Origin of the sequence: Epilithonimonas hispanica, assembly GCF_003385395.1 — a bacterium.
Lineage (GTDB): Bacteria > Bacteroidota > Bacteroidia > Flavobacteriales > Weeksellaceae > Epilithonimonas > Epilithonimonas hispanica.
Genome location: NZ_QNUG01000013.1, coordinates 56,986 through 103,547, shown reverse-complemented (window position 1 = coordinate 103,547; position 46,562 = coordinate 56,986). Strand labels below are relative to the sequence as shown.

General features: G+C 34.7%; 40 protein-coding genes and 1 pseudogene (1 of these 41 running past the window's edge). 27 read left to right on the top strand and 14 right to left on the bottom strand.

Features of this window, described 5'->3' with window-relative positions:
* Positions 1-178 precede the first annotated feature (178 nt).
* From DRF58_RS08110 to kbl, 5 genes are all read left to right on the top strand, one after another.
* A complete protein-coding gene (locus tag DRF58_RS08110) occupies positions 179-874 on the top strand; it encodes an ABC transporter ATP-binding protein (protein ID WP_116034490.1) in 696 nt (231 codons plus the stop codon).
* Positions 875-959: 85 nt separating this feature from the next.
* Positions 960-3,407: a replication restart helicase PriA gene (gene priA, locus DRF58_RS08105; protein WP_116034498.1), complete on the top strand. Its 2,448-nt coding sequence runs from the start codon at positions 960-962 to the stop codon at positions 3,405-3,407.
* Positions 3,408-3,557: 150 nt separating this feature from the next.
* Positions 3,558-5,015 carry a D-alanyl-D-alanine carboxypeptidase/D-alanyl-D-alanine endopeptidase gene (gene dacB, locus DRF58_RS08100; protein ID WP_116034489.1) on the top strand — a complete coding sequence of 486 codons (1,458 nt, stop codon included), beginning with the start codon at positions 3,558-3,560 and terminating at the stop codon, positions 5,013-5,015.
* A gap of 81 nt (positions 5,016-5,096) precedes the next feature.
* Entirely contained in the window at positions 5,097-7,031 is a 1,935-nt protein-coding gene (locus tag DRF58_RS08095) for a M1 family aminopeptidase (RefSeq protein ID WP_116034487.1), read from the top strand.
* 77 nt (positions 7,032-7,108) lie between these two features.
* Complete coding sequence (gene kbl / locus DRF58_RS08090; RefSeq protein WP_116034486.1) at positions 7,109-8,305, top strand: glycine C-acetyltransferase; 1,197 nt, start codon at positions 7,109-7,111, stop codon at positions 8,303-8,305.
* Between the two features lie 168 nt (positions 8,306-8,473).
* Here the strand turns inward: kbl and rplS are convergent, their stop codons facing one another.
* Both rplS and DRF58_RS08080 read right to left on the bottom strand, forming a co-directional pair.
* The gene (rplS, locus tag DRF58_RS08085; RefSeq protein WP_116034484.1) at positions 8,474-8,833 is read right to left on the bottom strand and encodes a 50S ribosomal protein L19; all 360 of its coding nucleotides are present in this window, start codon (positions 8,831-8,833) and stop codon (positions 8,474-8,476) included.
* 128 nt (positions 8,834-8,961) lie between these two features.
* Positions 8,962-9,396, bottom strand: a complete 435-nt coding sequence (locus DRF58_RS08080; protein ID WP_116034482.1) for an FKBP-type peptidyl-prolyl cis-trans isomerase — start codon at positions 9,394-9,396, stop codon at positions 8,962-8,964.
* A 543-nt stretch (positions 9,397-9,939) separates the two neighbouring features.
* On the opposite strand from DRF58_RS08080, the gene DRF58_RS08075 reads away from it, so the two are divergent.
* From DRF58_RS08075 to DRF58_RS08060, 4 genes are all read left to right on the top strand, one after another.
* Positions 9,940-11,886, top strand: coding sequence for a heavy metal translocating P-type ATPase (locus tag DRF58_RS08075; RefSeq protein WP_116034481.1), 1,947 nt, complete (start codon positions 9,940-9,942; stop codon positions 11,884-11,886).
* A gap of 134 nt (positions 11,887-12,020) precedes the next feature.
* Complete coding sequence (locus tag DRF58_RS08070; RefSeq protein ID WP_168926412.1) at positions 12,021-13,751, top strand: cellulase family glycosylhydrolase; 1,731 nt, start codon at positions 12,021-12,023, stop codon at positions 13,749-13,751.
* Between the two features lie 181 nt (positions 13,752-13,932).
* Positions 13,933-16,398, top strand: a complete 2,466-nt coding sequence (locus tag DRF58_RS08065) for a hypothetical protein (protein WP_116034478.1) — start codon at positions 13,933-13,935, stop codon at positions 16,396-16,398.
* Positions 16,399-16,630: 232 nt separating this feature from the next.
* Positions 16,631-16,930 carry an MGMT family protein gene (locus DRF58_RS08060; protein ID WP_116034476.1) on the top strand — a complete coding sequence of 100 codons (300 nt, stop codon included), beginning with the start codon at positions 16,631-16,633 and terminating at the stop codon, positions 16,928-16,930.
* Positions 16,931-16,997: 67 nt separating this feature from the next.
* Here the strand turns inward: DRF58_RS08060 and DRF58_RS08055 are convergent, their stop codons facing one another.
* The 4 genes from DRF58_RS08055 to DRF58_RS08040 all read right to left on the bottom strand — a co-directional run bounded on the left by DRF58_RS08055 (position 16,998) and on the right by DRF58_RS08040 (position 20,985).
* Positions 16,998-19,508, bottom strand: coding sequence for a M1 family metallopeptidase (locus tag DRF58_RS08055; RefSeq protein WP_116034475.1), 2,511 nt, complete (start codon positions 19,506-19,508; stop codon positions 16,998-17,000).
* Between the two features lie 87 nt (positions 19,509-19,595).
* Positions 19,596-19,907, bottom strand: coding sequence for a hypothetical protein (locus DRF58_RS08050; RefSeq protein WP_116034473.1), 312 nt, complete (start codon positions 19,905-19,907; stop codon positions 19,596-19,598).
* A complete protein-coding gene (locus DRF58_RS08045; RefSeq protein WP_116034472.1) occupies positions 19,904-20,146 on the bottom strand; it encodes a hypothetical protein in 243 nt (80 codons plus the stop codon). Before DRF58_RS08045 ends, DRF58_RS08050 begins: the two co-directional genes overlap by 4 nt.
* Positions 20,147-20,190: 44 nt before the next feature.
* Positions 20,191-20,985 (bottom strand): thymidylate synthase, encoded by a 795-nt coding sequence (locus DRF58_RS08040; protein WP_116034470.1) that lies wholly within the window; start codon positions 20,983-20,985, stop codon positions 20,191-20,193.
* A gap of 255 nt (positions 20,986-21,240) precedes the next feature.
* Between DRF58_RS08040 and DRF58_RS19015 the strand changes: the two are divergent.
* The 8 genes and pseudogenes from DRF58_RS19015 to DRF58_RS18700 all read left to right on the top strand — a co-directional run.
* Positions 21,241-21,789, top strand: a pseudogene (locus DRF58_RS19015) (TolC family protein); the annotation flags it as partial.
* 66 nt (positions 21,790-21,855) lie between these two features.
* Positions 21,856-22,467, top strand: a complete 612-nt coding sequence (locus tag DRF58_RS19010; RefSeq protein ID WP_317124855.1) for a TolC family protein — start codon at positions 21,856-21,858, stop codon at positions 22,465-22,467.
* Positions 22,468-22,571: 104 nt separating this feature from the next.
* A complete protein-coding gene (locus tag DRF58_RS08030) occupies positions 22,572-23,825 on the top strand; it encodes an efflux RND transporter periplasmic adaptor subunit (RefSeq protein ID WP_116034468.1) in 1,254 nt (417 codons plus the stop codon).
* Between the two features lie 101 nt (positions 23,826-23,926).
* A complete protein-coding gene (locus DRF58_RS08025; protein ID WP_116034466.1) occupies positions 23,927-24,664 on the top strand; it encodes an ABC transporter ATP-binding protein in 738 nt (245 codons plus the stop codon).
* 443 nt (positions 24,665-25,107) lie between these two features.
* A complete protein-coding gene (locus tag DRF58_RS08020; RefSeq protein WP_116034465.1) occupies positions 25,108-26,325 on the top strand; it encodes an ABC transporter permease in 1,218 nt (405 codons plus the stop codon).
* Positions 26,326-26,514: 189 nt separating this feature from the next.
* Positions 26,515-27,540, top strand: a complete 1,026-nt coding sequence (locus DRF58_RS08015; RefSeq protein WP_245955383.1) for a sensor histidine kinase — start codon at positions 26,515-26,517, stop codon at positions 27,538-27,540.
* Positions 27,541-27,584: 44 nt separating this feature from the next.
* A complete protein-coding gene (locus DRF58_RS08010) occupies positions 27,585-27,824 on the top strand; it encodes a DUF6922 domain-containing protein (RefSeq protein WP_116034463.1) in 240 nt (79 codons plus the stop codon).
* A gap of 53 nt (positions 27,825-27,877) precedes the next feature.
* Positions 27,878-28,252 (top strand): nucleotidyl transferase AbiEii/AbiGii toxin family protein, encoded by a 375-nt coding sequence (locus DRF58_RS18700; RefSeq protein ID WP_245955382.1) that lies wholly within the window; start codon positions 27,878-27,880, stop codon positions 28,250-28,252.
* 453 nt (positions 28,253-28,705) lie between these two features.
* Here the strand turns inward: DRF58_RS18700 and DRF58_RS08000 are convergent, their stop codons facing one another.
* The 4 genes from DRF58_RS08000 to DRF58_RS07985 form a co-directional block, all read right to left on the bottom strand.
* Positions 28,706-29,146: a GreA/GreB family elongation factor gene (locus DRF58_RS08000; protein WP_116034495.1), complete on the bottom strand. Its 441-nt coding sequence runs from the start codon at positions 29,144-29,146 to the stop codon at positions 28,706-28,708.
* Between the two features lie 4 nt (positions 29,147-29,150).
* Positions 29,151-30,509 (bottom strand): hypothetical protein, encoded by a 1,359-nt coding sequence (locus DRF58_RS07995; RefSeq protein ID WP_123902384.1) that lies wholly within the window; start codon positions 30,507-30,509, stop codon positions 29,151-29,153.
* Positions 30,510-30,561: 52 nt separating this feature from the next.
* The gene (locus DRF58_RS07990) at positions 30,562-31,992 is read right to left on the bottom strand and encodes a CCA tRNA nucleotidyltransferase (RefSeq protein ID WP_116034460.1); all 1,431 of its coding nucleotides are present in this window, start codon (positions 31,990-31,992) and stop codon (positions 30,562-30,564) included.
* Positions 31,993-32,420: 428 nt separating this feature from the next.
* The gene (locus tag DRF58_RS07985) at positions 32,421-32,975 is read right to left on the bottom strand and encodes an L-threonylcarbamoyladenylate synthase (protein WP_116034458.1); all 555 of its coding nucleotides are present in this window, start codon (positions 32,973-32,975) and stop codon (positions 32,421-32,423) included.
* A 284-nt stretch (positions 32,976-33,259) separates the two neighbouring features.
* On the opposite strand from DRF58_RS07985, the gene DRF58_RS07980 reads away from it, so the two are divergent.
* The 4 genes from DRF58_RS07980 to DRF58_RS07965 all read left to right on the top strand — a co-directional run bounded on the left by DRF58_RS07980 (position 33,260) and on the right by DRF58_RS07965 (position 38,585).
* Positions 33,260-35,803 (top strand): TonB-dependent receptor domain-containing protein, encoded by a 2,544-nt coding sequence (locus tag DRF58_RS07980; RefSeq protein ID WP_116034456.1) that lies wholly within the window; start codon positions 33,260-33,262, stop codon positions 35,801-35,803.
* Positions 35,804-35,832: 29 nt separating this feature from the next.
* Entirely contained in the window at positions 35,833-37,023 is a 1,191-nt protein-coding gene (locus tag DRF58_RS07975; RefSeq protein ID WP_116034454.1) for a hypothetical protein, read from the top strand.
* Between the two features lie 263 nt (positions 37,024-37,286).
* The gene (pepE, locus tag DRF58_RS07970) at positions 37,287-37,979 is read left to right on the top strand and encodes a dipeptidase PepE (RefSeq protein WP_116034453.1); all 693 of its coding nucleotides are present in this window, start codon (positions 37,287-37,289) and stop codon (positions 37,977-37,979) included.
* A gap of 12 nt (positions 37,980-37,991) precedes the next feature.
* Positions 37,992-38,585: an HD domain-containing protein gene (locus tag DRF58_RS07965; protein ID WP_116034451.1), complete on the top strand. Its 594-nt coding sequence runs from the start codon at positions 37,992-37,994 to the stop codon at positions 38,583-38,585.
* A 63-nt stretch (positions 38,586-38,648) separates the two neighbouring features.
* Here DRF58_RS07965 and secG read toward each other — a convergent pair whose 3' ends face one another.
* The 3 genes from secG to DRF58_RS07950 all read right to left on the bottom strand — a co-directional run bounded on the left by secG (position 38,649) and on the right by DRF58_RS07950 (position 39,662).
* Positions 38,649-38,975 (bottom strand): preprotein translocase subunit SecG, encoded by a 327-nt coding sequence (secG, locus tag DRF58_RS07960; protein ID WP_116034450.1) that lies wholly within the window; start codon positions 38,973-38,975, stop codon positions 38,649-38,651.
* 64 nt (positions 38,976-39,039) lie between these two features.
* Entirely contained in the window at positions 39,040-39,267 is a 228-nt protein-coding gene (locus tag DRF58_RS07955; protein WP_116034448.1) for a T9SS type A sorting domain-containing protein, read from the bottom strand.
* A gap of 23 nt (positions 39,268-39,290) precedes the next feature.
* Positions 39,291-39,662, bottom strand: a complete 372-nt coding sequence (locus DRF58_RS07950) for a hypothetical protein (RefSeq protein WP_116034446.1) — start codon at positions 39,660-39,662, stop codon at positions 39,291-39,293.
* 89 nt (positions 39,663-39,751) lie between these two features.
* On the opposite strand from DRF58_RS07950, the gene DRF58_RS07945 reads away from it, so the two are divergent.
* On the top strand, positions 39,752-41,746 hold the full coding sequence (locus DRF58_RS07945) for a S9 family peptidase (protein ID WP_116034445.1): 1,995 nt from the start codon (positions 39,752-39,754) through the stop codon (positions 41,744-41,746).
* Positions 41,747-41,832: 86 nt separating this feature from the next.
* Positions 41,833-42,378: a hypothetical protein gene (locus DRF58_RS07940; RefSeq protein ID WP_123902383.1), complete on the top strand. Its 546-nt coding sequence runs from the start codon at positions 41,833-41,835 to the stop codon at positions 42,376-42,378.
* 57 nt (positions 42,379-42,435) lie between these two features.
* On the opposite strand, the gene DRF58_RS07935 is transcribed toward DRF58_RS07940, so the two are convergent.
* On the bottom strand, positions 42,436-43,302 hold the full coding sequence (locus DRF58_RS07935) for an aldose 1-epimerase family protein (RefSeq protein WP_116034441.1): 867 nt from the start codon (positions 43,300-43,302) through the stop codon (positions 42,436-42,438).
* Between the two features lie 127 nt (positions 43,303-43,429).
* Here DRF58_RS07935 and DRF58_RS07930 point away from each other — a divergent pair, with 127 nt between their 5' ends.
* The 4 genes in view from DRF58_RS07930 to DRF58_RS07915 are tightly spaced (at most 55 nt apart) and all read left to right on the top strand, a layout consistent with a single transcriptional unit that may run on beyond the window.
* Complete coding sequence (locus DRF58_RS07930; protein ID WP_116034439.1) at positions 43,430-44,590, top strand: sensor histidine kinase; 1,161 nt, start codon at positions 43,430-43,432, stop codon at positions 44,588-44,590.
* Between the two features lie 23 nt (positions 44,591-44,613).
* Complete coding sequence (locus DRF58_RS07925; protein ID WP_116034437.1) at positions 44,614-44,910, top strand: hypothetical protein; 297 nt, start codon at positions 44,614-44,616, stop codon at positions 44,908-44,910.
* Positions 44,911-44,965: 55 nt separating this feature from the next.
* Positions 44,966-46,318, top strand: a complete 1,353-nt coding sequence (locus DRF58_RS07920) for a DEAD/DEAH box helicase (RefSeq protein ID WP_116034435.1) — start codon at positions 44,966-44,968, stop codon at positions 46,316-46,318.
* A gap of 23 nt (positions 46,319-46,341) precedes the next feature.
* Positions 46,342-46,562: the 5' end (the start) of an MBL fold metallo-hydrolase gene (locus DRF58_RS07915; RefSeq protein WP_116034433.1), read on the top strand. The gene runs 715 nt beyond the window's last position; 221 of the gene's 936 nt are visible here — the first part of the coding sequence; it begins with the start codon at positions 46,342-46,344; the stop codon falls past the right edge of the window.

Below are 46,562 nucleotides of genomic sequence, written 5' to 3'. Positions count from 1 at the left end.
ATAGCTGTCATCAAACGAAAGCTGCCATTTCTACCAAAAGAAGAATTTTTATCAATAAAAAATTCAAATAATATTTGCTCTTTAACATAGAAATCTTTGCGTTCAAAAAGATGCAGTAATTTTCATATTTTTGTAAAGATTAAAAATCACTCATAATTCATCACTTATAACTAACTCGATGTCTTTAAAAATTTCAGGACTTACAAAACATTTCGGAGAGCAGGTTGCGCTCAATGATATCAATATCGAAATCAAAAAAAACGAAATTATCGGATTGCTCGGACCAAACGGCGCTGGAAAATCCACCTTGATGAAATCCATCACAGGCGTTCTGAAAATCGACGAAGGCGAAATTCTATTGGACGAAAAAAACATTTCAGAAAACGAAATCGAATCCAAAAAGAAAATTGGTTTTCTTCCGGAGAATAACCCACTTTATAATGAAATGTACGTGAAAGAATATCTGCAATTCGTAGCAAATCTTCATAATATCAAAAAAGAAAGAGTAGAACAGGTGATAGATTTGGTTGGAATTACTCCTGAAAAATCAAAAAAAATCGGCCAACTTTCCAAAGGTTACAAACAACGTGTTGGTTTGGCGCAAGCTATTCTTCACGAACCGGATTTATTGATTCTTGACGAACCTACTAACGGACTTGACCCCAATCAAATTGTAGAAATCCGAAACGTTATCAAAGAAATTGGAAAAGCAAAAACTGTGATTTTGTCCACGCATATTATGCAGGAAGTTGAAGCGCTTTGCTCACGTGTGATTTTGATTCATCAAGGAAAAATATTACAAGATTCTCCAATTTCAGAATTCAAAGGGAAATTTGCAAGTCTGGAAGAAGCTTTCCAAAGTTATACGATATAAGTTGTCAGTTTTTGGTTGATAGTTGATAAAATCAATTCGAAAACCAAAACCTCCGACAACAATCAACCGACAACAATCAACAAAATTGAACTTCGCTCAAATCATCCTTCCGCTCAATCTCAAAGGAACTTTTACCTACAAAGTTCCAGCAGATTTTTTGGATAAAATCGAAGTTGGGATGCGGGTCTTAGTTCCGTTTCGAGGAAAGAAAATCTACACGGGAATTGTTGCGGAACTGTTCAATGATTTTGAAGAAACTTTTGTTCCGAAAGAAATCATCAATCTATTAGACAATCAACCGATTGTTCCAAAACAGCAATTGGATTTTTGGAATTGGCTCAGTTCCTATTATCTCTGTAATCTGGGCGAAATTTACCGTTTGGCGTTTCCGTCTTCTCTCAAGCTGGAGAGTGAAACTTATGTCAGATTGTTGTCCGAAAGAACAATTGACTGGCAAAATCTCGACGCGAACGAAACTTATCTTCTTCAAGCTTTGGAAGTTCGGCAAATGCTGAATTTGCAAGAGATTGAAGCTTTCATTCCAAAAAAAGAAATCATCAAAACCATCAATGCGCTGATTGATGAACGATATATTTCTGTGGATGAAAAAATCACTGAAAAATATAAGGCGAAAGAAATTGCTTATCTGAAAATCAATGAAGAAGCTTTGGTTTCAGAGAATTTGGCGATGATTCTTTTGAAACTTGATAAAGCCAAAAAACAGAAAGATTTATTCTTAAATATCCTTTCCAAACAAATTGATAATCCTGAGAATCCAATTAAAAAATCTTTAGTTTTTGATGAAGGTAATTTCGTCAATCAACAACTGAAATCTTTGATTGAAAAAGGTTGGGTTACAGAATATTATCTGGAAAAAGACAGAATTGATTCTTATGAAGGCGAAATTGAAGAAATTGAAGAATTGACAGATAATCAGAAAAAATCGATTTCAGAAATCAATCAAGCTTTTGAAGAAGGGAAAAATGTGTTGCTTCACGGTGTGACTTCATCTGGGAAAACGCATATTTATCTTGAGAAAATTGAGGATTGCATTAATTTTGGAGAAAATGTTTTATTGCTTTTGCCAGAGATTGCTTTGACCAAACAAATCACAATTCGTCTCGAAAAAAAATACGGTAAAAAACTCGGATTTTATCATAATAAACTGACGGATTTTGAAAGAGTAGAAGTCTGGCGAAAAATCAAAAAAAATGAACTTCAAATACTGATTGGAACTCGGAATTCTTTATTTCTTCCATATGAAAATCTAGGATTGATTATTGTTGATGAAGAACACGATTCGGCTTACAGACCAAGAGACCAGAACTTCTTTTTCAATGCAAAAGATTCGGCGATGATGTTGGCAGAATTTTATCAAGCAAAATTGATTCTCGGTTCGGCAACGCCTTCTTTGGAGAGCTATGATTTGGCGATGAAAGACAAGTTGCGTTATGTTTCTATTAATGAAAGATTTGGGAAAGTGGATTTGCCCAAATTTGAAATAATTGATATCAAAGAAGCACAAAATCAAAAGAAGATTGTCGGAAATTTCAGTCAGAAAATGATTGATGAAATCAATCTTCAATTAGATCATAAAAAACAAACCATTATTCTTCATAATCGCCGTGGTTATGCTAATGTCATCGAATGTGAAACTTGTGGTCACGTGACTTATTGCAGTAATTGTGATGTTGTGATGACGTATCACAAAGCTTCGAATGAGTTGAAATGCCATTATTGCGGACATCGTTCTGGGAAGCCAACTATTTGCCCAAGTTGCAACAGCGATAATCTGAATACAAAAGGTGTTGGCGTAGAACAAATCGAAGAGGAAACGCAAAAGATTTTTTCTGATGCTGAGGTTGATAGGATGGACGTTGATGCAATGCGAAAGAAATTTGCGTATGAAAAACTTTACGAAAAACTAGAAAACGGAGAAACTGATATTTTAGTCGGAACACAGATGATTTCCAAAGGTTTGGATTTTGATAATATTGAATTGGTTGCGATTCCGAAAGCTGATTCTATGATTCACGTTCAGGATTTTCGAGCAGAAGAGAGAGCTTATCAATTGATAACACAAGTTGCAGGAAGAGCAGGAAGAGTTTCTGGAAATGGAAAAATTCTGATTCAGACTTATAATCCAGCGCATTCGGTTTTTGAATTAATTAAGAATCAGAATGTTAAAGAGATTTATAATTACTTCCTTGATGAAAGAAAAAAGTTTCTTTATCCGCCATTTGTGAAATTAATAATGATTGAACTGAAACATAGGAAAGAAGACAAAATCAATAGAGCTTCTCAATTTCTCGGTTCGATTCTTCGAAAGTATATTCCGGAAGAATGCATTCTTGGTCCAGAAAAGTCGCCTATTGCAAGGCTAAACAATCTTTATCAATACCAGATTCTTCTCAAATTTCCGAAAAATAAAAACTACAAAATCTACAAAGAATTACTTCTTAAATCTTTTGATGAGTTTGATGAAATCACAGCCTATAAATCTGTAAAAAAAGATATTTTTGTCGATTTTTAACTGTTTTTAACAAAAATTCTAGTTTTTTATTAGAGTTTGACGCAGATTCCACGGCAATATTCTCTAACTTTACTTAGTTATGATAATAAGATTAGACAATCTTAAACCTTAATTAATAAAAATTCAATAAAAATTGTAATTGTTTTGAGAATGAATAAAATCAGAAATTACGTTTCAATTTTCGCTATTGGTTTTTCTTCATTTGTTTTTTCGCAAGGGAGCGTCGCAGTTTCTACCTATCCACAAGTTGCTGACCAGCAGAATCTTGTAAAGGATATCACGGCAGAAAAGGCGCTGCTTTCTCCAAAAGAACAGATTGAGTTTAACATCAATAAAATGTTTACCGACCCGGTTCTAAGGAATGCCAATTGGGGATTTGTGGTTTATGACCCAAAAACGGAGAAAATTGTAACGGCGTACAACGAAACTGCGCCATTGATTCCGGCTTCCACAACCAAGTTATTAACCACAGAAACTGCATTTTCTCTTTTGGGAACGCAATATAGATGGAACACTCAGTTAGAATATTCCGGAAGTATTGATACAGAAGGCGTTTTGACCGGAAATCTCTACATAGTTGGAAGTGGTGACCCATCTTTAGGTGGAAATAGAGGTGGTGCGGTAAGCTATGGACAGATTGTGAGTCAATATCTGGATGCGATTCAGGAAAAGGGAATCAAAAAAGTGACTGGCGATATTATCATCCAAACTGCGATTTTCAAAGAAAATAAAAGACAGGAACTTCCGCAAAATATCGTTTGGCTGGAACAAGATAATTATTATTTACCAGTTGGAACTACGGAAAGTATAGAGCCAAGAAATGAAAAATTGATTGTCAATCAGTCTAATAATCGTTTCAATCAAGAGAAAAAGTATTTTTATATTTCGCCTTACACCAAGAAAATGGTTTATGCCGATAAGTTCGAAGGAAATTGGGTAACTACCAAAGTTGCGGAACCGCCGGCTTACTTAGCTAATAAATTGAAAGAAAGTTTAGCTAAAAATAAAATCACAGTAATTGGAAAAGTAACACCAAAAATTGTAGACAGAGAACCTGAGCCAAGAGAAATCTTGACGATTTATAAATCTCCAACTTTGGCAGAAATCGTTAATTATACAAACCAAAGAAGTGATAATAATTATGCGGAAGCTTTGCTTAAGTCTAATGGTTTTCAAAAGTTTGGCGACCAGACTTTGGAATCTGGAAAATTGGCAGTGACAGAGCATTTAAAATCAATTAATTTTGATTCGGAAGGTTTGAATTATATGGACGGAAGTGGACTATCCAAGGCTCACACTGTAACGCCAATTTCTCAAGTAAAGTTTTTAGCAAAAATGATTAAGTCTCCTTATTATAAAGAGTATTTTGATTCTTTGCCTATTGCAGGGCAATCTGGAACTTTGAAACATATGTTTATGCTGAACTCAAATGGACAGATTTTTGCTAAAACTGGAACTCTAAATGGTGTAAAATGTTTGGCTGGCTATATCAAAACTAGAAGTAACAAAACACTTGCTTTTTCTTTATTGATTAACAGATATTCTGGTTCTGTTGCTCAAGTGAAAAGTAGAATGGAGCAATTGCTAGATCCTACTTTAGATTTATAGTAATCAATCTTTTATAAAATCAAAACTCATCTCGTCGGGATGAGTTTTTTTTGTAGCTTTGAGTTGAAAATCATCAATCTTATGAAGAAAAACTATCTGCTGTTTATTATTTTATTTTCCTTTAATCTTTTTTTTAGTCAGAAATTTAATATTGATAGAAAAGGGATTGTGGAATCTGAGAAAAGAACGAATCTGAAATCAATTTTGGATGTCAACGTCAATCCAAATACTTTGAATTATAATTTAAAATATGTAAGATTAGAATTAGACTTAGATCCTACTCAGCAATATATTTCTGGAACTGTGACTTCTCATTTTAAAATGTTACAAAATACCTCAGATATCTATTTTGATTTAGCAGATAATCTAATAGTTTCCAATGTGAAATATCACGGTCAAGATTTGACTTTTCAGCAATTGAGTACTGATGAAATTAAAATTAATTTTCCTGCAACTCTCACTGCTCAGACAACAGATTCCTTGTCCATCACATATAATGGAGTTCCTTCAATTGTAGAAAATGCTTTTGTAGCAACAACTACGTCGGCTGGAGATCCTATTTTAGCCACTCTGTCAGAACCTTTTGGAGCAAAACAATGGTGGCCTACCAAGCAGAGTATGAACGACAAAATTGAAAAATTAGATATCAAAATTTCCACTCCTGCTCAATACACTGTCGGATCTAATGGAAAATTGATCTCAGAAACGATTTTAGGTAATGGAAAGAAGTTAACCTATTGGCAAACCAAATATCCAATTCCTGCATATCTTTTTGCTCTAGGAATTTCTAATTATACAAAACTTAATTCTACAATCACAACAACTAATAGTTCATTTCCTTTTCTCAACTACGTTTATCCATCTTGGGCAACATCTGATACTCAAGAAAATCTAGATTGGACAGCAACCAATATGCAGACTTTCGAAGATCATTTTGGATTGTATCCTTATCGCAATGAAAAATATGGACATATGCAATTCAATTGGGGTGGTGGAATGGAGCATGCAACAATGACTTCTATGGGATATTATGGATTAGATTTAATTGCTCATGAGTTAGCTCATCAATGGTTTGGAGACAAACTCACTTGCGGTACTTGGAATGACATTTGGCTGAATGAAGGATTTGCAACAATGGGAGAATATGTTGCTTTTGAGAAATTATTGATGACTCCGGTTCAGTTTCAAAGCTATCTTCAGGGGGAAATGGATTATATCACAAGCGATCCGGGAGGGAGTGTCTATATTCCCGATAGCGATTTGAATTTTTATAGAATTTTTAATGCAAGATTAACATATACAAAAGGAGGTTATGTTCTTAGAATGATAAAGTGGATTCTTGGTGATGATCAGTTTTATGCCATGTTGAAAGCCTATCAAAACAATCCTGCTTTTGCTTATAATTATGTGAAAACACACGACTTTCAGGGTTTTTTAAGTAGTTATACAGGAAGAGATTTTACAGAGTTTTTCAAAGATTGGATCTATGGAGAAGGTTATCCGTCTTACCAAATTAAATGGAATCAAAATACGACAAGCAAAAAACTAACATTCCAAGTTGGACAGACGAGAAGTTCATCTGCAGTGAGCTTTTTTGAATTGCCTTTGCCAATCAAAGTTTCTGGATCTGGTGGACAAACCGCTTACTTTGTTTTGGATCATACTTCCAATAATCAATATTTTACGCAAGATGTTGCTTTTGATGTTACAAATGTTGTATTCAACTACGAAAATCAAATTATTACAAAAGAATCTACAGTTGTTAGAGATAATTCTTTGACTGTAAATGATATTGATAGTAAAGATAAACTGAATGTATATCCAAACCCTACAAAATCCTTCGTGAAAATTTCTGGCTTGGAAAAGTCAGTAGATTATGAAATCTATTCTATTGAAGGTAAATTAATCAAAAAAGGAATTACTGAAAAAGATTCAGAAATTAATATTTCTAGTTTTGTTAAAGGAACTTATATTCTCAAGTTTAATAATCAATCTATTAAGATTCTAAAAGAATAAAAGAAGTTAATATATCACAAAAAAGCACTTAATTAAAGTGCTTTTTTTATTTTTGTTCAAATCGAAAATTAATAAAAATGATATCACAAAAATTCCTCGAAAATATTCAGAACGAATTAACAAACATAGAAAACGACGGGCTTTACAAAAAAGAAAGAATCATCATTTCCCAGCAAAGTGCAGAGATAGAAGTTGGAGGAAAAAAACTTCTGAACTTTTGTGCGAACAACTATTTGGGATTATCCAACAATCCAGAAGTAATGAAAGCGTCGCAAGATGCTATTGAATCCCGCGGTTATGGGATGTCATCTGTACGATTCATTTGCGGAACTCAGGATATTCATAAAAATCTGGAAGCTAAGATTTCTAAGTTCTTAGGAATGGAAGACACAATTCTTTACGCCGCTTGTTTTGACGCTAATGGTGGTGTCTTCGAGCCATTATTTTCAGAAGAAGACGCAATCATTTCTGATGAACTCAATCACGCTTCTATTATTGACGGAGTAAGATTATGCAAATCTGCAAGATACCGTTACAAAAATAATAATATGGAAGATCTGGAAGCTCAATTAATTGCGGCCTCTGAAAAAAATCATAGATTTAAAATCATTGTAACTGATGGTGTTTTCTCAATGGACGGGATTGTTGCTGATCTTAAAGGAGTTTGTGATTTAGCAGATAAATATGATGCTTTGGTAATGGTAGATGATTCTCATGCAACGGGATTTATCGGAAAAACTGGTCGTGGAACGCACGAAGCTAATGATGTGATTGGAAGAGTCGATATCATTACTTCTACTTTAGGAAAAGCTTTGGGAGGTGCTTTAGGTGGATTCACTTCAGGAAAAAAAGAAATCATCGATATGCTGAGACAACGTTCTCGTCCATATTTATTTTCGAACTCATTAGCGCCAGGAATTGTTGGTGCTGCTTCCCAAGTTTTGGATATGATTTCGGATGATACTTCATTGAGAGATAAAGTAATGGAAAATGCAGAATACTTCAGAAAAGAAATGAAATCCAAAGGTTTCGATATTCCTGATGGTGATGCTGCAATCGTTCCGGTAATGCTTTATGATGCAAAATTAGCACAGGAAATGGCAGAAAAACTTTTAGCAGAAGATATCTATGTTATTGGATTCTTCTATCCAGTGGTTCCAAAAGGAAAAGCAAGAATCAGAGTTCAGCTTTCTGCAGCTCATTCAAGAGAACATTTGGACAAAGCCATTGCTGGATTCGAAAAAGTAGGAAAGGAGTTAGGTGTTATTTCATAATATAAGAGAAATTTCATCAAAATTATTTAGGGAGTAATTTTGATGAAATTTTAAGTAAATTCTTATCCTTTTAAGGTTGGGACAAACAGAATTTATTTAAAATTCAACAAACAAAAAACCAGCAAATTAATTTGCTGGTTTTGTATTTTCAAGAAGAAAATCTCAGGATTATTTTTTACCTCCGTAAGACTTGTCTTTGATTCTTGCTTTTTTACCTCTAAGGTCTCTGAAGTAGTAGATTCTAGCTCTTCTAACTTTACCTTGTCTGTTAACTTCGATTTTTTGAAGTGCAGGCATATTGATTGGGAAAACTCTTTCTACACCTACATCACCAGACATTTTTCTGATAGTGAAAGTTTTAGTAAGACCAGTTCCTCTCAATTGGATCACAGTTCCTTTGAAGAACTGAGTTCTTGTTTTCTGACCCTCTTTAATCTCGTAATACACAGTGATGGTGTCACCGGCTTTGAATTCTGGGAATTCTTTTTTCGTAATGTACTTATCTTGTACGTATTTTACTAAATCCATTTTTTATAAAAAAAATTTGTTTTGTCAAGCTAAGCAACATTCACGTCCTTCGTCAGAGGTTGATTAACAGGTTGCAAAAGTATAAATAATTTTTATAACTACAATACAATCTGAGAATTAAATTTTAATTATTTAATCTCCAGCAATTCTACATCAAAAATCAGAGTGCTGTTTGGACCAATTTCTTTGCTCACTTCCTGTTCTCCATAAGCCAAATGTGGTGGAATGGTAAACCTAAATTTACTTCCTACAGACATCAATTGCAAACCTTCTGTCCAACCTTTGATAACTCTATTCAGAGGGAAAGAGGCTGGTTTTCCACGTTTTACAGAGCTGTCAAAAACTTTACTCGTAATTGTTGTACCATGATAATGGCATTTCACCGTACTTTTTGCTGTTGGTTTTGGTCCGTCAGTTTCTACAAGGATTTCGTATTGTAAACCACTTGGCAAAGTTGTTACGCTTTCTCTTTTTCCGTTTTCAACCAAAAAATCTTGACCACTTCTCAAGTTTTTTTCAGCCAGTTCTTTTTTTCTTTTGAATAATAAATCTGCTACACCCATTTCTAAATTTTTTTCAAAGGTATAATTTTAATGTTATTTCCTTTTAATCTTAGCTGAGTTTTACGTCTTTGCGAATCTTAAAATTTTTTCAATAATGACAAAAAACCTTACGGACTTTGCGTTTAAAAATCATTAATTCAACAATTAAGTTCATTTGGAGCTTAATCCCGCTGTCCACTATATCTTTTTTGCCACACGTTTTGCCAGGCTGAGGTTCTCGAAGCATCCGCAAAAAAGGATGCCGTTCCCATCGGGGCTAGGGGCTTTGTCATAGATTCACGATTTGTCACAATTGTCAGACTGAGGCTCTAGAAGCCAACAAGAAAAGAATATCAAATCTGCAAAATCCCCATAATCTGCGAGAAACAACAACTATTATTTCTTAGCTGAGCAATGCGCCTTTGCAAACCTTAAAATATTTTCAATAAAGAACAAAAAACCTTTGCGCGCTTTGCGTTCAAAAAAACAGATGACAATTAACAGCCATTTAATACCATTAATTATAACTATTTCCCTTAACTTTGTTTAGAAACATTACAAATTATGGCGAATTGTAGTAGCGGATGTTGCGGAACAGACAATCATCAGGAACATTCTCATCAGCACAATCACGACGACCACGACCATTCTCACAGCAATTCCAAATTGGGATTGATAATAAGTCTTGTCATTTTTTTCTCAGGATTGATTCTTGATTTTTGGATTACAGCTGATTGGTTTACCGATAATCTTTGGTTGAGATTCGGATGGTATTTTGTGTCTTATATATTAGTTGCATTTTCAGTTTTCAAAGATGCCTTTGAATTAGCTAAGAAATTAGATTTCTTCAATGAGTTTTCATTAATGGGAATTGCAACAATCGGAGCATTTGCGATTGGCGAATTTCCAGAAGGCGTTGCCGTAATGCTGTTTTACACGATTGGCGAAATGTTCCAAGAATCCGCTGTTAACAAAGCTCGGAATAATATCAAATCATTATTAGACGTTCGCCCAAAAGAAGCAACAGTTTTCCGAGAAGGAAGTTGGAAAACCATTTCTCCCGAAGAAGTGAAAATCGGAGAAAAAATTCAGGTGAAAGTAGGAGAGAAGATTCCGTTGGATGGGATTTTAATGTCGGAAAAAGCAAGTCTCAATACATCAGCTTTGACAGGCGAAAGCAAACCTTCCTCAATCCAAAAATCCGAAGAAGTTCTCGCAGGAATGTTGAATCTCGACCAAGTGATTGAAATCGAAACGACCAAATTATTCGAAAATAGTTCGATTGTAAGGATTCTTCAAATGGTTCAGGATGCAAGTTCCAGAAAAGCAAAAACCGAATTATTCATCAGAAGATTTGCGAAAATTTATACACCAATTGTTTTTCTTTTAGCTCTTTTGGTAACACTTGTGCCTTATCTTTTTGTTGAAAATTACATCTTCAGAGATTGGCTTTACAGAGGTTTGGTCTTTCTCGTGATTTCTTGTCCTTGTGCTTTGGTTATTTCGATTCCGTTGGGATATTTTGGTGGAATTGGCGCCGCTTCCAGAAACGGAATTTTGTTCAAAGGTTCTAATTTTCTCGACATCATTGCGAATGTAACGACTGTCGTGATGGATAAAACCGGAACTTTGACAAAAGGTGTTTTCAAAGTTCAAGATATCGTTCCGGAGAACATTTCAAAAGAAGATTTTTTATCAATTCTATCTTCTGTTGAGAGTCATTCCACACATCCGATTGCAAAAGCGGTTTCAGAGTTTCATCCTTCAAATCAAATTCCCGAATCGGTGGAAGAGATTTCCGGAAAAGGAATCAAAGCTGTTATTAATCAACAAAGAATTTTTGCCGGAAATACAAAACTGCTGAAGACTTTTAATATTCATTATCCGGAATTCTTGGAAGAAATTGTAGAAACCACAGTTGTTCTAGCCATTGATAACGAATATAAAGGTTACATCACAATTTCCGATGAAGTTAAGGAAGATTCAGAATTAGCAATTAATCAATTGAAAAATAATGATATAAAAACTGTGATGTTAAGCGGAGACAAAGATTCTCTAACTCAAAATATTGCTAAAAAATTAGGAATCGATTCTGCTTTTGGTGGTTTGCTTCCAGAAGGAAAAGTTGAAAAGTTGGAAAATTTAAAAAGTAATCCAAAAGAAGTCGTAGCTTTCGTTGGAGACGGAATCAATGATGCGCCGGTTTTAGCTTTAAGCGATGTCGGTATGGCAATGGGAGGATTAGGTTCCGACGCAGCAATTGAAACTGCGGATGTTGTTATCCAAACTGACCAGCCTTCGAAAATTGCAACAGCAATCAAAATCGGAAAGGAGACTAAGAAAATTGTTTATCAGAATATATTTTTGGCTTTTGGAGTTAAATTAATTGTATTGATTCTTGGAGCCGGCGGATTAGCCAATATGTGGGAAGCCGTTTTCGCAGATGTTGGTGTAGCATTACTTGCAATTCTTAATGCTGTCAGAATTCAGAATATGAAATTCTCAAATTAATTCATAAATATTTACATTTATATATTACCCGAATTATTGAAAAATAGTTCGGGATTTTATTTTGAAATAGGCTTTCAAATTAATTTCTTGTTCGTTAACAAAATAGTATTATCTTAGTTAAAAATGAAAATATAATGCGAACAGTTGTTTTTTGTGCTTTATTATTGTCTCAATTTGGGAACGCTCAGGGGTTTTTGAAAACTCAAGGGCAAAAAATTGTGAATTCCAAAGGAGAGAATATTTATCTGAAAGGTCTTGGATTGGGAGGTTGGATGCTTCAAGAAGGTTATATGTTGAAGACCGATGATTTTGCTGGACCTCAATTTAAAATCAAAGAAAAGATTACAGAAGTTGCAGGCGAAGACGGTAAAAATGAATTTTACAAAGCCTATCTCAAAAATGGAATTACTAAAAAAGACATCGATTCTTTAGCAAAATGGGGATTCAATTCCATAAGACTTCCGATGCATTATAATCTTTACACTTTGCCAATCGAAAAAGAACCTGTAAAAGGACAAAATACTTGGCTGGAAGAAGGCTTCCAAATGACGGATAATCTTTTAAAATGGTGTGAGGATAATAAAATCTATCTGATTCTTGACCTTCACGCTGCACCTGGCGGACAAGGAAACGATGCCAATATTTCTGATAATGACAAATCAAAACCGAATCTTTGGGACAGCGAGGAAAATCAGAAAAAGACAATTGCGCTTTGGAAAAAACTAGCAGAACGTTATAAAGACAAAGAATGGATTGCAGGTTATGATATGATCAATGAACCTAATTATGGTTTCACGGGGAAAAATCCAAACGGAACGGACGAGATGTCTAATGCGCCACTTTGGAAACTTCAGAAAGAGATTTCTGACGCCATTAGAGAAGTAGATAAAAATCACATTATCATTCTTGAAGGTAATGGTTGGGGAAATAACTATAATGGTTTGCCAAAACTTTGGGATAATAATATCGTTCTAAGTTTTCACAAATATTGGACAACCAATTCTCAAGAAGCAATTCAGAATATTGTAGATACAAGAAAAAAACTGAATGTTCCTGTTTGGTTAGGCGAAACTGGAGAAAACTCTAACGTTTGGTTTACAGAACTTAATCAATTATTATTGAAAAATAATATCGGTTATGCTTATTGGCCGATGAAAAAGATTGACAATATCGCAGGTGTAACCAATGTGAAAATTATTCCTGAATATCAAAAACTTCTAAACTATTGGAAAAACGGAGGTCAGAAACCAACAAAAGATTTCGCTAAAAAAGCCTTGATGAAAATAGCTGACAATTACAAAATGGAAAATGTGAAAGTCAAGAAAGATGTTATTGATGCAATGTTTCGTCAAGTAACAGATGAAACAACCAAACCTTATAAAAACCACATTGCACCGGGAAGAATATTTGCGACAGAATATGACTTAGGAAGATTTGGAAGCGCTTATTCTGATAATGATTTCCAAGACCTTTGGGTAAGTACTGGAAGTCATACAGAATGGAACTCAGGTAAGAAAATGAGAAATGACGGTGTTGATATCTACGCTTGTAAAGATAAAATCAACAACGGGTTCTATGTCGGGAAAACCGAAAAAGGAGAGTGGCTTCAATACACTGTGAAAAGTAAACAAGCAAGAAAATACACTGCAACTTTCAGATATAATAATGATTCTGCTCAAGCTTCGGAATTGATTATTAAAACAGAAGATGGTGACGATTTAGCAACTGTTAAGTTACCACCAACCGGAAAGAATATTTGGAAAACAGTCTCAGTAAAGAATGTTAAGCTTGATTCCGGAGAAAACAAATTGAGATTGTACTTCGAAGCCGGTAATGCGAACTTAAATTACTTCGAATTGAAGTAACTTCATATCATTACATTTAATTATAAAAGCATCTTGATTACGATTGAGATGCATTTTTATTGCTTGAAAATCACTTTGGCTCGATATTATATAAGGTAATTTGTGTAAATTATTTTTAAATTAGAATAAGGCATTCAGTAACATTTCGGAAAACTAGCTTACTACTTAATAAAACCAAACTATGAACAAAATCTTTACATTCATTTTTCTCTTCTACACATCTCTGTTTTTTTCTCAAAGTACACTAACTGTCTACAGATCGGATAATCAAAAACCAATTAAAGGTGCAACAGTATCTTGTAATGGGAAAATTCTTGGAAAGACCAATGAAAAAGGAATTGTCACTTTTACAACCAAATGTCCAAAAGTAGATGTGGAAATAGATAATTACATAGGAGATGAGGTAGTGGTGGATAAAGTAATGGAAATTGAACTAGATAGAGATAACATCAAAGCTAACGAGATACAAGGCGTGGTTCTGACCAACGAATCTGACCCACGAGCTTTAGCGATTATTGATAAAGTTTTCAAAAGCTTCAAAGATAATTCGCCTAATTCCCTAGATTCTTATTCTTATAAATCTTATGAGAAAATGTCTTTTGACGTGGACGAAGACAGCATACAAGATTACACGCATTTCTACAACGCGAGACAAGATTCACTTTCTAGAGTAGCGAATCGTAAGTTGCCTAAAAAAGAAAAGGAAATCAAAGATTCTATAGAAGGCGAGCAGATGATGGGCGTTGCGAGAGATAGCAAACTGTTTCTTTGGGAACGTGCGATGCAGTTTTTATATTCTAAAAAGTACGGTGAGAAAACCAATATCTTGGATAACAGAATCTCTGGTTTGAAGAATCCAGTTTACGAAATGTTAGCGCTACGTTCCAACAGAGACAAAATCCCGAGAGAGATTCTGCCGGAGAACAGAAGTCTTTACAGGTACTTCTTAACAGATTCTATCGAGATAGATGGTAGAGATAATTTCGTTATTCGTTTCCGACAGGTAGATTACAAAGTTCCCGTTAACAGAAGAAAATACAACGGTTATCTGTACATCGATAAAGAAACTTACGCTATCAAAAAGATTGAAAGTAATAGTAAGGTTAAGACCGATGGAACGATAACTTCTGTTTGGATTCCTATTAATAACAAATGGTTTCTGAAGACCGAGAACCTTAAAATAAAAATGGGCGTTTCAGAATTCTCTACTGTTGAGAAAAAGGACAATGAAACTGCCGAAGAAAAAAAGGAACGATTGGATAAAATCAAAAGGTTTGGGAATTATGCTTATATGAAGTCAGATTATTTTGATTTTCAGACACCGGTTGATTTCAAAGCTTCACAGTTCAGTGGTTATACGATGAGCGTGAAGAATGCGGATGGTTCTCTTCTCAATCAATATAGAACAGATAGTTTGACGGCTAGAGAAAAACTGACTTATATAAAAGTGGACAGCTTGGGTAAGAAATATACTTTGGACAGAAAAGTTCGTGTTCTTACGTCTTTGTTAAGAGCTAAATTCACTGTTGGGATGGTTGATATTAGTCCATTGCAAACGAGATATAACAAGTATGAAGGTTTCCGACCAGGCGCAACTTTTAAACTGAATGAGAAGTTTAACAAATATATTTCGCCAGATGTTTATTTAGCTTACGGTTTCAAAGACCGAGCTTTCAAATATGGAGCTGGTGTAGATTTGAGAACGACTTTGGAAAGAAACTCGTTTTTCCGCTTCGAATATTTTAAAGATGTGATGGCTTCGGGGAGATTCAGTCAGAATCTTTGGAATGCGAAGATGCAGATTAATAACAATGGGATGTCTATCCAGAATGATAAATACTATAAGTTTGATGGATTCAAGTTCGGGTATGAAGTGGATTTGAGTAATTCATTAACCTTAAATGTCTCTGCCAAAAAACAAAACGAAGAAGCTGGCTATCCTTACGAGTTTATGGGAATGTCCAGAAAGTTCGAGAACTTCAGCTCATTAGCGACAATTAAGTTTTCGCCAAACAATAGAAATATAATGACACCTGCGGGCAAATATACTTTTGAACAGAACTTCCCAGAGGTTTTCTTCAATTATGAACAAGGTTATAAAAGTCTAGGTGGAGAATTCAATTACAGTCGTTTTGATGTTTTGTATACGCATCAGTTCAGGACGTCTTTGGGTATGACTCAGACCAGAGCTTTTGGTGGATATTATTTAGGCAAAGCACCAATCTGGCATATGTTTGAGATGGGAGGTCTGGATGGAAATAGCAATACAGGGATTTTGTCCAATTTTTCTTTGACCAGTTATCTGGGATTTGCGACGATGACGGCTGGAAAGTATTTTAATGATAAGTTTGCAGGTTATTACATTACGCATCGTATTCCTTGGTATTTCAAGAGTTTTGGGAAGAATACTTCCAGCTTCGATTTTATTTACCGAGGTGTGATTGGAGATATGAAACATCCGGAATACCATCAGATAGAGAACTTCTCTCCATTGAACCATTTGTATCAGGAAGTTGGATTGGAATATAATAACTTCCTAAGTTCAAGATTCAATTTGGGATTGTTTTATAGAGTCGGTTATTATGCAACAAGTAATTTCAAGGATAACTTTGGAGTACAATTGAAACTTAAGCTATTAGAATTTTAATAGAATTAAAATCTCATCAAAATCATTTCTCCAACCTTAAAGGGAGTGATTTTGATGAGATTTTAAAATTAGTTTTGCTCCCTTTAGGGCTGGGGTAAACAAAATTAATTTTAAAAATTATTTTATTCTCTCGCAGATTTTGCAGATTATGCAAATTTAAAATCAGCTAAATTTGCTCAATCAGCGAGAGATTTATAATGTTTCTTTATTTAATTTTAACTTTAAATAAAAAATGAACGAACTATTCAAACAGCAAGTGTATGAAGTCACAAAACTAATCCCAAAAGGAAGAGTTTCTACTTATGGTGCTATCGCTAAAGCGGTTGGTTATCCCAATTATTCCCGTCACGTTGGCAATACAATGGGCGGTTGTCCAAAGGATGTTCCGGCTCATCGTGTTATCAGTAGTTCGGGAAAATTATCTGTTCCGTCTTTTCGCGAAAGGTTGGAGAAAGAAGATGTTTTGGTTCAGGAAAATGGTAAGATTAAGGATTTTAAAAAGTTATTTTGGAACCCTTTGGAAGAATTATAAAGCAAAAGCCATCTCAATCGAGATGGCTTCTTTGTTATAAATTTCAATAATTTCAATTATCAATTAATTATTTAAACGCTTCAATTGCTTTGTTAATAGCATCTATCTGTTGATTGATAGTTGCACTTTTTGGGTTAGCTTTTAGAACTTCCATTTTCTTTGCAAGTCCGTCTTTCAACATTTGCACAATCATCATTTTTACTTGTGGATTATCAGGCATTTGAGATTTTGCCTGTTGTAGCACTTTGGTTACTTTTTCTGTCGCTTTCAGGTTATCCGAAGACATTATCCAGTTGTAACCTTCTTCAGCAGATTTGCCCAAAGTTGGATCTTGGAATTTGATGAAAGGGTAGAAGGCAACTGTTGTTCCAATTGCAGGCATTTGCTTTTCTATTTTTTTGGATACGATAAGAGGAAGTAATTTTGAAATCAAATCATCAGACGCACCATTCAGGTCAATATTTTCTATTGCTGTCACCGCTTTTGATGGGTCTAATTCCGCAATACCTGATAATGAAGCGCCTTTTACAGCATTAGACACCGCAGTCAGTCCTTTTTCGTAAATAGAACTGTATTTAGCATTTTTGGTTTTTGTTAAAGCTGTAATTGCGGCAGCTTGAACCAAAGTTTTTGGATCATTAGAAGCTAATTTTTCAACTTCTGAAGTCAAAGCCTTTGCTTGATCAGCATTAGAAAGATCGATTTGTTCCAAAGCTTTCTCTCTGATTCTGAAGTACGGATCTTTAATTGCAGCTGCTAATAATTTGATAACAGCAGGGCTTTTTGCATCGGCTTTTTCAAGGCCTTCCAAAGCAGCATATTTACTTTTTAATTCTTTCGAACCTGTAAACTGAAATAAGTTTTGCTCAGGAGTTTTAGAATCAGTAACATCTGCAACCAGTATTCCGTCTGCGTTGATATTGATTAAATCAGGTGTTTTAGAAGAATCAAAAGTGAAACTGTTCTTAGCTTTTGCATCTACCCAAACATTGAAACGCTTTGGTTTCCCATTATCATAAACATCGATTGCCAAAGGAAACTCGAAAGGCTGATCCTGAGATTGATTGATAACAACAGTTACTTGTTTTTTAACAGGCTCGTAAGTTGAAGTATAATTCAACTTTGGATGTCCGCTTCCAAAATACCATTGGTTGAAAAACCAATTCAAATCTTTTCCAGATACTTTTTCAAAAGCTAATCTTAATTGATGAGCTTCTGCATTTTGATATTCATAAGTTTTAAGAAACTCCGTGATTCCTGCGAAGAAAGCATCATCGCCCAGATAATTTCTCAGCATATGAAGAATTCCGCCACCTTTTTGATAAGTTACCAAATCGAAAACATCCTCACGAGAAGCATAATCGAATCTTACCAAATCCTTTTTGAAATCCCCAGGATTGTGAATATAATGCCCAACATCTTCCATCTGATGATAATCTGCCTGATCTTTACCGTACTTATATTCATTCCAAAGATATTCTGAGTAGTTGGCAAAAGACTCGTTAACGGTTAAGTTACTCCAACTTTCTGCAGTTACTAAATCTCCAAACCAATGGTGGAATAATTCGTGAGCGATGGTGTCTTCCCATTTATTCTCATCGATAAGTTGTCCTGGTTTTTGAAGAATATCACTTCCGTGAAGCGTTGCCGTTGTATTTTCCATTGCGCCGGAAACATAATCTCTTCCCGAGATTTGAGCATATTTTGCCCAAGGATAATCGTAGCCTAACTTCTTAGAGAAAAACTCAATCATCTCTGGAGTGTTTCCATAAATCTGTTTTGCATAAGGCTCATATTCTTTCTCTATGTAATAATCAACAGGAATATTTCGCCATTTGTCTTTTACAATCGCGTATTCTCCAACACCCATAAAGAAAAGATAAGTAGAATGTCTCTTATCCATTACCCAATGGTCTGTTCTCAAGTTTCCGGATTCTTTTTGAGAATCTTTCAGGATTCCGTTGGAAAGTGTGACGTATTTGTCAGGAACAGTCATATAGATTTCCTGAGTTGTTTTCTGGTTGGATTTATCAATTGTTGGAAACCAAGCCGATGAAGATTCAGTTTCTCCTTGAGTCCAGATTTGCGTTGGCTTGTCCGGATCTTTGCCTTGAGCATTGATGAAATAAAGACCTTTTGCATCGCTGATTGCAGCGCTTCCTTCCTGTTTTACTTCATTTGGACGTGCTGTATATTTGATGTAAACTGTGTAATCTTGATTCTTCTGATAAGTTTTATCAAGTGTGATTTTCAGCTCATCATTTTTATAATCGAATTTAAGAGGCGACTTAGAACCATTTTTATCCAAAGCCACTTCGTGAATCAGCATTCCTTTTGCATCAAGCACCAGTTCATTGGTTGCATAGAAAAATGGACTTGCAGTCAACCATTCCTCGCCGTTCATTTGTTCTTTCTGATAATCGAAATTGACTTTTAGCTTGGTATGTTTTAGCTCTGTCGTTTTGGTGTGAGTAGCTCTATAAGGAACGTTTCTGCCAGAAGTTTCTGTCTGTGCAAAAGCAACGTTTGAATTAAAAATTGCACCTAGAAAAAGTGCCGCAATGAATATTTTTTTCATTCTTCCGAATTTATAATCGATGTTATTTTAAAGTTTTATAAGTATTTGATTTTAAAGAATTGTTACAAAAAAAGTGAAGGTTAGGCTTCACTCATTTTTACTAAGAAACTCTTTTAATTTGGCTGGATCTTGTTTACAATGCCAAAATAATTTGATAACAACACAATCTTTTTTAATCTCGTAAAATAATTTCACCTGCCTTTTACCAATAATAGTAAATTTTATATGAGAATAATTTTCTAAAGATTGATGCTTGATAATTCCATCTGATATAATTGTTCTAAATTTTTTAATATCATTAAAAACAGTATCAATTTCTTTCTGAGTCCATCTGGATTTAAGAATTGAAATAATCTCTTGTAATGAAAATTCCGCAGTGGAGGAAAGAACTACTTTCATTTTTTATCAAATATTTCATTCAATAAATTATCTGTCAATTCTTGATAATTTCCATTTTGGTAATCATTTTCACTCTGCTCCAATACTTTTCCAAAATATTCAGAATTCTCAATCTCTTCCCAAGAATAAGTCTTATCACCCTCAGTAATCTCAACATTCTTCACCCCTTTTATCTGAGATAAAAGTTTTTTAATGAAAGGAACATCTGCATATTCGTCTAAACTGATTTTAATTTCCATAATTTCAGGATTTTAATCAAAGTTAATGAATTTCCCACTTAATTTTATATCGCCACCGGCGCTTTAATTCCCGGATGCGGGTCATAATTTTCTAAAGTAAAATCCTCAAAAGCAAAATCAAAAATATCTTTGATTTCTGGATTCAGTTTCATCGTTGGCAAAGGTCTTGTTTCTCTTGAAAGCTGTTTCTGAACCTGCTCAAAATGATTATTGTAAATATGAACATCCCCGAAAGTGTGAACGTAATCGCCAACTTCAAGTCCTGTAACCTGTGCAACCATCATCAATAAAAGCGCATAACTAGCGATGTTGAAAGGAACACCCAGAAAAACATCCGCACTTCTTTGGTACAACTGCAGCGACAATTTTCCATCCGCAACATAAAACTGAAACAAAGCGTGACAAGGCGCCAAAGCCATATTCGGGATTTCGGAAGCGTTCCAAGCGGAAACAATTAATCTTCGGGAATCCGGATTTTTCTTGATTTGTTCGATCACTTCAGAAAATTGGTCAACCACTTTTCCATCGGCTCCGCTCCAGCTTCTCCATTGTGCGCCGTAAACTGGACCCAAATCTCCGTTTTCATCGGCCCATTCGTTCCAAATTGAAATACCGTTATCAGTCAGATATTTGATATTAGTATCTCCTTTGATGAACCAAAGCAACTCATAAATAATAGACTTCAAATGAACCTTTTTTGTCGTTACCAAAGGAAATCCTTTCGATAAATCATAACGTAATTGGTAGCCAAAAACGCTTCGTGTTCCCGTTCCTGTTCTGTCGGTTTTGTCGGTTCCGTTATCTAAAATATGCTGAAGTAAATCTAGGTAGTTTTGCATTGCGAAAGCTAAAAATTATAAATACAAAATAAAGAAATTTTAGTTGAAAACGAGCAAGAGCAACCAATAATTAACGATAGAGTAAAGCTATTCTTCCATAAAATCCTGCTGTTCGTCGATAAGATTTGATATTATTTTCTATATGCAACAACTTTGTTCCCGTAAAACAGACGAACAATGCAAAAATACATCATCATAACGCTTTTCATCGGAATCCTTGCTCCGGCTCAAAAAGTATGAACGCTTGAGGATTGTCTTGATTACGCTGTAAAAAACAACATTACCGTGAAGAAAACGGTTTTGGACAAAACGACTGCTTCTTTGAATTATCAACAGCAGAAGAATAACAAACTTCCGACAATCTACGGTACAACTTCTATAGGTTTGACAAATGGTTCCAGTATCGACCCGATTACGAGTTCATTTGTGAATCAAAATATCTTGTCAAATAGTTTTGGGTTGAGTGGAAATATAACGATTTATCAGGGTAATAAACTGAATCTTCAAATCGAACAGAACAAAATGATTCTCGACCAATCTTCATTATACCAAAAACAGGCTGAAAATAGTATCGTTCTGAATGTTCTGAATGCTTATTTGCAGGCTTTATATTATTATGAAGGAATCGAAAGTGCAAAATACACTGCCAATTCTTCTGCTCAGGAACTGAAACTGACGCAAACCAAATACAAAAACGGAGCAATTTCAAAATTAGATTTGGCGGATGTTGAAACTCAGGATGCGCAGAATCAATACACAGTTGTGAACAGCGAAAATCTTTACAATCAACAGGTTTTAAAATTAAAACAATTATTGGAACTCGACCCAAGTGTTGATTTTCAAATTGAAAAAATAAAACTGACCGATTTAATGGAATCAATTCCTGATAAACAACAAGTTTTTGCTCAAGCAATCGAAAATCTTCCGGATTTGAAAATTTATGATTCTCAAAATGAGATTCTTGCAAAAGCACTTGAAATTACAAAAGCGGGTTACAAACCGACACTTTCCGCAACTGCAGGATTGAGTACAGGCTTTACGAGCACTCAGGATTACAGTTATTTAAATCAAATCAAAAATAATTTCAACAAATCAGTTGGTTTATCTCTGAACATTCCGATTTTCTCGAAAAAACAGAATGATACGAATGTGAAATTAGCTCAAATCGATATTGAACAGAATAAACTCGATAAAATCAGTGCAAGCAAGACTTTGTATTCATCCATTGAAACAGCTTGGCAGAATGCAATTGCTAATCAAGCTCAGCAAAAATCTTCGAAAGTGGCAAGAGACAATGCAAAACTCGCTTATGATTTGGCAAGTAAAAAATATGAATTCGGAGGTTTTACAACTACGGAATTGGCTGTAAGCAGAAACACTTATTTGACGAATGAGCAAACGTATCTTCAGTCAAAATATATGGCAGTTTTGTACACTCAGTTACTGAATTTTTATCAAGGGAAAACACTAACTGCTAATTAATAAATTAACAAGAATCAATTTGTTGCCCCAATCCTAAAGGGAGCAAATTGATTTTATTCCACCCTTTAGGGTCGGGGAAAGAATAAAATCAAAATATCAAGATTATGAATCCAAAATATAAAAAATACTTCAAAAATTCCATTATTGTTCTTGTTGCTGCAATTGTCGTATTCTTCGGATACAAATATTTTACGACAGAGAAAAAAGCGAGTATCGCCGCTCAGACCGTGAAATTATCCAAACAGAATGTCACAACTTCTGTTACCGCAACCGGAACAGTGGAACCGGTAGACCAAGTTGATGTCGGAACGCAGGTTTCAGGAATTATCAATCACATTTATGCAGATTACAATTCTCCCGTGAAAAAAGGTCAGCTTTTGGCAGAATTGGACAAAACCAATCTTCAGGAATCTGTGAACAATGCTTTAGCTCAATATAATGCATCGCTGAACGAGCTGAATTATTACCAACAGAATTACAATCGTCAAAACAATATGTATAAATCCGGAGTGATTAGCAAAGCAGATTACGAACAGGCGGCTTATCAGGTTAAAAATTCTCAGGAAACGGTAAGTCAGAGAAAAACGGCATTGGCGCAAGCGAGAACCAATTTGAGTTATGCTAATATTTATGCTCCGATTGACGGAATTATCCTAAGTAGAGAAGTGGAAGAAGGACAAACTGTTGCAGCTAGTATGACAACTCCGACATTATTCACGATTGCAAAAGACATCACAAAAATGCAGGTTGAAGCGAATGTAGATGAAGCCGATATCGGCGGTGTTGAAGTTGGTCAGCGAGTTAGTTTCACAGTTGATGCTTATCCACAGGAAGAATTCAGCGGTCGTGTTCGTCAGGTTCGTTTGTCGGCAACTACAGAATCGAATGTTGTGACTTACACGGTAATCATCGATGCAGACAATCCAGAACAAAAATTGAAACCAGGATTAACAGCAACTATTACGATTTTCACTCAGGAATTAAAAGATATCGATACAGTTCCCGCTTCGGCAATTGCTTTTAGTCCAGATACGGAAACTTTGCAGAAATATTATCAGCATAACCAAATCACGGCAAAAATTCCTGAAATCAAAACCGGCAAACGCAAAGAAAAATACATCTGGATTAAAAATAACGACGGCAGTCTTTCCCAGAAATTAATCACAATCGGAATTAATGACGGAATCAATATTCAGGTGGTTAGCGGACTTTCAGGAAACGAACAAATCGTAACCTCACTTGACGAACAAACAGAACCTGTTGCAAAATCAGAATCTGACGAAAGCAGCCCATTTATGCCGAAAAGACCAAATAATAACAACAAAAAATCAAGTTCAAACCAAGGTCCACCGAATTAATTGTGTTGAGAGTTGTCGGTTGATAGTTGACAGAAACTTCAAACTTCAAATCTCAAACTTAAAGAAATCCAACAACCATCAACTGTAAACCAACAAATAAAATGAAACCCATCATCAAAATAGAAAACCTGAAACGCGAATTCAAAATGGGCGACGAAATCGTTCACGCTTTAAAAGGCATCGATTTGACTATCAACGAAGGCGAATTTGTGACGATTATGGGAACCAGCGGTTCGGGAAAATCAACATTCCTCAATGTTTTAGGATGTCTCGACCAACCAACTTCAGGAAGTTACGAACTGGACGGCGTTTTGGTCAAAGATTTAAACAAAAACCAGCTGGCGGAAATCAGAAATACCAAAATCGGATTCATATTTCAATCCTACAATTTATTGGCTAGAACCAGCGCGCTGGAAAACGTAGAGCTGCCTTTGCTCTACAATTCCAAAGTGTCGGCGGAAGAGAGAAGGGAGCGCGCTGTCAAAGCCTTGAAACAAGTCGGTTTGGAAAGCAGAATGGGACACGTTCCGAGTCAGCTTTCAGGCGGACAACAACAGAGAGTTGCAATTGCGAGAGCCTTGGTCAATCATCCAATCATCCTTTTAGCAGACGAGGCAACAGGAAATCTCGACACCAGAACTTCCTACGAAGTGATGAATCTTTTTCAGGAGCTCAACGACCAGGGAATCACGATTGGATTTGTAACGCATGAGGACGATATTGCGAGATTCAGCAAACGAACCGTGATTTTGCGAGACGGATTAATCAAGGAAGACAAAACTGTAGAAAACCGACTGATTGCCAAAGACGAATTAGTAAAACTTCCAAAAGCAGAATAAACACTTGTTCAAATATATATTTAGAAATCTCAATGAAGATGGATTAATGAAGTAAACTTTTGTAAACCAAAAATGCAGACAGAGATGCAAATGTAATGAAGAAGTAATATGAAACCGACAATGAAAAAGATAATGAAGAGGCTGGTTTACAAAAGTTTTATTAAAAAAACGACGAACTCTAAGGGTTCAATATCAATAGCCATAGGTTTTAACCTATGGAAAAAATGAAGAGGAATTAATGTTGTGAACTTTTTGCAAACCTACAATGCAGACGAAAATGTAGAAGCAATGAAGCAGAAAATGAACCCGACAATGAAAAAGATAATGAAGAAGTCAGGTTTGCAAAAAGTTTTTTAAAAGAAGTCGTAGACTTCAATTTGAGTAGCCGTAGGTGAAAACTATGGAAAAAAATCCTGAATCTTCGGTAACAAAAAATCAAGAAAATGAATTTCATCAATTTATTAAAAATAGCCTGGAAAGCCATTCTCCTCAACAAAACCAGAGCAATGCTGACAATGCTCGGAATCATCATTGGTGTGGCTTCCGTGATTGCAATGTTGGCAATTGGAGAAGGTTCCAAAGAAAGCATCAAGAAAAATATTTCAAGTATGGGCGCGAATCTTATCACAATTCGTCCAGGAGCAGGAATGATGGGCGGCGTTCGTTCCGACCCTTCCGCGATGCAAACTTTGACTTTGGCAGATTATAACGCTTTGAAATCTCAGGCAAAACTCATCAAAGAAATTTCGCCTTTGGTCAATGGAAGCGGACAAAGTATCGCGGGTTCCAACAACTGGCCGACCTCAATTTATGGTGCTTCTCCAGAATATCTGAAAATCCGTGATTGGGGCGTTGACGAAGGTTCTATGTTCACAGAAGATGACATCGAATCGTATGCGAAAGTTGCTGTTATCGGAAAAACGGTTCAGGAAAACCTCTTCCCGAATGAAAACCCGATTGGAAAAATGATTCGTTTCAAAAATATTCCGTTCAAAGTGATTGGTGTTTTGAAAGAAAAGGGCGAAAACACATTTGGACAAGACCAAGATGACATCATTATTGCGCCTTACACGGCGGTTCAGAAAAGAGTTTTGGCACAGACTTATCTTCAGTCGATTGTCGCTTCTTCTCAAAGTGAGGAAGATTCTGAAAACGCAGTGAATGAAATCAAGTCCATTATGGAAACTCAGCACAAAATAAAACCTGATGAAGACAACGATTTCAACGTTTCTTCTCAGCAGGAAATTATCTCGATGTTTAGCTCAACCAGCGAAATGTTGACGATTCTTCTCGTTGCAATTGCAAGTATTTCTTTATTGGTCGGCGGAATCGGAATTATGAATATTATGTACGTTTCGGTAAAAGAAAGAACCAAAGAAATCGGTCTGAGAATGGCGATTGGTGCGAAAGGAAATGACATCTTGATGCAGTTTTTGATAGAATCTGTTTTGATTTCAATTACTGGCGGAGTGCTCGGTGTTTTGATTGGCTTGATTTCTACATTTTGTATCAAACAATTTGCAGGCTGGCCAGTAAGTGTTACAGCAAGTTCAATTGTGATTTCCTTTGTTGTGTGTACAATTACAGGTGTTTTCTTCGGTTGGTATCCTGCGAGAAAAGCGGCGCAAAGTGACCCGATTGACGCTTTGAGATATGAGTAATTGTTGACGGTTTTTGGTTGATAGTTGTTGGTAATTTTAAAAATGAAAAAGAATAATGCTGGAAAAAATCTTAAATTCACTTCTTGAAAACTTTCACAAATCCAATATTTTTAAGGGTTTGAATAAGTTCAAGTTTTAAATTGATGAAAAATTGCAAGTCTTTTAATGCTTTAATCTCTTAATTGATAAATGATAAACCTAAAAAATAAAAACCTCGAAATCAGCCTTCATCTTTTGATTTGGCTGGTTTTGTTCTTTCTTCCTGCGGCGTTCACCATTGGTTCGGAGACAGATTGGAGTGCAATTTTCAGACACTTTTGGTTGCAGTTGTTTTTCCTTGCGATTATATTTTATCTCAATTATTTTATCATTGTTAAATGGCTATTTGAGGATAAAAAATTGTGGTTTTTCGCATCCAATTTTTTGTTATTGATTTTGCTAATTTTTATCAAAAGTCAGATTTTCGAATTACTCGAACCAGACCGACCAAAAATGCTGGGAAAACGTCCGCCAGACGGAATGCGTTACTTTTTCGATTTCCTGATTTATCTGATTCCTGTTGCGTTTTCGATTGCTATTAAGGCGAGTAAAAAAATGCAGAAAGCGGAAGAAATGAAAATCGAAGCCGATAATATCAAGTTACATTCTGAACTTCAACATCTTAAATATCAACTTCAGCCACATTTCTTTTTCAACGCACTTAATAATATTTATTCCTTAATTGATTTTGATTCGGAGAAAGCGAAACAAAGTGTCCACAGTTTGAGTAAATTGATGCGACATCTTTTATACAAAACCGATGTCGATAAAATCAGTCTTTCGGAAGAAATCGATTTTCTGAATAAATACATTGATTTGATGTCATTAAGATTAAACGACAAAACGAAAGTTTACACTAATTTTCCAACAAAGATTCCGAATCTTGAAGTGGCACCGTTGTTATTTATTTCGATTGTTGAAAATGCTTTTAAACACGGCGTTTCAGCAACGCAACATTCGGATATTAGTTTTAAAATGGAAGTTATTGAAGACGAAATTCAGTTCACGGCTTCTAATTCCAATTTTCCAAAAACCGATACAGACAAAAGCGGTTCGGGAATCGGCGTCGAAAATCTGAAAAAAAGACTTAACTTGCTTTATCCCAAAAAACACGAGTTTCATTCTTGTCTGAACGACGGAGTGTACATCGCGGAAGTGAAATTGAAAACGAATTAAAATTTTAATTTTAAAAATCACTATCTTTGAGTAAGTTATAAACAATGCTACAATCATCTAAACTTCATCCAGATTTTTCTAAAATCCCAAGGTTTCTTTTTTGGGACACAAATTTTGATGAAATTGATTGGAAGAACAAATATGTAGCTGTCATCAAACGGGTTTTTGAACGTGGCGACGAAGAAGCGAAGATTGAGATTGAAAAATTCTACGGTAAAGAGTTGATTAAAAGTGTTTTGAATTCCAAATCAACCAAGCCAATGCATCTTCATATCAATAAATAATGTTGTGTTATTCTACTGTATCGCCCTATTTAAAATCTGTCCTCAAAATTGTAATGGATTCTGATATTCTGAAACCGTTTCGTTTGGTTGGTGGAACTTCTCTTTCGTTGCAACTCGGTCATCGCATTTCCATTGATATAGACCTTTTTACGGATTCATATTATGGAAGTCTTAATTTTGAAGACATAGAAACGTTTCTTAAATCTAAATTTTCTTTCATCGTATTTTCTTCGGAACTTACTTCTTTTGGTAAATCTTATTTTATAGGAAGTAGTGAAAATAATGCAGTAAAGCTTGATGTTTTCTACTCAGACCCTTTTATTGATGATGAATTATTGATTGATAATATTCGTTTGGCAAGTTTGAAAGATATAACAGCAGTGAAAATAGAAGTTATACAAAATGGAGGTGGGAAAAAAGATTTTTAGGATTTGCACGAGCTTTTAAACTATTTTTCCTTACAAGAAATGTTGGCTTTTCACAAGATTCGTTATCCATTTACTCACGATTCGGATTTGATTATTAAAAATTTCACCAATTTTCAAATAGCTGATGATGACTTTGAAGTTTTATGTCTGAAAGGAAAACACTGGGAAGTAATAAAATCTGATTTTGAAAATCTCATAAAAAAATTCACAAATAAATAAAAAAAAAATAACCTGCCTAATTGCGGACGACGAACCAATGGCTTTGAACTTAATAGAAAGTTATGTTCTGAAAACACATTTTCTGGAACTGAAAGCCAAATGCAACAGCGCCATAGAAGCAATGCAGGTTTTGGAAGAGAAAGAAATCACATCGTAATCGGAAAAGAACAAATTGCCATTGCTCCCAATTATAAAGATTCACTAATGGAATATATTGGTGGGAAAAGTTTATAATTACTGAATATCTACAATTTTCTGACTCATATTATTCAGAGAAAAAACATCACCTTTTTGTTTTCCGTTCATTGCTTTTGCTAAAGGGGATTCGGGAGAAATGCAAATGATTTTTTGATTGTCAAAATTAATTTCGCCCAAAGAAACGGAGATAAAAAATAAACCTTTTTCAGTTTTTACAATCGCTCCTTTTTCTGCTTTTTCAGAAGGTTTTATAAGAATTGTTTTTAGAAAATCCTGTTGTTTCAAAACTTCATTCAATTGAACTTGAAGATTATTAATTTCCTGCTGAAGCATTTCTCTTCCTGTTTCATATTTATCACCCATTGAGCTTTTAGTGTCGTTGTTGGAAGCTCGGGTTTCCGCAATCAGCTTTTCAAAATTCTGGATTTTTTCGGAGAGCTTTTGACTGATTAGCAGTGATAATTTTTGTTTATCCATCGCATTAATCTTTATATTGATAAACAAAAAGATAAAAATTACTGTCCATAGGCAATTTGTAAAGTAGTTTCTTATGTTGCAGATTTAAACTTTTATAAGTAAATCCAGAATCAATTCTTGGATTAAAAGTTAGAGAATCTTTGGAGACAACTGAAACTATATTGATTTTTCTGGTGTCTACATAATTTCTGTAAGTCGCAGTATCGCTATGTTTTCTGGCAAGCAGCATAGTCGCATCATTCAGTCCATAGCCGTCATAAACTGTCGCTGGCGAAAAGTAAGCAACGTGACCGGCATCCATTATAATTACCCTATCTGATTTTTTTAATTTTTTAGCGAGTACACCATAACTGCTGTAAAATCCTTCGTTATCAGTTATGACACCTTGTCTGTCATCGTAAAAATTTTTAGATAAATCAATCATTCTGAGCGCTGAAGCTAATAATACACAGCTTACAACTAAGTTTGTTGCTTTTCGATAAAAATTATGAGATGAAAAGTCGAAGTCGGCTATTAAAAAATAAGTTGTCAAAGGAAAAAAATATCGAATATAAATCCCGGAAGAATAGCTACTAATATTAAAACTATAAAAGAAGATGAGAAAAACCAAAGGTATCAGTTTAAAATAGTTTTTCTTATAAAGCAAAGCTAAAATTACAGGTGAAAACAATATGAATCTTCCTAGGAAAACTTTGAAGCCTAAATAGCTGTAGCTGTTGAAATTAGATTTTAGAATAAAAGGAAGCGGGATATAGAATTTGTAAAAAATAAAGTAAAATAAAGCAAATATTAATATTCCAGCAGAGCAATAAAGAAACTTCGTTATAACTTCTTTTTTTTGACTGAAATTTGAGTTGAGAAACCAGAAAACTAAAAAAATACCAAACTCAGGACGAACTAAAACGAGTAGTAAAGAATAGGGATTTCTAATGTTTTTCCAATCTTTTAAAAACATATATAGAACAAAAGTGGATAAAATAGTTTCCAATCCGTGTGTGGAGTTAAGCGCCATCCAATAGGTGAAAAAAAGACTAAATATCACCCTGAACAACTTTTTTAGTGGTTTCTGCTCTTTGAATATTAAAGAAACGGCTTGTATAATTAGAAATATCCCAATTAAAATATTGACGATGTAGAATATTTTTTCAGATTTCAGACCAACCCAATTGAATGCCGATAAAACCCCCATCCATAGCAGACTCGTTTGTCCATTTCCTTGATAAAAGGGGTCAAGATTATACCAAGGTTTCAGATGTTCTGCAAAGTTCCTGGAATATTGAAACGTTATGTAAGCATCATCTATTATTAATGTTCTGTTCAGTATGACAAAAACACAGAAAACGGAACATAAGATTAATATCAATATTATTTGTGTGGGATTTTGTAAAAATTTTATATTCAAATGGTTATGGTTTTTACTGTTTATTTTTATAATCAAGTCCAATTTTAGAAGCTTCAGCAATTACAAAATCTCTGGCTTCCGTTTTATCATTTTTGATTTCGCCTTCCAGAATAGCTTCCTTCACTTTTTCTTTCAGAATTCCGATTTCTCTTCCGGGTTTCAGATTGAACATTACCATAATTTCTTCTCCGGAAATAGGTGGTTGAAAATTTCGAACTTGATCTTTTTCTTCAACCTCTTTTATCTTTTGCGCTACATATTCGAAATTCTTTTTGAAACGAGCTTGCTTTGAATAATTTTTGGTTGTTATATCAGATTTACAAAGCGTGAAAAGGTCTTCCAAGTCTTCACCTGAATCAAAAAGTAACCTTCTGAGTGCGGAGTCCGAAGCATCATCCGTAATCAAAGCAATTGGACGGGCGTGCATTCTTACCAGTTTTTCGACATATTTCTGTTCTTGCCCAAGCGGAAGTTTCAGCCTTTTGAAAATCGATTTTATCATTTTAGAACCCACAAACTCGTGACCGTGGAAAGTCCAGCCAATTCCTTCTACAAACTTTTTAGTCGGCGCTTTCCCAATATCGTGGAGTAAAGCTGACCAGCGCAACCAGAGTTTATCCGTATTTTCAGAAATATTATCTACAACGGCTAACGTGTGGTAGAAATTATCTTTATGTGTTTGTCCATCAATATCTTCGATGCCTTTCAATGCCGTCAATTCCGGAAGAATATAATCGAGTAGGGAAGTTTCTTCTAATAACTTTAAACCTTTTGATGGTCTGTCGGAAAGCATTATTTTGTTAAACTCCACCATAATGCGTTCCATCGAAACTATTTTCATTCTTTCCGCTTCCTCTCTGATCGCTTGCAAAGAATTTTCTTCAATTTCGAAATCTAAGGTCGTTGCAAAACGAATAGCTCTCATCATTCTCAATGGGTCATCGGAATAGGTTTGATGAGGTTCCAAAGGTGTTCTCAAGATTTTGTCAGACAAATCCTGCATTCCGCCAAATGGGTCAATCAATTCTCCGAAATTATCTTTGTTGAGAGAAATTGCCATAGCGTTGATGGTAAAATCTCTGCGTTTTTGATCGTCTTCCAAAGTTCCGATTTCCACAGACGGTTTTCTAGAATCCTCGCTGTAACTTTCTTTTCTGGCGCCCACAAATTCCAGTTCCAAATCCTTGTATCGAAACATTGCTGTTCCATAAGTTTTGAAAACTGCGACTTTTGTTTTGGGGTCAATTTCTTTGGCAATGCTTTCTGCAAGCTCTATTCCGCTGGATTCTGTAACAAAATCGATGTCGGTTGGCGCTTTTCTTTTCATCAGCCAGTCTCTTACGAATCCGCCAACGGCATAAACAGATTGTCCGTTTCTGCCAGCGACTTCAGAAATGATTTTGAATAGTTTAAAGTTTTTATTTTGTTTGAGGTTGATGAACATTAAAACTGATAAGTAGTGAAATTGAATTTAAAATATTGCAACCACATAGGCATATAGTTGTCTTTTAATTTAAAAGGAAAAATAGAAGTTATTAATTACGTTTTTAATTTGATACTAATATTTCTATGTGGCTATGTGGTTTGAAAAACTTTTGATAGAATAATAAACTCTTTCATAGTTTGCTAATCATCCGCAAAGATAAGTTTTTTCGAAATTTTGTCTTAGGTATTAAAAATATCAAATTCATTTTTTTTTGAATTTCAAGACTTTTTGTCTTTTGATTTTATTTTAATTATTGAAAATCAGACATTTTGCTACGAAAATATGAGCGGTATTCTTTTTGAGATTATGGTAAATACAAAAAGTAGTTTTTTTTCATAGTTTATTTTCCGGCGGATGGTCTTGCAAAAGGTCATCCGCTGGTTTTTTTATTCGCGAAGGATTTTAATCTGGTTGTTGTTCCAAACTTTGATAACAGATGAAGCAGAAAATTCCGAAACCTTGTCGTGATTGTCTTCTACTGTATAGTCAACAGAATTTTTAATCTCATCAGAAATGTCCGAAAACTTCATAGGAGATTTTTGTCCACTCAAATTAGCTGAGGTTGAGACTAAAGGTTTGTTGAGTTTTGAAATCAGCTTTTTGCAGTAATCATTTTTCACAATTCGGATTCCGACGCTTCCGTCTTCTGCCAATAATTCTTTGGGAAGATTCTTCGGATTTTCATAAACTATTGTTACGGGTTTCTCGCTAAGGTCGATGATTTGCCAAGCCATTTCCGGTACATCTACCAAATCCTGCAGTCTTTTTTCGGACTCTACTAATATAATAAGAGATTTGTTTTGCTCTCTTTTTTTGATGTCAAATATCTTTTTGATGGCGTCCGGATTGGTTGCGTCACACCCGATTCCCCAAATAGTATCTGTTGGATAAAGTATGGTTCCGCCGGATTGTAATATTTCTAAAGCTTTTGTAAAGTCCATTTCAGTGCAAATTTTGGGAAAAATCAAATATTAATGACTGTTAAGATTTTTAAATATTTGATTTTTAGTGTTTTAATTGTTTTTTATGATTTTTACAGATAAAACTATCTATTGCAAATTTAACAAATAATGAACAGATTTTTAAAAAGTATTAACCTGTTAAACTTCATTTAACATAATCTAGATTTTCGTAATGCTTAATTAAAGATTATTTAAAAATTATTATACAATCCGAACGCTTTCGAAATGATTTCTTTGGCAACGAAGAAAAAAGAAAATCTAAAATGAAAGCAAAAACAATCAGCATCAGTGCTTTGTTTCTTTGTATGTCAACTACAGCATTGTTGGCACAATCTACCCAAGATACTATAAAGGGTGAAAAGAAAATTGATGAGGTAAAAATCATCGGTAATACTAAAAAAAGTACAGAATCCAACATCATTGCTACTCAAAGAAAATCAGCTGAGATTATCGAAAGAGTAGGAGCGGCTCAGTTGTCCAAACAAGGTGTTGGTGATGTCGCTACAGCTGTGACCAAAGCTACGGGAACTGTAAAACAAGAAGGTGGAAATACAATCTCTGTAAGAGGTTTATTAGACCGTTATAATGCAACTACTATGAACGGATTGCCAATTCCGTCAGATGACCCGGAAAACAAAAACATCGATTTGTCATTACTGAAAACAGATATCATAGATTACATATCTTTGGAAAAGGTTTTCAATCCAAGATTGATGGGAGATTTTGGTGGAGCTAATATCAATATCGTTTCCAAAGAATATTCTGGTAAAGGTTTCATCACCTTAGGGATGGACAGTGGTTACAACCTTCAAAATTCTAAAACAGATAAGTTCTTATTACAAGACGGCCCTAACTATTTTGGAACCAAAGTTATAAAAGTTCCAGCTAATCCTCTAGGTGCGTACAATTATAAAACAAGATGGAATTTCAAAGATGCTTTTGGTCCATCTATGACAATGCCTATCAATACAGGGCTGAATCTACAAATGGGTAAGTCTTTCAAAATTGGAGAACAAGGAAGACTTAATACCTATGCTTATGCTGGTTTTAATAATGATTTTACCTACAGAGAAGGTTCTGAAGGGCAGTTTGGTAGAGAAACGATGTTTAAAAACTATCAAAAAGTTCAGAAATATTCTTATACAACCAATACAACAGGGATGTTGAACTTGTTCTATAGAATTAATTCCAATCATCAGTTAAAATGGATTACAAATTATATCCACTCTACTAATCAGGAAGCAAAAATCTATGAAGGACAAATTAGAGATTATGCAGAGAATGGTGGCGCATACGTAAGAAGAGCTGATTATAAAGTAACCAATACTTTGGTCAATCAATTAGGTGGAGATCATAAACTGACGGATAAATTCTCGATCAACTGGATTGCTGGGTACAATTATCTTAATAGTCAGAGACCAGATAGGATTACTAATACCTTGGTAAGAAATGATGATGGCACTTACAGTGCAACAAGAGAAGCTGGTCTTAATAACCGCTATTTTGATAATCTAGATGATAAAGAATACACGGGTAATATTACTTTCAATTATAACTTGAATGACCAAACAAAAATTGCATTTGGATATCAAGGACGTTTCAAAGAAAGAAAGTTTTTGTCAAGACAAATGGATTTCAAATGGAGAAATGATCTTTCTGACCCTATTAGAATAACGGATCCAAATAATGTTGATGCTATTTTCAATTCTTATAATTATGCAAAAGGTCTTTTTGATATTACAAGTAGTTTTGGGCTTGCAACAGAATTACAGCCTATAATTTATAATGGTAATCAGGATGTTAATTCTGGGTTTGCAAATGTGGATTACAAATTTTCTGATAAATTTATGGCACAGTTAGGTGTCAGATATGATCGTGTTAGACAATTTATAGAATGGAATGTTAATTATTATACTCCAATTAACGAAATTGAAAAAGTTTACAACAAATTCTTGCCTGCTTTCAATTTAAAATACTCTATTAATGATAAACAAAACATTAGATTAGCTGCTTCAAGAACTTATACTTTACCACAGTTAAAGGAAATGGCACCTTACATCTATGTAGATGTTACAGAAACAACACAAGGAAATTACTACTTAAAACCTTCAGATAATAATAATTTAGATTTAAAATGGGAATATTTTCCAAAATCGGGTGAAGTTATTTCATTATCTGGTTTCGGAAAATACATTCAAAATCCTATTTCCAGAACACTTATCAATTCTTCGGACCAGTTCTTATCTTACCTTAATGCTGGTGATTGGGCTTATGTATATGGGATAGAAGCAGAACTCAGAAAAGATATTTTCAACTTTGGAAATGGTTCAAAACTTTACACATTCATTAATGCAACATATATGAATTCTAAAGCAGAATTGGACGCAGATAAGGTGGCAAAAGATACCTATAATCCGCTTTCAGGAAATAGTTTATTTACTGTAAGTTTTGACACCAAAGATGATAAATTACAAGGTGCAGCAGATTTTGTAGGTAATGCCAATTTAGGACTTAATCATAAATGGAATAGCGGAAGCGAATTGGATTTAGTAGCCTCTTATTCTTATGTAGGAAGTTATATATATTCAATTGGATCTTTAGGAAGTGGTAATATAGAGCAGAAACCTATCAATATGTTGGATTTTACAGCTAAACTAAGATTCAAAAACAATATAGATTTTGGAATATCTCTCAAAAACCTTTTAAATCCTGAAATCAAAAGAGTTCAACAAAACTTACTAAACTCAGAAACCTACAATTTTAAAAGAGGGCAAATTATCGGAGTCAATGTAGGATATAAATTTTAATAACAATCAATCTATAAAAATAAATCGAAATGAAAAAGTTTTTTTCTAGTGCAATAATCATCTGCACATTATCTTTAACTACAGTTACTGTTTTCAATTCTTGTTCATCTGATGATGATACAGAAGTTGTTCCTAACCCAAGTAATGTAAATATCGATCCTAACAACTTCAAAGTTGCTCTTAATTCAGGAGATAAACTAGTTCTTGATGCTACAAAAACTTATACAATGACAGGTGCTGTTATCGTAAATAATGGAGCAGAACTTACAATTCCTGCAGGTACAAAAATCAATTGTGTTGGTGGAACATCTACATATGTTGCTGTTGCACAGGGAGGTAAGATTTTTATTAATGGTACAGCTTCTAGTCCGGTAGTTTTCTCTTCAACAACTGCTAAGAAAGCAGATTGGGGTGGTATCGTAATTTGTGGGAAAGCACCAATCAATGCTAGTGCAGCTGCAGGTGGATCAGCAACATCAGAAGTTGCAAATTTAACATATGGAGGTGCAATTGCTGATGATGACAGTGGAGTTATTACTTATACACAAATTAGATACGCTGGTGCGAGATTCAATGATTCTAAAGAGTATAATGGTCTTTCTTTGTTTGGTGTTGGAAACAAAACGAAAATTGATGGAGTATCAGTTATAGATGGAGCTGATGACGGTATAGAATTCTTTGGTGGAACTGTTAACGTAAGCAATATCGTTTCTGTTAATAATGACGATGATGCTGTTGATTGGACTGAAGGTTGGAATGGCACAGCTACAAATATCTTCACAAAAAGAACTTCTGCAACTGTAGGAAACAGAGGAATTGAAGCTGATAACAATTCAAAAAATAGATCTGCAACACCACTGTCAAATCCAACTATCAAAAATGCAACTTTCATAGGTTATACAACTAGTGATACAGAAGGTGTAGGAACAAACATCTTTAGAGAAGGAACTAGTGCTACATTAGATAATATCGTTTTTTCAGGATGGGCTAACGCTATTACAATTCAACATGATGAGTCTGTTGCTTTACTTAATGGCAAGAACAAGTTTACTAATATCAAATTTGATAATGTAACTGCAAAAGCTGTAACTATTGCTTCTGCATCAGGATCTACAGCGCAACCAGCTGCTGCAGGAACTTATACAGAAAATGCTAATGCAACAGGAGCAGGTAACGGAACATCCAATCCAACTTGGGCAAACGGATGGGCTGGATTGTAAAATCCTAATTTAGAAAATTTCTTTTTTCTTCATATCAAATCAAAAAATTATTTGAACCTGCAGGTACTCTGCAGGTTTTTTATTTATATTCTTACAACTATAAGTTATAGTTTCGCACCTGTATCGAAAACTATATTGGAACATCCGAAAACAATATTTCCCATTCCAAAACAAAAAATTCTGCCCAATCCCCCCAAAATCTGCGAGGCATTATAAAGCATTTTAAAATAACATTCCCGAAATTTGCAATCTAACATCAACCAATGAACATCATCCTCGCATCCACATCCACAATCTTCGGTGGACAATACTTAGAATACCTCAAGCCGGAACTCCAGATTCTTTTTAATGGAATTGATGAATTAATTTTCATCCCTTTCGCAAGACCAGGCGGAATCTCACACGAGGATTACACTTCAAAAGCAAAAGAGTTTTTCGCTACAATCAATATCAATGTCAAAGGCCTTCACAAGTTCGAAGACAAAGTTGAAGCCATCAACTCAGCACAAGCTTTTTTCACCGGCGGAGGTAACACATTTCTTTTAGTAAAGACTTTGCATGAGTCTGGATTAATGAATCTCTTAAAACAAAATGTAGAATCAGGTAAACCCTATCTAGGTTGTAGTGCAGGAAGCAATATTGGAGGAATCAATATGAAAACTACCAACGATATGCCGATTGTCTATCCGCCAAGTTTTGATTGTATGGGATTAGTTCCTTTCAATATCAACCCGCATTATCTCGACCCCAATCCAGAAATCAAACACAACGGAGAAACTAGAGAAACCCGGATAAAAGAATTTCTTACTCAGAATAACATCAAAGTTGTTGGCTTAAGAGAAGGTAATTGGATTAGAAGGATTAATGACTCAATTACTGTGGAAGGCACAGAACTTACTAGAATCTTCGAAGCAGGAAAAGAACCTTATGAAGTCGAAGCTGGAACTCAATTATAATATTTAAAAAAAATGAAAATCCAAAAAGAAATAGACTTCATCTTAGCCATAGATGCTTTGAAGAATGTCAACCGAAGAAACTATAACGCAGACGATTCCCGAAGAGAAAACACAGCAGAACATAGTTGGCAAATCGTTGTATTAGCACAGATTCTTTATCCTTATGCCAAAAACAACACAGAAATTAATCTATTAAGAGTGATAAGAATGCTTTCCATTCACGACTTGGTGGAGATAGATGCAGGAGATACTTTTCTTTTTGATGAAGAAGGAATGAAAGGGAAATTCGAAAGAGAAAAAATAGCTGCCAAAAACATATTCGGAATTTTGGATGAGCCTCTTTCATCAGATTTTTATAATCTTTGGATCGAGTTCGAAGAAGAGAAAACACCAGATGCCATCTTTGCTTGTGCAATCGATAGAATAATGCCTTTTATCCTTAATGCCCATACATCAGGCAAGAGCTGGACAGAAGCTGGTGTTACCGAGAAACAAGTCCGCAATATGTTAGAAAATGCTATCTGCAGAGCTTCAGACGATATGGGAGATTGTTTCCATCAACTGATTTCTAAATGCATTGATGAGGAGAAATTAGTGAAAAGCTAAAACAATATCAACAAAAAAACGCTTCCAATTGGGAAGCGTTTATATTTATAAATAATTTTTTAATTACTTAGTAGCAGGAGTTTGATTTGCTGGAGTATTTTTAACAGGCGCTTCAGATTTCGCAGGAGTAGGAATCGACGGTGCTACTTGCGATGGCTTTCCTGTAAGAATGATACTTAGGAAAATCAAAACTACAATAGTCGTTCCCAAAGTCCAAGTTGCTTTTTCCATAAAATCGTTGGTTCTCTGTACTCCAAAGTTTGCAGCAGATGCACCACCAAAAGTTCCAGAAAGACCTCCACCTTTTGGATTTTGAGCCATTATAATGATAACTAATAAAATGCTAGCAATGATAATTAGAATCATAAACAGCGTAAATATTGAACTCATAGTATTGTCTTAATAATAAATTTTGAAGCGCAAATATATGGATTTTAAATCAATAACAGAAAACTTATTTCTTAATAAATTTCACAACATTCGTTTCGTTGCTCAGCGATTTTAATTTGATAAAATAAACACCAGTCTTCAAATTACTAATGTCAATTTTCGGGCTTTTAAAATCTTTATTAAGAATTGATTTTCCACTCCCATCTATGATTTCATAAGCTATGAAGTTTTTTTCAGATTCTATGTTCACATAATCCTGAACTGGATTGGGGAAAATCTTTACAATTGCCACTTTTTTAGATGGATTATTGACGGCTAATAAACAAGCGGGCGGATTAGAAACTGGCCCCTCAGATAATCATAGAAAATGTCTGTTTCTGTTTCCAGAGCGTAGTATAAATAATTTGTATTTGGAGACCCAGAAATATAATTACAGTTATTAAACTCGACATAGGCTTTATTAAATGCGTATGTTATTTTGTAACAGCCTTTGCAAGCAGAAGTCATTGGATTTCCCGGCGGATAAAAATCAATAGTTACAACTGGATCTATAAAATTCATGTAAGAACAAGGAGTTGTCCAACTAGAAGGAGGTTTGAAATATGCCGTTTTTTCAGGAAGATTATCAAATTGTCCAAAACTTAGTTGGGAAATAATCAATAAAGAAAAGAGTAAAAGTTTTTTCATAAAAATTAGTTTTAAAGTGGTTATCCTCAAATTTAGATAATATTTTAATAACTTCGTCCGAGTTTTTCTCAATATCAATTACTTAAATAATGAAACTAAAAAAGATTCTTGCTGTAGCAGTTGCAGCACCTTTTATGATGAATGCACAACAGGTAATGACACCGGAAATCATGTGGACACTCAACCGTCTTGGCGTGCAGTCCGTTTCTCCGGATCAATCTTCTTTGATTTACAAAATCAGCAAAACAGACCTTAAAACAGAAAAATCCAATTCCGAAACTTTTTGGCTTAAATCTTCTGGGCAATCTACCAAAATTGATCTTGGAAAGAAAAGTTTGATTCAATGGGATAAAAATGGGATTTATGCTTTAGAAAACAACACGATTTTCTTGTCAAAAGATTCTGGAAATACCTGGGCAAAATTCTACGATATAGATGAGGTAGATAATATTGTGATCTCTCCAGATGGGAAAAAAATCGCTTTCAGCAAACAAGTTTTAGTGGAAAATCTTCTTGGGAAAGACAAATATAAAGACTTGCCAAAAACAACAGCTCAAATTTATACAGATCTTAATCACCGTCATTGGGACTATTTTAATGAAGGGAAGTACAACCATGTTTTTGTGGTTGATATTTCCGAATCTGCAGACAAAGCGAAAGATTTGTTAGAAGGGAAAACTTGGGATTCGCCACAAAGACCTTTTGGTGGTGCAGAAGATTTTGTTTGGAGCCCGGATTCTTCGGAATTGCTTTATGTGACTAAGGCAAAATCTGGAGCCGAATATGCTCAAAGCACAAACACAGACATTTTTGCTTACAATTTGGCTTCCGGAAAAACTACGAATCTTACAGAAGGAATGATGGGTTACGACGTTAATCCGAAATTTAGTAATGAGGGGAAATTTTTGCTTTGGAACTCGATGGAAAGAGACGGTTATGAAGCTGATAAAAATGACATCGTCATTATGGATTGGAAGTCCAAATCTAAAACCAATTTGACAAAAGCTTGGGACGAAAGTGTAACCGGCGATGTAAAATGGGCTTCGGATTCCAAATTGATTTATTTCACTTCGGCTTTCAGAGGAACTAAGCAATTATTTTCAGTTGATGTTAAAAACAAAACGGTAAAACAAATCACAAAAGGCGATTTTGATATCAATGATGTTGTTTTGGAAAACAAAGGCAAACTTTGGGTTACAAAAACCGATATCAATCACAACGCAGATTTGTTCGAAGTTGATGCAAAAGGTTCTTTGAAACAGATTACTGATATTAATAAAGATAATTACTCCAAATTAGTTCAAGGAAAATCTGAACTGAAAATGGTTAAAACTACGGACGGAAAAGAAATGGGCGTTTGGTTCCATTATCCACCAAATTTTGACCCGAACAAAAAATATCCAACTTTGGTTTATTGCCAAGGTGGACCACAATCTGGATTAACACAGTTTTTCTCCACAAGATGGAATTTCGCTTTGATGGCAGCTAACGGATATATCGTAGTTGCACCAAACAGAAGAGGAATGCCGGGTTGGGGCGTAAAATGGAATGAAGAAATCAGCGGAGATTGGGGAGGACAACCGATTAAAGACTATTTGTCAGCGACAGATTTTGCCAAATCGTTACCTTATGTTGACGGAAATAGAGTAGCGGCGGTTGGCGCAAGTTACGGCGGTTATTCTGTGTTTATGTTGGCCGGCGTTCACGAGAATAGATTCAAGACTTTTATTGCACACGACGGATTATTTGATATGAAATCTTGGTACGGAACAACTGAAGAACTTTGGTTCGCTAACTGGGATTTAGGTGGAAACTATTGGCAAAAACCAATTCCGAAAGCTTATTCAGAATTCAATCCGAGTAATTTTGTGGACAAATGGAACAAACCAATTATGGTTATCCAGGGCGGAATAGATTTCCGAGTTCCTTACGAGCAAGGTCAGGAAGCTTTCCAAGCAGCAAAACTGAAAGGTCTTAAAACTAAATTCCTTTATTTCCCAAACGAAAATCACTGGGTTCTACATCCGCAAAACGGTTTGGTTTGGCAGAGAGAATTTTTTGATTGGTTGAAGGAAACTTTGTAGTGAATAATTACAAATGAATAATTAAATTGCAGTTGAATTTTTTCAGCTGCAATTTTTTATTTTAGCTGAGTATGAAAAACACAAATATGAAAATTTTATTACCAATGATGTTCATAGGAACATTGATGAACGCACAGGTTTCTAATATCGTTAGAAACCCGGATTCCTACAAGAATTTCCCGTATGAAGGGACAAGGATTATTCAAGTTGATGAAGCCAATTCTCCTGACAATGAGGACAATGTTTTCATTTTTTCTAAAATCGAGAAAGGTGCGAAACCCGATAAAATGACGTTTCAGAGATTTACCAAAGTTGGTGGCGATTGGAAAGTGGTTGCCAAAAAGCAGATGACTCACGATGGAATTTTAAGTGCTTGGGGGCAGAGAAAAGCATTTGCAGATTATGACAAAGACAAAAGCATCGATGCACTTTTTATTTACGCACTGAACGATTATGATTTTAAACAGCAGTCAGTTCATTTGATTTTTTCGAAGAATAAGGAGCTTTATGAGATTTCATCTTCGGCAGAAAGTGGTTATACCAAAGATATTTATTCAGATAATTTCAAAACATTGCCAGAAAATATTCAATCCAAAATTTTAGAATATTGGAATAAGTTGGATAAAGAATAATTTTTTAAAACCCCTTCAGAGTTCAAAACTCTGAAGGTTTTTTTAATTAAAAGGAGATTACTCAATCTCAATCGCCCAATCAGCTATCCAATCTTGATTCTTCTCCAATTTCAAAATCCCAAATTTCTCCGCCAATTCCTGATTGTGGTTTTCCAAATCCGCGATTCCCTGCCAAGGTTCCAGACAAACAAAATCCGCATTTTTAGCCGCCCAAATCCCGAAATAAGGAAAATTAGAAAATGTGAATATAATCTTGTGATGATTTTTTTTGTTTTTAAGAATCAATTCCCGACTTTTCATTGTTGTCATAACCAATGCATCTTTTGAGAATAATTCGTAAGACAATGGCAAAGTCTTATTTTCAAGTTCTACTATTTTCGTTTCATTGCTGATGAGATTATCAACTAAAGGATGGATTTCAAGTTTTTCATCATCAGAAAAAGCAATTTCATAATCATTGTAATTCATACCATTTTCTGTGTCGATGGCGAATCCCGGATGCGCTCCTAGAGAAAAGTACATTTCTTTATCCGAAAGGTTTTTAACTCGATAAGAAACCGTCAGTTTATTCTCAATCAAAGTATATTTGATTTCCAAACTGAATTCGAAAGGATAAATTTTCAAAGATTCTTCATCAGATTTTAATTCAAAAATAACTTCGTTTTCAGAAGATTCTTTGATGTCAAAAACTCGTCTTCTTGCAAAACCGTGGCGAGGAAGTTCGTAAGTTTTTCCTTCAAAAATATATTGTTCATTTTTCAACGCGCCAACAGTTGGAAAAAGAACCGGACTTTGCCCGCCCCAAAAATCCGGATTTCCGCTCCACATTATTTCTTTTCCGTTTTCTAGATTGGTGAGAGAAGTTAATTCTGCTCCCAGTTCGTTGAAAGTAGCTTTCAGTTTTGTATTTTGAATCGTTATCATTTTTTTTAATTTAATCAAATACAAATATCAACATTAATCTTTGAATTTTACTCTAATATCTAATGTCTAAAATCTAACATCTAATTTTTATATAATAAATTCATAAATTGCCGTTTTATAAGCATTAATGAAAGGCCTTAATTTTCTGAAACGTATCAATAGCTGGGTTGTATATTTTATATTGACCTCCATTGTTGCAGGAATTATCATTTCGTCCAATTTCCTGATTCAACATCTTAGAAGTAAGGAAACGGAAAGGATTAAATCTTTGGCAACAGCAATGCGTTATCTTCAGGATACTGATATTGATCCGAGATTCAACGAGTTAGCGCTGTATGTGATTAGTGAAAATGAAGATTTGCCAATTATTGTTACAGACAAAAAGGGAAACTTACTGGAAAGCCGAGGAATCTCCGATGAAATTCTAAATGATAAGGAAAAATTAAAGTCAAAACTGAGCGAAATGGAAAGTAAATATCCACCTTTCGAGATTCAGTTGCCAGATTTTAACAATCAATATTTGTATTATGATAATTCGGATTTGATGAATTATCTGCGTTATTATCCTCTTTTGCTGGCGATTTTCATTTCGCTTTATCTTGTTTTTTCTTTTTGGTTTTTACGATTGTTGAAGAAAACCGACGAAGGTTTTGTTTGGGCAGGTTTGGCAAAAGAAACAGCGCATCAGATTGGAACGCCTTTGTCATCAATGATTGGCTGGGTCGAGATTATGAAGCTGGAAGATGAAAATGGAATGGGTGTAAAAGAATTGGAAATGGATGTTAACCGACTGAAAACCATTTCGGAACGTTTCTCAAAAATTGGTTCAATTCCAACGCTTAATGATCTTGATATTAATGAAACAGTTCAGCAGAATTATGATTATCTGAAATCCAGAATTTCTACAAAAGTTGAATTCACTTTAAGAAAAACTTATGAACCTGTTCTCGTTCCACATAGCAGAATCCTGATGAGTTGGGTGATTGAAAACCTAGTAAAAAATGCAGTTGATGCAATGAAAGGCGAAGGAAAATTGGAACTCTCACTTTATAAAAAAAATAAAAGCGTTTACATCGATGTTACCGATACAGGAAGTGGAATGACAAAACAACAAATCCGAAATGCCTTCAAACCTGGATTTTCCACCAAAAAACGTGGTTGGGGATTAGGTCTTTCCTTAACTAAAAGAGTGGTTTCCGAATATCATAGAGGCGATGTAAGAATAGCCAATTCAGAAGTGGGGAAAGGAACGACTTTTAGGATTATTTTGAGGGAGGAGCAGAAGTAAAGACTTAGCAAAATATATTATTAATGGATTTAAAATATTTTAAAAAGCATTGGAATGAAACAACAGGCGAAGAATTAACGGATTCTTGGGGACATTCAATTTATTTCTTCGAAACTGATTTTAACTTGACAGTTATTAGACAAATTCAACTATTTCAAAATGGTAAAAGTTTAAAATATGATGATGAAAATCTACAAGATGATTATGGAGCACTTTCCGACCAACCGTTAGAATCTGAAGAGTTTATTGATAATGAAATTTCAAAGACTGAATTTTATGAAATTTGGAATAATGGTAATCCTGATTTTACAAAGTATTAATTAATCATTTTTTTATACGATTTTCCTTTGATTTCAAAATCCATATCTTTGCAAAATGAATAAAACCACTTTTGCAGATTTCGATTTACCGGAAAAGATTCTTGATGTTCTAGCCGATTTAGATTTATTTGAACCGACGCCGATTCAGGAAAAAAGTTTAAAACCGATTCTTTCAGGTCGTGATGTGATGGGAATTGCACAGACCGGAACCGGAAAAACTTTGGCTTATCTGCTTCCTGTTCTCAAAACTTGGAAATATAACAAAACGGGAAATCCAACGGTTTTGGTTCTTGTTCCTACAAGAGAATTGGTGGTTCAGGTAACGGAAGTTCTTGAAAAACTGACGGAAAATATCACTGCAAGAGTTATCGGAGTTTACGGTGGAAAAAATATTAATACACAGAAATTATTGTTCAATGATGGATGCGACATTTTGGTTGGAACGCCTGGTCGTGTTATGGATTTGTCTATTGATAATGCGATTTCTCTCAGAGAAGTTAACAAATTAATCATTGACGAATTCGACGAAATGCTGAATCTTGGTTTCCGTCCGCAACTGACTCATATTTTCGAAATGATGAAAGAGAAAAGACAAAACATTCTTTTCTCAGCAACAATGACCGAAGCTCTAGACGAAATATTGAATGAATATTTTGCATCTCCAATCGAGATTTCCTTAGCAAGATCAGGAACGCCTTTGGAAAAAATTGCGCAATCTGCGATTCCTGTTGATAATTTCAATACCAAATTGAACTTGCTGATTCATCTTTTGAAAATAGAAGATAATCTTGAGAAAATCTTGATTTTCGCTAATAATAAAAAACACGCGGATTTAATTTTTGATAAATTAAATGTTGAGTTTCCTGATGAATTTGGAGTAATCCATTCTAATAAATCTCAGAATTTCAGATTAAGAGTAATGCAGGAATTCAGCAATGAAGAATTGCGAGGTGTCATTACAACGGATATTATGGCGAGAGGTTTGGATATTCCGGATATTTCTCACGTTTTCAACTTCGAAGTTCCAGAAGTTCCGGAGCAATATATTCACAGAATTGGTAGAACCGGACGTGCAGACAAAGACGGAATCGCTGTCACTTTCTTCACCAAAAAAGAAGAAGCTCAACTTCTTGATATCGAATTGTTAATGGATAAAGAAATCAATAAAATTGGATTCCCAGAAGAAGTTACTATTTCTAAAGTCAAAATCGCTTCGGAACAGGAAGAAGTGAAAATGAAATTCCTGACAACAGCCAAACTCAACGAAGGCGAATCTGCTTTCCACGAGAAAAAAGATAAGAACAAGAAAATCAATCTTGGTGGACCAAGTAAGCGAAAAGCACCTAAAAAATTTGGAGCGAATAGAGCGCAACAAAAGCAAAAGTCAAAAGCTAAGAAAAAGAAATAAATAAAATTTTCGGATTCAATATTATGAAGAAATATATCGTTTTCGCTATTGTTTTCTTTTCGTTAATGATGGAATCGCAAACTTTTGATATTGTCCCGTTGGGAATTTATGGAGGTGAAGAAGAAGATAATTTGTCATCGTATTTGATTTCAAAACATAATACCAATCGGTTTTTGGCGCTGGATGCGGGGACAATTAATGCAGGAATTAAAAAGTCTATAGAAAAAGGTACGTTTTCGGTTTC

Excerpts from the sequence above, each read along its gene's own strand:
- DRF58_RS08110 (WP_116034490.1), top strand. The coding sequence starts at position 179 with ATGTCTTTAAAAATTTCAGGACTTACAAAACATTTCGGAGAGCAGGTT.
- dacB (WP_116034489.1), top strand. The coding sequence starts at position 3,558 with ATGAATAAAATCAGAAATTACGTTTCAATTTTCGCTATTGGTTTTTCT.
- DRF58_RS08095 (WP_116034487.1), top strand. The coding sequence starts at position 5,097 with ATGAAGAAAAACTATCTGCTGTTTATTATTTTATTTTCCTTTAATCTT.
- kbl (WP_116034486.1), top strand. The coding sequence starts at position 7,109 with ATGATATCACAAAAATTCCTCGAAAATATTCAGAACGAATTAACAAAC.
- rplS (WP_116034484.1), bottom strand. The coding sequence starts at position 8,833 with ATGGATTTAGTAAAATACGTACAAGATAAGTACATTACGAAAAAAGAA.
- DRF58_RS08080 (WP_116034482.1), bottom strand. The coding sequence starts at position 9,396 with ATGGGTGTAGCAGATTTATTATTCAAAAGAAAAAAAGAACTGGCTGAA.
- DRF58_RS08075 (WP_116034481.1), top strand. The coding sequence starts at position 9,940 with ATGGCGAATTGTAGTAGCGGATGTTGCGGAACAGACAATCATCAGGAA.
- DRF58_RS08070 (WP_168926412.1), top strand. The coding sequence starts at position 12,021 with ATGCGAACAGTTGTTTTTTGTGCTTTATTATTGTCTCAATTTGGGAAC.
- DRF58_RS08065 (WP_116034478.1), top strand. The coding sequence starts at position 13,933 with ATGAACAAAATCTTTACATTCATTTTTCTCTTCTACACATCTCTGTTT.
- DRF58_RS08060 (WP_116034476.1), top strand. The coding sequence starts at position 16,631 with ATGAACGAACTATTCAAACAGCAAGTGTATGAAGTCACAAAACTAATC.
- DRF58_RS08055 (WP_116034475.1), bottom strand. The coding sequence starts at position 19,508 with ATGAAAAAAATATTCATTGCGGCACTTTTTCTAGGTGCAATTTTTAAT.
- DRF58_RS08050 (WP_116034473.1), bottom strand. The coding sequence starts at position 19,907 with ATGAAAGTAGTTCTTTCCTCCACTGCGGAATTTTCATTACAAGAGATT.
- DRF58_RS08045 (WP_116034472.1), bottom strand. The coding sequence starts at position 20,146 with ATGGAAATTAAAATCAGTTTAGACGAATATGCAGATGTTCCTTTCATT.
- DRF58_RS08040 (WP_116034470.1), bottom strand. The coding sequence starts at position 20,985 with ATGCAAAACTACCTAGATTTACTTCAGCATATTTTAGATAACGGAACC.
- DRF58_RS19010 (WP_317124855.1), top strand. The coding sequence starts at position 21,856 with ATGGAATCAATTCCTGATAAACAACAAGTTTTTGCTCAAGCAATCGAA.
- DRF58_RS08030 (WP_116034468.1), top strand. The coding sequence starts at position 22,572 with ATGAATCCAAAATATAAAAAATACTTCAAAAATTCCATTATTGTTCTT.
- DRF58_RS08025 (WP_116034466.1), top strand. The coding sequence starts at position 23,927 with ATGAAACCCATCATCAAAATAGAAAACCTGAAACGCGAATTCAAAATG.
- DRF58_RS08020 (WP_116034465.1), top strand. The coding sequence starts at position 25,108 with ATGAATTTCATCAATTTATTAAAAATAGCCTGGAAAGCCATTCTCCTC.
- DRF58_RS08015 (WP_245955383.1), top strand. The coding sequence starts at position 26,515 with ATGATAAACCTAAAAAATAAAAACCTCGAAATCAGCCTTCATCTTTTG.
- DRF58_RS08010 (WP_116034463.1), top strand. The coding sequence starts at position 27,585 with ATGCTACAATCATCTAAACTTCATCCAGATTTTTCTAAAATCCCAAGG.
- DRF58_RS18700 (WP_245955382.1), top strand. The coding sequence starts at position 27,878 with ATGGATTCTGATATTCTGAAACCGTTTCGTTTGGTTGGTGGAACTTCT.
- DRF58_RS08000 (WP_116034495.1), bottom strand. The coding sequence starts at position 29,146 with ATGGATAAACAAAAATTATCACTGCTAATCAGTCAAAAGCTCTCCGAA.
- DRF58_RS07990 (WP_116034460.1), bottom strand. The coding sequence starts at position 31,992 with ATGTTCATCAACCTCAAACAAAATAAAAACTTTAAACTATTCAAAATC.
- DRF58_RS07985 (WP_116034458.1), bottom strand. The coding sequence starts at position 32,975 with ATGGACTTTACAAAAGCTTTAGAAATATTACAATCCGGCGGAACCATA.
- DRF58_RS07980 (WP_116034456.1), top strand. The coding sequence starts at position 33,260 with ATGAAAGCAAAAACAATCAGCATCAGTGCTTTGTTTCTTTGTATGTCA.
- DRF58_RS07975 (WP_116034454.1), top strand. The coding sequence starts at position 35,833 with ATGAAAAAGTTTTTTTCTAGTGCAATAATCATCTGCACATTATCTTTA.
- pepE (WP_116034453.1), top strand. The coding sequence starts at position 37,287 with ATGAACATCATCCTCGCATCCACATCCACAATCTTCGGTGGACAATAC.
- DRF58_RS07965 (WP_116034451.1), top strand. The coding sequence starts at position 37,992 with ATGAAAATCCAAAAAGAAATAGACTTCATCTTAGCCATAGATGCTTTG.
- secG (WP_116034450.1), bottom strand. The coding sequence starts at position 38,975 with ATGAGTTCAATATTTACGCTGTTTATGATTCTAATTATCATTGCTAGC.
- DRF58_RS07950 (WP_116034446.1), bottom strand. The coding sequence starts at position 39,662 with ATGAAAAAACTTTTACTCTTTTCTTTATTGATTATTTCCCAACTAAGT.
- DRF58_RS07945 (WP_116034445.1), top strand. The coding sequence starts at position 39,752 with ATGAAACTAAAAAAGATTCTTGCTGTAGCAGTTGCAGCACCTTTTATG.
- DRF58_RS07940 (WP_123902383.1), top strand. The coding sequence starts at position 41,833 with ATGAAAATTTTATTACCAATGATGTTCATAGGAACATTGATGAACGCA.
- DRF58_RS07935 (WP_116034441.1), bottom strand. The coding sequence starts at position 43,302 with ATGATAACGATTCAAAATACAAAACTGAAAGCTACTTTCAACGAACTG.
- DRF58_RS07930 (WP_116034439.1), top strand. The coding sequence starts at position 43,430 with ATGAAAGGCCTTAATTTTCTGAAACGTATCAATAGCTGGGTTGTATAT.
- DRF58_RS07925 (WP_116034437.1), top strand. The coding sequence starts at position 44,614 with ATGGATTTAAAATATTTTAAAAAGCATTGGAATGAAACAACAGGCGAA.
- DRF58_RS07920 (WP_116034435.1), top strand. The coding sequence starts at position 44,966 with ATGAATAAAACCACTTTTGCAGATTTCGATTTACCGGAAAAGATTCTT.